This is a genomic window from Kocuria sp. KD4 (assembly GCF_011769905.1).
Classification (GTDB): Bacteria; Actinomycetota; Actinomycetes; order Actinomycetales; family Micrococcaceae; genus Kocuria; species Kocuria marina.
Map to the genome: position 1 here is coordinate 2641131 of NZ_CP050449.1, position 57671 is coordinate 2698801.

At 68.7% G+C, this 57671-nt stretch carries 50 protein-coding genes and 3 pseudogenes (2 of these 53 cut by a window edge); 19 read left to right on the forward strand and 34 right to left on the reverse strand.

The window, feature by feature from the left end:
• Positions 1–4, reverse strand: the beginning of a protein-coding gene (locus HBK84_RS11790; protein ID WP_085106837.1) for a hypothetical protein. The gene continues 389 nt to the left of window position 1, outside the view; the window shows 4 of its 393 coding nt (coding positions 1–4); its start codon is at positions 2–4; the stop codon falls past the left edge of the window.
• A complete protein-coding gene (locus HBK84_RS12720; RefSeq protein WP_206069159.1) occupies positions 1–783 on the reverse strand; it encodes a hypothetical protein in 783 nt (260 codons plus the stop codon). The genes HBK84_RS11790 and HBK84_RS12720 overlap by 4 nt, the downstream gene beginning before the upstream one ends.
• A gap of 65 nt (positions 784–848) precedes the next feature.
• Positions 849–2882, reverse strand: a complete 2034-nt coding sequence (locus HBK84_RS13170; protein WP_370520546.1) for a maleylacetate reductase and hydroxyquinol 1,2-dioxygenase domain-containing protein — start codon at positions 2880–2882, stop codon at positions 849–851.
• A 104-nt stretch (positions 2883–2986) separates the two neighbouring features.
• On the opposite strand from HBK84_RS13170, the gene HBK84_RS11805 reads away from it, so the two are divergent.
• The 6 genes from HBK84_RS11805 to HBK84_RS11830 all read left to right on the forward strand — a co-directional run bounded on the left by HBK84_RS11805 (position 2987) and on the right by HBK84_RS11830 (position 9552).
• The gene (locus tag HBK84_RS11805) at positions 2987–3955 is read left to right on the forward strand and encodes a LysR family transcriptional regulator (protein WP_167318987.1); all 969 of its coding nucleotides are present in this window, start codon (positions 2987–2989) and stop codon (positions 3953–3955) included.
• A gap of 137 nt (positions 3956–4092) precedes the next feature.
• Positions 4093–4908 (forward strand): sulfurtransferase, encoded by an 816-nt coding sequence (locus HBK84_RS11810; RefSeq protein WP_206069160.1) that lies wholly within the window; start codon positions 4093–4095, stop codon positions 4906–4908.
• Positions 4909–5002: 94 nt separating this feature from the next.
• A complete protein-coding gene (locus tag HBK84_RS11815) occupies positions 5003–5680 on the forward strand; it encodes a hypothetical protein (RefSeq protein ID WP_144997776.1) in 678 nt (225 codons plus the stop codon).
• Positions 5681–5808: 128 nt separating this feature from the next.
• A complete protein-coding gene (locus HBK84_RS11820; RefSeq protein WP_085106843.1) occupies positions 5809–7479 on the forward strand; it encodes an AbgT family transporter in 1671 nt (556 codons plus the stop codon).
• A gap of 214 nt (positions 7480–7693) precedes the next feature.
• Entirely contained in the window at positions 7694–8467 is a 774-nt protein-coding gene (locus HBK84_RS11825; protein ID WP_206069161.1) for a hypothetical protein, read from the forward strand.
• 251 nt (positions 8468–8718) lie between these two features.
• The gene (locus HBK84_RS11830; RefSeq protein WP_167318989.1) at positions 8719–9552 is read left to right on the forward strand and encodes a hypothetical protein; all 834 of its coding nucleotides are present in this window, start codon (positions 8719–8721) and stop codon (positions 9550–9552) included.
• A gap of 244 nt (positions 9553–9796) precedes the next feature.
• On the opposite strand, the gene HBK84_RS11835 is transcribed toward HBK84_RS11830, so the two are convergent.
• From HBK84_RS11835 to HBK84_RS11860, 6 genes are all read right to left on the reverse strand, one after another.
• Positions 9797–10504 (reverse strand): aldolase/citrate lyase family protein, encoded by a 708-nt coding sequence (locus HBK84_RS11835; RefSeq protein ID WP_240919145.1) that lies wholly within the window; start codon positions 10502–10504, stop codon positions 9797–9799.
• 110 nt (positions 10505–10614) lie between these two features.
• The gene (gene hpaH / locus HBK84_RS11840; RefSeq protein ID WP_167318991.1) at positions 10615–11400 is read right to left on the reverse strand and encodes a 2-oxo-hept-4-ene-1,7-dioate hydratase; all 786 of its coding nucleotides are present in this window, start codon (positions 11398–11400) and stop codon (positions 10615–10617) included.
• Positions 11401–11436: 36 nt separating this feature from the next.
• On the reverse strand, positions 11437–12603 hold the full coding sequence (gene hpaD / locus HBK84_RS11845; RefSeq protein WP_167318992.1) for a 3,4-dihydroxyphenylacetate 2,3-dioxygenase: 1167 nt from the start codon (positions 12601–12603) through the stop codon (positions 11437–11439).
• 50 nt (positions 12604–12653) lie between these two features.
• The gene (gene hpaE, locus HBK84_RS11850; protein WP_167318993.1) at positions 12654–14189 is read right to left on the reverse strand and encodes a 5-carboxymethyl-2-hydroxymuconate semialdehyde dehydrogenase; all 1536 of its coding nucleotides are present in this window, start codon (positions 14187–14189) and stop codon (positions 12654–12656) included.
• A gap of 110 nt (positions 14190–14299) precedes the next feature.
• Positions 14300–14995: a GntR family transcriptional regulator gene (locus tag HBK84_RS11855; RefSeq protein WP_085106849.1), complete on the reverse strand. Its 696-nt coding sequence runs from the start codon at positions 14993–14995 to the stop codon at positions 14300–14302.
• A gap of 28 nt (positions 14996–15023) precedes the next feature.
• The gene (locus HBK84_RS11860; RefSeq protein ID WP_167318994.1) at positions 15024–16550 is read right to left on the reverse strand and encodes a fumarylacetoacetate hydrolase family protein; all 1527 of its coding nucleotides are present in this window, start codon (positions 16548–16550) and stop codon (positions 15024–15026) included.
• A 150-nt stretch (positions 16551–16700) separates the two neighbouring features.
• Here HBK84_RS11860 and HBK84_RS11865 point away from each other — a divergent pair, with 150 nt between their 5' ends.
• Both HBK84_RS11865 and HBK84_RS11870 read left to right on the forward strand, forming a co-directional pair.
• A complete protein-coding gene (locus HBK84_RS11865) occupies positions 16701–17039 on the forward strand; it encodes a hypothetical protein (RefSeq protein WP_183085812.1) in 339 nt (112 codons plus the stop codon).
• Between the two features lie 190 nt (positions 17040–17229).
• Positions 17230–19116 carry an FAD-binding monooxygenase gene (locus HBK84_RS11870; RefSeq protein WP_167318995.1) on the forward strand — a complete coding sequence of 629 codons (1887 nt, stop codon included), beginning with the start codon at positions 17230–17232 and terminating at the stop codon, positions 19114–19116.
• A gap of 195 nt (positions 19117–19311) precedes the next feature.
• Here the strand turns inward: HBK84_RS11870 and HBK84_RS12950 are convergent.
• Positions 19312–20421, reverse strand: a pseudogene (locus tag HBK84_RS12950) (encapsulin); the annotation flags it as partial.
• A 134-nt stretch (positions 20422–20555) separates the two neighbouring features.
• Complete coding sequence (locus HBK84_RS11885; protein ID WP_167318996.1) at positions 20556–21569, reverse strand: nitronate monooxygenase family protein; 1014 nt, start codon at positions 21567–21569, stop codon at positions 20556–20558.
• A gap of 82 nt (positions 21570–21651) precedes the next feature.
• On the opposite strand from HBK84_RS11885, the gene HBK84_RS11890 reads away from it, so the two are divergent.
• On the forward strand, positions 21652–22086 hold the full coding sequence (locus HBK84_RS11890) for an NUDIX domain-containing protein (RefSeq protein ID WP_240919002.1): 435 nt from the start codon (positions 21652–21654) through the stop codon (positions 22084–22086).
• A gap of 234 nt (positions 22087–22320) precedes the next feature.
• Here HBK84_RS11890 and surE read toward each other — a convergent pair whose 3' ends face one another.
• A complete protein-coding gene (gene surE / locus HBK84_RS11895) occupies positions 22321–23205 on the reverse strand; it encodes a 5'/3'-nucleotidase SurE (RefSeq protein WP_167318998.1) in 885 nt (294 codons plus the stop codon).
• Positions 23206–23424: 219 nt separating this feature from the next.
• Complete coding sequence (locus HBK84_RS11900) at positions 23425–24387, reverse strand: 1-phosphofructokinase family hexose kinase (protein WP_167318999.1); 963 nt, start codon at positions 24385–24387, stop codon at positions 23425–23427.
• A 61-nt stretch (positions 24388–24448) separates the two neighbouring features.
• Here HBK84_RS11900 and HBK84_RS11905 point away from each other — a divergent pair, with 61 nt between their 5' ends.
• Positions 24449–24928 carry a GNAT family N-acetyltransferase gene (locus HBK84_RS11905; protein WP_035965631.1) on the forward strand — a complete coding sequence of 160 codons (480 nt, stop codon included), beginning with the start codon at positions 24449–24451 and terminating at the stop codon, positions 24926–24928.
• 63 nt (positions 24929–24991) lie between these two features.
• Here HBK84_RS11905 and HBK84_RS11910 read toward each other — a convergent pair whose 3' ends face one another.
• Positions 24992–25411 (reverse strand): ChaB family protein, encoded by a 420-nt coding sequence (locus HBK84_RS11910; RefSeq protein WP_144997750.1) that lies wholly within the window; start codon positions 25409–25411, stop codon positions 24992–24994.
• A gap of 259 nt (positions 25412–25670) precedes the next feature.
• Here HBK84_RS11910 and HBK84_RS11915 point away from each other — a divergent pair, with 259 nt between their 5' ends.
• Complete coding sequence (locus tag HBK84_RS11915) at positions 25671–26165, forward strand: Hsp20/alpha crystallin family protein (protein ID WP_167319000.1); 495 nt, start codon at positions 25671–25673, stop codon at positions 26163–26165.
• A gap of 149 nt (positions 26166–26314) precedes the next feature.
• On the opposite strand, the gene HBK84_RS11920 is transcribed toward HBK84_RS11915, so the two are convergent.
• From HBK84_RS11920 to HBK84_RS11930, 3 genes are all read right to left on the reverse strand, one after another.
• Positions 26315–30091: an MMPL family transporter gene (locus HBK84_RS11920; protein ID WP_167319001.1), complete on the reverse strand. Its 3777-nt coding sequence runs from the start codon at positions 30089–30091 to the stop codon at positions 26315–26317.
• Between the two features lie 178 nt (positions 30092–30269).
• Positions 30270–30971 (reverse strand): TetR/AcrR family transcriptional regulator, encoded by a 702-nt coding sequence (locus HBK84_RS11925; RefSeq protein WP_240919003.1) that lies wholly within the window; start codon positions 30969–30971, stop codon positions 30270–30272.
• Positions 30972–31115: 144 nt separating this feature from the next.
• A complete protein-coding gene (locus HBK84_RS11930; protein ID WP_167319003.1) occupies positions 31116–32450 on the reverse strand; it encodes a D-serine ammonia-lyase in 1335 nt (444 codons plus the stop codon).
• A 61-nt stretch (positions 32451–32511) separates the two neighbouring features.
• Between HBK84_RS11930 and HBK84_RS11935 the strand changes: the two genes are divergently transcribed.
• Complete coding sequence (locus HBK84_RS11935; protein ID WP_167319004.1) at positions 32512–33111, forward strand: GNAT family N-acetyltransferase; 600 nt, start codon at positions 32512–32514, stop codon at positions 33109–33111.
• A gap of 48 nt (positions 33112–33159) precedes the next feature.
• On the opposite strand, the gene HBK84_RS11940 is transcribed toward HBK84_RS11935, so the two are convergent.
• From HBK84_RS11940 to HBK84_RS11955, 4 genes are all read right to left on the reverse strand, one after another.
• Positions 33160–33705 (reverse strand): GNAT family N-acetyltransferase, encoded by a 546-nt coding sequence (locus tag HBK84_RS11940; protein WP_167319005.1) that lies wholly within the window; start codon positions 33703–33705, stop codon positions 33160–33162.
• A gap of 105 nt (positions 33706–33810) precedes the next feature.
• Positions 33811–35667 (reverse strand): bifunctional sugar phosphate isomerase/epimerase/4-hydroxyphenylpyruvate dioxygenase family protein, encoded by a 1857-nt coding sequence (locus HBK84_RS11945; protein ID WP_167319006.1) that lies wholly within the window; start codon positions 35665–35667, stop codon positions 33811–33813.
• Positions 35664–36605: a shikimate dehydrogenase gene (locus tag HBK84_RS11950; protein ID WP_167319007.1), complete on the reverse strand. Its 942-nt coding sequence runs from the start codon at positions 36603–36605 to the stop codon at positions 35664–35666. The genes HBK84_RS11945 and HBK84_RS11950 overlap by 4 nt, the downstream gene beginning before the upstream one ends.
• 74 nt (positions 36606–36679) lie before the next feature.
• Positions 36680–37594 (reverse strand): IclR family transcriptional regulator, encoded by a 915-nt coding sequence (locus tag HBK84_RS11955; protein WP_240919004.1) that lies wholly within the window; start codon positions 37592–37594, stop codon positions 36680–36682.
• Between the two features lie 147 nt (positions 37595–37741).
• Between HBK84_RS11955 and HBK84_RS11960 the strand changes: the two genes are divergently transcribed.
• On the forward strand, positions 37742–39193 hold the full coding sequence (locus HBK84_RS11960) for an MFS transporter (RefSeq protein ID WP_084118221.1): 1452 nt from the start codon (positions 37742–37744) through the stop codon (positions 39191–39193).
• 159 nt (positions 39194–39352) lie between these two features.
• On the opposite strand, the gene HBK84_RS11965 is transcribed toward HBK84_RS11960, so the two are convergent.
• The 4 genes and pseudogenes from HBK84_RS11965 to mgtE all read right to left on the reverse strand — a co-directional run bounded on the left by HBK84_RS11965 (position 39353) and on the right by mgtE (position 44350).
• A complete protein-coding gene (locus HBK84_RS11965; RefSeq protein WP_167319008.1) occupies positions 39353–40594 on the reverse strand; it encodes an MFS transporter in 1242 nt (413 codons plus the stop codon).
• Positions 40595–41115: 521 nt separating this feature from the next.
• Complete coding sequence (locus tag HBK84_RS11970; RefSeq protein ID WP_167319009.1) at positions 41116–42201, reverse strand: alkene reductase; 1086 nt, start codon at positions 42199–42201, stop codon at positions 41116–41118.
• 112 nt (positions 42202–42313) lie between these two features.
• Positions 42314–42934, reverse strand: a pseudogene (locus HBK84_RS11975) (aldehyde dehydrogenase family protein); the annotation flags it as partial.
• A 54-nt stretch (positions 42935–42988) separates the two neighbouring features.
• Complete coding sequence (mgtE, locus tag HBK84_RS11980; protein WP_240919005.1) at positions 42989–44350, reverse strand: magnesium transporter; 1362 nt, start codon at positions 44348–44350, stop codon at positions 42989–42991.
• Positions 44351–44530: 180 nt separating this feature from the next.
• Between mgtE and HBK84_RS11985 the strand changes: the two genes are divergently transcribed.
• The gene (locus HBK84_RS11985) at positions 44531–44968 is read left to right on the forward strand and encodes a PaaI family thioesterase (protein WP_035965755.1); all 438 of its coding nucleotides are present in this window, start codon (positions 44531–44533) and stop codon (positions 44966–44968) included.
• Positions 44969–45324: 356 nt separating this feature from the next.
• Here the strand turns inward: HBK84_RS11985 and HBK84_RS12955 are convergent, their stop codons facing one another.
• The 3 genes and pseudogenes from HBK84_RS12955 to HBK84_RS11995 all read right to left on the reverse strand — a co-directional run bounded on the left by HBK84_RS12955 (position 45325) and on the right by HBK84_RS11995 (position 46713).
• Positions 45325–45540, reverse strand: a complete 216-nt coding sequence (locus tag HBK84_RS12955; protein WP_240919152.1) for a hypothetical protein — start codon at positions 45538–45540, stop codon at positions 45325–45327.
• 13 nt (positions 45541–45553) lie between these two features.
• A pseudogene (locus HBK84_RS12960) lies at positions 45554–45694 on the reverse strand (hypothetical protein); the annotation flags it as partial.
• Positions 45637–46713: an MFS transporter gene (locus tag HBK84_RS11995; protein ID WP_167319011.1), complete on the reverse strand. Its 1077-nt coding sequence runs from the start codon at positions 46711–46713 to the stop codon at positions 45637–45639. The gene HBK84_RS11995 and the pseudogene HBK84_RS12960, both read right to left, overlap by 58 nt.
• Positions 46714–46913: 200 nt before the next feature.
• On the opposite strand from HBK84_RS11995, the gene HBK84_RS12000 reads away from it, so the two are divergent.
• Together HBK84_RS12000 and HBK84_RS12005 are read left to right on the forward strand one after the other, a co-directional pair.
• Complete coding sequence (locus tag HBK84_RS12000) at positions 46914–47105, forward strand: hypothetical protein (RefSeq protein ID WP_035965649.1); 192 nt, start codon at positions 46914–46916, stop codon at positions 47103–47105.
• Between the two features lie 91 nt (positions 47106–47196).
• The gene (locus tag HBK84_RS12005) at positions 47197–48528 is read left to right on the forward strand and encodes a CynX/NimT family MFS transporter (protein ID WP_167319012.1); all 1332 of its coding nucleotides are present in this window, start codon (positions 47197–47199) and stop codon (positions 48526–48528) included.
• Between the two features lie 124 nt (positions 48529–48652).
• Here HBK84_RS12005 and HBK84_RS12730 read toward each other — a convergent pair whose 3' ends face one another.
• Positions 48653–48964 (reverse strand): hypothetical protein, encoded by a 312-nt coding sequence (locus tag HBK84_RS12730; protein ID WP_206069162.1) that lies wholly within the window; start codon positions 48962–48964, stop codon positions 48653–48655.
• Positions 48965–49512: 548 nt separating this feature from the next.
• Between HBK84_RS12730 and HBK84_RS12015 the strand changes: the two genes are divergently transcribed.
• Positions 49513–49950 carry an NAD(P)-binding protein gene (locus HBK84_RS12015; protein ID WP_098054658.1) on the forward strand — a complete coding sequence of 146 codons (438 nt, stop codon included), beginning with the start codon at positions 49513–49515 and terminating at the stop codon, positions 49948–49950.
• Here the strand turns inward: HBK84_RS12015 and HBK84_RS12020 are convergent, their stop codons facing one another.
• From HBK84_RS12020 to HBK84_RS12040, 5 genes are all read right to left on the reverse strand, one after another.
• Positions 49951–51207: an FAD-dependent oxidoreductase gene (locus HBK84_RS12020; protein ID WP_167319013.1), complete on the reverse strand. Its 1257-nt coding sequence runs from the start codon at positions 51205–51207 to the stop codon at positions 49951–49953. It lies immediately after the preceding gene.
• On the reverse strand, positions 51204–52934 hold the full coding sequence (locus tag HBK84_RS12025; protein WP_167319014.1) for a choline/carnitine O-acyltransferase: 1731 nt from the start codon (positions 52932–52934) through the stop codon (positions 51204–51206). Before HBK84_RS12025 ends, HBK84_RS12020 begins: the two co-directional genes overlap by 4 nt.
• A gap of 85 nt (positions 52935–53019) precedes the next feature.
• Positions 53020–54222 (reverse strand): PLP-dependent aminotransferase family protein, encoded by a 1203-nt coding sequence (locus HBK84_RS12030; RefSeq protein WP_144997720.1) that lies wholly within the window; start codon positions 54220–54222, stop codon positions 53020–53022.
• 43 nt (positions 54223–54265) lie between these two features.
• Positions 54266–54895 (reverse strand): TetR/AcrR family transcriptional regulator, encoded by a 630-nt coding sequence (locus tag HBK84_RS12035; protein ID WP_167319015.1) that lies wholly within the window; start codon positions 54893–54895, stop codon positions 54266–54268.
• Positions 54896–55006: 111 nt separating this feature from the next.
• Positions 55007–55678: a DedA family protein gene (locus HBK84_RS12040; RefSeq protein WP_085106869.1), complete on the reverse strand. Its 672-nt coding sequence runs from the start codon at positions 55676–55678 to the stop codon at positions 55007–55009.
• 106 nt (positions 55679–55784) lie between these two features.
• On the opposite strand from HBK84_RS12040, the gene HBK84_RS12045 reads away from it, so the two are divergent.
• Both HBK84_RS12045 and HBK84_RS12050 read left to right on the forward strand, forming a co-directional pair.
• On the forward strand, positions 55785–56231 hold the full coding sequence (locus HBK84_RS12045; protein WP_167319016.1) for a pyrimidine dimer DNA glycosylase/endonuclease V: 447 nt from the start codon (positions 55785–55787) through the stop codon (positions 56229–56231).
• A gap of 69 nt (positions 56232–56300) precedes the next feature.
• On the forward strand, positions 56301–57671 hold the 5' portion of the coding sequence (locus HBK84_RS12050) for a DNA-3-methyladenine glycosylase 2 family protein (protein ID WP_167319017.1). It continues 132 nt past the right edge of the window; only the first 1371 of its 1503 coding nucleotides appear in the window; it begins with the start codon at positions 56301–56303; its stop codon lies off the right edge, out of view.

Below are 57671 nucleotides of genomic sequence, written 5' to 3' on the forward strand. Positions count from 1 at the left end.
TCATGCTCCACGGTACCCGGGAGTGGACTCCCCGCAGCGGCGGTAGGACGGGCCCCACTCCTCACCGCAGTCGATGAGGTACTGCGAACCGTTCACGGTGAGCAGCGTGGAGATGCCCACCCGGTCGGAGCCGTCCCACCACGGCGGCCCACCGGAGGTCCCCAGCAGGGTCACGCGCGTGGCGTAACGGGAGGCGTCCTCCCGACTCAGTGGCCGCGGTGCGACGTTCATGCCCGGGCCCCCTGCTGAGAAGCGTCCCGCGTTCCCTGCTCGGAAGCGCCCCCGGAGTCCTGCTCGGAAGCGTCGCGAGCACTCACGGAGCTCCGGCCGCCCTGAAGCGCACCCTCCCCCGCTGCCCAACACCGCGCGCAGCGTCTCGGTCAGCGTGGCCGCGGGATCCTCGGCCATCCCGTGCGAACGGTAGGCCACGTGGTTGTCGGGGCGCACGAGCACCATGCCGTCGTCCGCGACCTCGCGCAGTCCGGCCCAGTCACCGTAAAGATCCTCGTACTCCTGCTCCGGCCCGATCACGTGGGCCGTGAGCGGGATGCCGAGCTCCTCGGCCACCCGTTTGGCGGCGTCCGCCCACTTGGCGCCGTTGATCCCGGTGAGCACCGTGAACCGGCCGTGCCCGCAGATGTCGTGCGTGGACACGCTGGGTTCCCGCGGGTCGGCGAGCCCGAGCCACGCGTGGGGCAGCCGCGAGCCGGGGCGCGTCGTCGGACGGTAGTACAGCTCGGCGTCCCGCTCGTCCACGGGCAGCTCGGTGCCGTCCGCGACCACGGCGGAGGACGATCCGGCGGCGCCGTGACGGCACGGCGCTCGCGGTGGAGGGGAAAGGGGTGGGCTCAGACGTCCTCGGGGGCGAGCACCACGTCGAAGCGGGTGCTGGCCCAGCTCTCGTCCAGGCGGCGACCGTCCGGGGTGGGTTCGTTCGCGTCATGGGTCTCGAACGTCTTGATCAGGGAGTCCTTGACGCCGAACACCGAGTCGCCGGCCTCGAGCTGCGGATCCCCCTCCACGAAGATGTGGGTCACGAGCGTGCGCTGCCCCGGGGCCGAGACCATGAAGTGCAGGTGGGCGGCGCGGTACGGCGAGCGCCCGGTGCTCTGCAGCATCTTGCCCACGGGCCCGTCGTGCGGGATGGGGTACGGGGTGGGTGTGAGGCCCCAGAAGCGGAACGTCCCATCGTTGTCGGATTCGAGCCATGCGCGGCCGTAGACCCGGCCGTCGGTGTGCTGGACGTCGTACAGACCCTCGTCGTCCGCCTCCCACACCTCGATGCGCGCACCTGCCACGGGGTTGCCGTCCGTGTCCTTGACGGTTCCCTCGACCCAGCACGGCTGGCCCGGGGCACCCCCGGCGATGTCTTCGCCCTGGTCGATACGCGGGGCGTCCTGGGCGAAGAACGGGCCGAACACGGTGGCTTCCGTGGCGTCCTCGTAGGCCTGGTTGTTCACGGCGATGGTCTGCATGGAGATGCCCAGCACGTCCGAGAGCAGCACGAATTCCTGACGGGTGTCCGTGGTGATGTTCCCCGCGTCCGTGAGGAACTTGATCGCGGCGTTCCACTCGTCCTCGGTCAGCCGGGTCTCGCGCACGACGGCGTGGGCGTGGGTCACGACGCTGCGCAGCACCTCCGCGAGGCGCTGGTCGGGGGACTCGTCGAAGGACGCCAGGACCTGTTCGGTGAGTTGCGCTTCGCGCTGGCACTGCTCCTCGCTCTCGGTGCTGTCGGACGCGTCACCGGTCGCGGCCGTGACCACCGAGGGGTTCTCCCCCTGCAGGGCCGCGCGCAACAGCACGGTGAGGTTCTCGGTCGTGGGCGTGACCGGGTTGGACTCCGGGATGGCCTTGAGCGAGCGCTCCACGGCCTCGGTAACGTCCTCCTCGGTGAAGCCGACGTCGGACAGCGCCCGGGGTGCGTCCAGGTCCTTCCGCAGTGCGGCCAGTGCGTCGTTGGCGGCCCGGGCCTCCCCACCGGCCACGGTGCCCTCGTACCCGAGCGCGGCGGCGAGGCGACCGGCGAGTTCCGGGACGGCCGGGGCGTTGAACGCCAGGACGTACGGCAGCACGGTCGCGTGGGTCTCGGCGTGGGGCAGGTTGAACGTCCCCCCGAGCACGTGCGCAATCTTGTGGTGGATCCCCGAGCCCGCGGACGCGAACGACAGCGCGGAGAGGTAGCAGCCGTAGAGCGCCTGCTCACGGGCGTGCATGCCCTCGGGGTCCTTGACGATCCCCCGCAGGGCGATCGTGAGTGCCCGCGCACCCTCGAGCGCATGCGCTTGGTTGATGGGATCGGCCTTGGGCGCCCACAGCGAGTCCACGCAGTGCGCGAGTCCGTTGAGCCCGGACGCGACCGACAGGCCCACGGGCAGGGAACGCGAGAGTTCGGCGTCGTAGATCACAGTCTCGGGCAGCACCTTGGGGTCCAGGCCGGTGGACTTGGTGCGGTCCTCCGTCATACCCCACATGCTCGTGGCCTCGGAGCCCGCGTAGGTCGTGGGCACGGCCAGGAGGGGCAGCCCGGACATCAGTGCGATGGCCTTGCCCAGCCCCGTGGTGGAGCCGCCGCCCACGGTGACGAGCGCGTCCACGTCCGCCTCGCGTGCGGCGTCCCGCGCGCGCTCGGCGAGTTCCACGGGGACGTGCTGGACGACGTCGTTCCACGTCAGGGCGGGCTGCGCACGCTCGGCGACCTGCCGGACCAGCTCGGCTTCGTGCTCCCCCGCGATGATCATGGGGCGCGTGGCGCCGAGGCGGTCGAGTTCGGCCACGAGGTGTTCGGCGGCCTTGCCCGAGCCGAACAGGACACGTTGTCCCAGGGTCGTGTGCTCGAAGACCGTCGGCCGGGGCGCTGAGTCGGAACGCTGGATGGACATGGGAAACCTGCCTTGACTGGACGATCCTGATGTCCTCCCAGTGTGGTGCACACCATATCCATAGATCCAAGACAATTTTTTCTAGTCAGACATAAGGAAACATTATGGATACCCGCCAGCTCACGTACTTCCTCGCGGTTGTAGACCACCAGGGCTTCACTGCCGCGTCCGCGGCCCTGCGGATCACGCAACCGGCTCTGAGCAACACCGTGAAGCAACTCGAGAAGGAATGCGGGGTGCCGCTGCTGCACCGCGGCGCACGCGGCACCCGGCCCACCGAGGCCGGCAAACAACTCGCCACGGACGCCCGGCGCATCCTGCACGACCTCGCGTCCACCACAGCGCGCATGCGGTCGATCGCCCAGGGTCGGCGGGGTCAGGTCACCCTGTCCGTGGCACCCGCGTTCGAGTGGTGGCACCTGCCGCACGCGCTGAACATCCTGGAGAGCGCGGCCCCGGACATCGACATCGACCTGCGGAACCCCTCCCCGGACATCACACTGCGCACGTTGCACGAGGGCGTGATCGATCTGGGGGTCGTCCTGACCTCGGACGTCTCCGCCCTGCGGCGGATCCACGGCGCGGACCTCTCCCTGGAACCCCTGCTGACCATGCCGCTCGTGGTGCTGTTGCCGCGCAGCATGGACACCCTACCGCCTTATGTCTCCTTGGCGGACCTGGCGTCCGAGACGTGGCTCGTGCCCGCCCGCTACCCGGGACTGTCCGGGCTGCCGGAGTTACTGGCCAACGTGTGGCGCGAACGCCCCACGACCCGCCCGGCGGCCGTCACGGAGGTGTCCACGCTGCAAACATGTGTCCCGCTCGTGGCGGCCGGGCGCGGGGTGGCGCTCGTGCCCGAGCAGGTGCGGGAGATCATGGGCGCCAAATGCGTGATCCGGAAGGTGCGGGAGAGCGTGGCGCAACAAACCGCCGTCGTCGGCTGGCGCACGCAGCAACCGCTGTCCCCCGCCGCCCTGCGCGTCAAAGACGTCCTGTTGGACCCCGCCACGTGGGCGCGACCCGGGGACGCCGTGGGTCCGGATCCCGCGCTCGAGCAGGAACAGAGCTGGTGACCACCTCCTGCCATAACCGGCGCTTATCGGTCATCCCGCGTTCCTCGTGAAGGGACGCACGTACCGGGCCTAGGCTGGGAGACAGCACGCGGCGTCGTCGTCGGAGGACGTCGTCGCAGGAAGTGGGGGAGACGGTCATGGACCCGTTCGTATCACCCGATTGGCTCGCCGAGCACCGCGAGGACGTGGTGATCGCGGACGCCCGCATGTACCTGGACGGACGCAGCGCGGAGGCCGCCTACCTGCAGGGACACCTGCCCGGCGCGGTGTTCGTGGACGTGGCCACCGCGCTCGCGGCCCCGGCCTCCCCGGAGAAGGGTCGGCACCCGCTGCCCACCCCCGAGGATTTCGCCGCGGCGATGTCCCGGGCGGGCATCGGCGACGACACCACGGTGGTCGCGTACGACGACGCCGGCAACGTCATGGCCGCGCGCCTCATCTGGATGCTGCGCACCACGGGCCACCGCGCCGCGCTGCTCGACGGCGGCCTGTCTGCCGCAGGCTCCGGCGAGCTGGAACGACGCCGCACGGTCCTCCCCGAGGCACGTTTCACCCCGGTGCCGTGGCCGCCCGACGCGCTCGCGAGCATCGACGAGGCGGTCCACGGCCCGCTGGTCGTGGACGCGCGCGACCGCACACGGTTCGCGGGCAACACCCCCGATCCCGTGGATCCGCGCCCCGGCCACATCCCGGGCGCCGTGAACGTCCCGTGCCGTGAGCACCTGACCGAGCGACAGACCCTGCAACCGGTGGAGCAGTTGCGGGAGCGATTCGAGCGCGCGGGGGTCACGGACGCGCACCACATGATCTCCTATTGCGGCTCCGGTGTGACGGCGTGCCACAACCTCCTCGTGGCCGAGCACGCGGGACTCGGCACGGGACGGCTGTTCCCTGGGAGCTGGTCCCAGTACTCCCACACGGACCGCCCCGTGGAGACGTCCCCTCAGGGCTGAACCATCCATCACGGTACTTACGGTTTCCCCACCTCGGTGCCAAGATGGGAAGCACCACAGTGGTTAGCGCCACGGACAATACAGGAGGCACGTCATGACTCAGCAACCCGAGAACCCGGATCCCATCGCGTCCGCCGGTCAGATCGACGATCCCGACCAGCCCACCACAGTGCAGGGCCACGACGACTCCCGCGCCGGCCGCGACACCCAACCGGATGAGAGTTCCGCGGAAGGGGACCCCGACCAACCCGGCGCGGTCCGTCGCACCAGCGTCCCCCCGGCGGGCGCCACCGATCCGGGCACCGTCGACGGCGCGGTGAACGCGACCGATCGCGGCGACGTCGTCGAGGAGCGCACCGTCCGTGACGACCGCGACGTCGTGCGTGATGACCACGCCGCGGACCACGGCAAGCCGCCCAAGGCATTGAAGGAGACCGGCTTCCCCAACGTGGGCGAGGGCACCGTGGACGAGCAGAGCGCCCGCGACGTCGATTCGGAGGCGCTGGCCGGAACGCGGAAGTTCCAGCCCAGGCCCGGGGATCCCAACCCGAACATCTCCGCGAACCCCGCCGACCGCCCGGACGTGGACGGCGAGGTCGACGACGAGGGCAACGCCCAGTACGAGCGCGCCGAGGAGATGCCGGACATCGAACCCGTGCGGCACTCGCACATGGTCGAGGACCGTGTCCAGGAGCAGGAACGCGACTACGACCTCGAGACCACCGAGGACGGCGAGCGCTACCTCACACCCAAGGACCTGCCGAACAACTGACGGCGGTCCCCCAAGCGCGCCCGGTCGGACACCCGTTCGACCGGGCGCTCGTGTTTGCGTGGCCTTGATAGTCTCGGGCTTTCCGGGCACCGCAGGTGCCGCGTCCCCGACCACGAAAGAACCGGGCCATGACCGACCCTTCGTTCACCGTGCATGCCGCGGCCGGCAGCTCGCCCGCCCTCGGCCCGGGGCGGGACCCCGCGCCCGGCGGCCGACCGCCCTCGGGAACCTCCGGGCGCGACGGCGCACTGCTGCGGTTCCTGAACGGCGTCGAGTGGGTGGGCAACAAGTTGCCGCACCCGTTCTGGCTCTTCGTGATTCTCGCCGGTCTCGTGGCGGTGCTGTCCGCCGTACTCGCGACGGCCGGTGTCACCGCGCAGAACCCCGCGACCGGGGACGTGGAAACCGTTCACAACCTGCTGACGTCCGAGGGGCTGCAGGCCATGGTGGGCGACGCCGTGGAGAACTTCGCCTCCTTCCCGCCCCTGGGCGTGGTGATCACGGTTTTGCTGGGCGTGGCCGTCGCCGAACGCAGCGGGCTCATCAACACCGCGGTGAAACTCGTGGTCTCCCGCGTCTCGGCGGGATGGCTCACGTTCGTGCTCGCGCTCACGGGTGTCACCGGTTCCGTGGCCTCGGACGCGATCGTGGTGGTGCTGATCCCCCTGGGCGCGGCGGCGTTCAAGGCGGCCGGCCGCTCCGCCGTGCTGGGCGCGGTGATCGCGTTCGTCTCGTCCTCGGCCGGCTTCAACGCCTCGCTGGTGGTCAACCTGACCGATCCGCTGGTGGGCGGGATCACCCAGTCCGCGGCGCAGCTCGTGGATCCCGAGTACACGGTCTCCCCCATCGCCAACTACTTCTTCTCCGCGGCCTCCGCCGTGGTGCTGGCGCTCGTGATCACCCTGGTCTCGGAGACCGTCCTGACCCGGATGACCAAGAAGTACCACGCGGCGGAACGCTCCGAGGCGGAGGCCGCACGGGCGGCCGAGGCCGGCGACGGCGAGCACGCCGAGACCTTCACGGCCCAGACCCTGACGGTCACGTCCCGGCGGGAGACCACCGCCCTGTGGGCCGCCGTGGGAACGCTCGTCGCGGGCCTGGGCATCTACTTCACCCTGTTGTTCATCCCCGGCACACCGTTCCCCGGGGAGGACGGCACCCCCCTGACCTCGGTGCTGATCAGCAGTGTCGCGGTGCCCATCGGGCTGCTGTTCTTTGTGTGCGGTATCGCTTACGGGATCGTGGCCGGGACCATCGACAAGGCCTCGGACGTGCCGCCCATGATGGCCTCCGCGATCACCCAGGTGGCACCCCTAATCGTGCTGTTCTTCGCGGCCGCCCAGTTCATCGCGTGGTTCGACTGGTCCAACATGGGCACCGTACTGGCCATCAAGACCGCCGGGGTGCTCGGCTCCGCCGGGGTCCCGCCCGTGGTGCTCTTCGCGGGCATGGTGGTGCTGATCTCCGTGATCAACCTGTTCATCACATCCGGCTCCGCGCAGTGGACCCTCACCGCGCCCGTGCTGGTGCCCATGTTCATGTACTTGTCCATCCCCCCGGAGACCACGCAGATGCTGTTCCGCATCGGGGATTCCCCGTCCAACGTGCTCTCGCCGCTGAACCCGTTCTTCGCCATGACCCTGGGCTTCATCCAGCGCTGGTACCCCAAGGCCGGGATCGGCACTCTCATGTCCATGGTGCTACCCCTGTCCCTGGCCATGATCGTGGTGTGGTTCCTGTTCTTCCTGGCCTGGTGGGGCCTGGGCATCCCGCTCGGACCCGGCTCCCCCACACACTGACGCCGCAATGTTCACGGACACTTCGCTCGTTGTCCCCCAAAAGGGACAGTGTTGTCCCCTTAAGAGTTCGACGTCGCCGTGAACCGCGTTCTCCCAGGTCATCGTGGGATTACGCGGGGACGGAACTGCGTTCTATGAAAATGAAAAATCACGGGTTGATTACAACGCGGATGTGGCATTGCAGCGACCCGGACAAGTTGTCAGCCTGTTTGCTATGGCGAAGACGACATCACCTCGAACATGGATGACCACCCTTGCCCTGGTCGGGGCGTTCGCAGTGACCGGATGCGGGTCCAGCAACGATTCCGGCCTGGGCAACGACGCCGCCGGGGCCACCCAGGGGAGCACGCCGCAGGGTGGGGAGCAGACGAGCACCGACGCGAGCGGCACACAGCCCCAGACCGGTGACTCGCCGTCCGGTGAGGCGCAGTCCGGGGCGAGTGCCACTCCGGATGCCGACCACAGCGCGGACGTCTACGAGCTCACGGAGACCTACACGGATCCGGCGAAACTGTTCACGGTGAAGTACCCCAAGTCCTGGAAGGTCCAGAAGGACAACGGGTACCTGGAGTTGACCAGCCCGGACGGGAAGGTCCAGGGCAAGGTGGCCTCCACCAAGGTCCGACCCCCCAAGGGCGATTGGTTCACCCGCCCCGCCCACCCCCTGATCGGGGAGGAAACCGGGTTGAGCAAGCAGGTGGGCACCCAGGTGTTCACGTACTCCACCTACGTCCCGGCCCCGCCGCACAGCGAGCGCAGCGATTCGATCCTGTGGGGGCTCACGGAGTCCGGCAGCCAGGGCATCGTGTCCCTCCCGGGCGGGGACAAGCGGGACGAACTGTGGGCGGAGTTCTACTACGCCCCCGTGAACAAGGGGCACCGACCGCTGTCCCAGAGCCAAGGGGTCAAGCTGGTCAATCAGATCAACGAGACGGACGAGGCCGGCACGGTGGACGCGATCCTCAAGTCCATCCGGGCCGTCGACTAGAGACGACCCGCCGGCCGTTCGTCGGGGCGGGGCAAAAAGCGCGGGGAGAGTGGCCGGTGCGGTCATTCCGGTGGGTTGCCGGGATGACCGCACTGATGTTTTTCGGCGGGTGATCCGAGTGGGCACGCCGATCCGATCACTCGAGAACACCCCTGCGACATGGGCAACCACTGAGGTGCCCTACATCACAGGTGCATCACACTTTATTGTTCACTATTGCAAACAACATGTCTCGGATCCACGCTGGTGCCATGACACACAACACAGCCCGCAGCTGGGCCATCACCCTCGGTATCACGTCCGCCCTCGCTCTGACGGGGTGCACCGCGTCGAACGGCGCGGCCACCCCCACGAGCTCCGACACCACCACGCACAGCACCGCACCGCCGCAATCGGGCGGGACGGCGACGTCGACTGCGGGGTCCGCCGCGCCGTCGGCGACACAGCCCGGGGACTCCGGAACGACCGCACCATCCACGCCCTCGGCGTCGGATGCGAGTTCCGAACCGGTTGGGGCGCCCGGCGCCACCACTGAACCGACCGAGCCCGCACCGGGCGACCAGACAGGTGACACGATCGCCCTGTCCGAGACCTACACCGCGCCGGACGGGGCCTTCAGCATGAAGTACCCCGCCTCGTGGACCGCGAAGACGGATCAGGGGTACTTGGAGCTCACGAGCCCCACGGGTCAGGCGATGGGTCGGATCGCCACCACGGACGTACGACCGCTGCGCGAGGACTGGTTCACGTCCCCCCGCTACACGGTGCCCGGTGAGACCACACAGTTGTCCGAGGACATCGGGGCGCAGGTGAGCACGTACTCCGCGTACCTCCGCAGCGCCAAGGGTCCGGACGAGGACTCCGTGCTCTTCGGCCTCTCGCAGGTCAACTCCTCCGGCCTGGTGAGCCTGGCGGGAGGCGAGACGGGTCGCGAGTTGTGGGTCGAGTTCTCCACCGGCCCGGTCAACACGACCGGGAGGTTCGTCACCGATGAGGAACTGGTCGACATCCTGAACACCACGGTCGCCACTCACCCGGACGTCCCCGCCATCCAAGCGATGCTGCACAGCATTTCCATGGACTGACACGCGACGCTCTGAGCCACAAGATTTCAGGCAGTGCCGCGTGCATTCTGGGACGTACGGAAGCCAGTATCGAAATTCTGGGCACCCTGGAGCCAGTATCCGGCGAGCGAGTGGTTTTGGAGTGCCTAGGAAATCGTGCCTGGCTTTAGCTGCCCCAGAAATCGCCGGTGGCTTCGGAGTGCCTCGAAGTGCGCGGATGGCCTGCCGGGCCCGAGAGCTGCGGCGCGACGCCGGCCCTCGGCGGCTACTTCCGGAACGCCTCCAGCAGGGCCTTGCTGCCGGCGGCGAGCAGAGCGACGTCGGCGCCCACGTTCACGAAGTCCGCGCCCGAAGCGAGGTAGTCCCGCGCCTGGCCCTGGGCGAACGCGTTGACGCCCACGAACTTGCCGGCGGCCTTCACCTCCGAGATCACGTGCTTCACGGCGGCCACGACGTCCGGGTGGGTCTGCTGACCGAGCAGCCCCATGGACGCGGCGAGGTCCGACGGGCCGATGAACACACCGTCCACGCCGTCCACGGCGGCGGTCGCGGCGGCGTTCTCCACGGCAGCGGCGGACTCCGCCTGAACGATCAGCGTGATGGTCTCGCGTGCCCGGGTCAGGTACCCGGGGATCCGGTTCCACCGGCCGGAGCGGGCCAGGGCGGAGCCGACGCCGCGCACACCCCCGGGCGGATAGGCCACCGCCCGAGCGGCGGCCTGCGCCTCTTCGACCGAGTCGACCATGGGCACCACGAGCGACTGGGCCCCGAGGTCCAGGTACTGCTTGATGAGCACCTCGCTGTTCTCGGGGACCCGCACGACTCCGAGCGTGGGGTAGGCGGCGATCGCGCGCAGCACGGACTGGATGGTCTCGAGCGACAGCGGCGAGTGCTCGCCGTCGATCAGCAGGTAGTCGAAACCGGTCCCGGCCAGGATCTCCGCGGCGGCGGGATCCCCGGAGGAGTGGAACATCCCGATCACCGGCTGATCGTCAGAGGCCAGCGGGAAGAGGTCCTTGAGGCTCGGCAGCACACCGGGCAGGTTGGGAGCGTCCTCCGCGCGGAACGCGTGGATCAGATCGTTCACTCGAACCGACATGTGATGGCCCCCAGATCTCCGTAATCGGCGTGCACGGTGTCCCCGGGGTGGACCCACATGGGCTTGGTGAAGGAACCGGCCAGCACGATGCTTCCGGCGGGCAGGGTGTCGTCGTGCGCGGCGAGCTTATTGGCCAGCCACGCCACACCGTTCGCGGGGTGGTTGAGCACGGCCGCAGCCACGCCGGTGTCCTCGAGACTCTCGTTGCGGTACAGCAGCGCGGAGACCCAGGGCAGGTCCACGGAGTCCGGAGCTACGGGGTTACCGCCGTAGACCATCCCACCCAGTGCCGCGTTGTCCGAGATGGTGTCCACGATCGTGCGGCCCTCCATCTCGATGCGCGAGCTGAGGATCTCCAGCGCCGGGACCACGTACTCGGTCGCGCGCAGGACGTCGAAGATGGTCACGTTCGGCCCGGTCAGCTCGTCCCGGAGCACGAACGCGAGTTCCACCTCGATGCGCACGTTCGAGTACTGGTCGTGGCGGATCACGGAGCCGTTCTCGTACACCTGGTCCGCGAAGATCGCCCCGTAGTCCGGTTCGGTGATGCCCGTGGCCTCCTGCATGACCTTGGACGTCAGCCCGATCTTGCGCCCCACCAGCCGACGTCCGGCGGCCTCGCTGCGGCGGCGCCACTCGTTCTGCACCGCGTAGGAATCCTCCACGGTCATCTCCGGGTACTGCTGCGTGAGCCGCGGAATCATGGTGCGCTCGCGCTCGGCCGCGGCCAGATCGTCCGCGATCTTAGTGATGCGTTCCTTCTCCAGCATGGTGTCTCCCTCGCGTTGGTCGTGGAAGCCGAACGGTCAGAGCTGGTGACCCAGCTTGTACTCGCCCTTCTTCCACTCGGGCATGGACTCCTCGCCCTCGGAGGGGCGGGTGTAGGAGAAGCCGTCCGCGCCGATGGTCGCCGCGAGCTCGGACTCCTCGGTGCGGGCCACGACCTCCTGCGGGTTGCCGTCCAGGTCCAGCACGAGGGAGGCGTCCGTGTACCAGGACGGAACCACGGGGGTGCCCCACCAGTCGCGACGCTGGTTGTCGTGGACATCCCACGTGACCACGGGGTTGTCCGGGTCACCCGTGTAGTAGTCCTGCGTGTAGATCTCCACGCGGTGACCGTCCGGGTCGCGCAAGTACAGGTAGAAGGCGTTGGACACGCCGTGGCGGCCGGGGCCGCGCTCGATCATGTCCGAGCGGCGCAGCGCACCGAGCTTGTCGCAGATCGCCAGGATGTTGTGCTTCTCGTGGGTGGAGAAGGCCACGTGGTGCATCCGGGGACCGTCGCCGCCGGTCATGGCGGTGTCGTGCACGGTGGGCTTGCGGCGCATCCACGCGGCGTACACCGTGCCCTGCTCATCCTGGATGTCCTCGGTCACACGGAAGCCCAGGTCCTGCATGAACTTGGTAGCGCGGGGAACGTCCGGGGTGACCTGGTTGAAGTGGTCCAGGCGCACCAGGGCACCCGGGGTGTAGAGGTCGTAGCGCCAGGCCAGGCGCTCCACGTGCTCCACGTCGTGGAAGAACTCGTACGGGAAGCCCAGGGGGTCCTCCACGCGCACCGACTCGCCGATGCCCTTGGTGAAGCCCTCCGCGCGGCGTTGCACGCGGCAGCCGAGCTCCTGGTAGAAGGCCACGGCCTTGTCCAGGTCCTCGGGGGTGCGCACACGGTAGGAGAACGCGGCCACGGCGGCCACGGGGCCCTGGCGCAGCATCAGGTTGTGGTGGATGAACTCCTCGATCGAACGCAGGTAGATGGTGTTTTCGTCCTCCTCCGTGACCGTGAGCCCCAGCACGTCCACGTAGAACTCGCGAGACTTCACGAGGTCCGTGACCACGAGTTCCATGTACGCGCAGCGCAGGATGTCCGGCGCGGGCACGGACGGGGTCGTGATGGGGTTGTCGGTGGTAATCGGAGCTTCCTGCGAAACGTAGAAGCCCGAGGACGTCATTGTCCGATCAGCGGGATTCGTCATGGTGTGTCCTTCTCGTGGGTGGTACCGGGTTGTTGGAGGAGGTGGGACGCTCAGGCGTCCATCTTTTCGGCGGCGTCTTCCTGCTTGCCGAACACGGGGTTGTGCACCTCGCCCAGGTTGATGTGCACGGCCTGCTGGTCCGTGTAGAAATCGATCGAGCGGTAGCCGCCCTCGTGGCCCAGCCCGGACGCCTTCACGCCGCCGAACGGCGTGCGCAGGTCACGCACGTTGTTGGAGTTGAGCCACACCATGCCCGCCTCCACGTTCTGCGCGAAGTTGTGGGCACGCTTGAGGTCGCTCGTCCAGATGTAGGCGGCCAGGCCGTACTTGGTGTTGTTAGCCAGCTCCAGGGCTTCTTCCTCGGTGTCGAACGGCGTGATCGCCACGACCGGGCCGAAGATCTCCTCCTGGAAGATCCGGGCGTCCGGCTTGACGTCCACGAACACCGTGGGGGCCACGTAGTTGCCGGTCTCGAAGCCCTCGGGGCGGCCGCCACCGGCCACCAGACGGGCTTCCTGCTTGCCGATCTCCACGTAGGACATGACCTTCTCGTAGTGCTCGGGGTGCACGAGCGCGCCCACCTCGGTGGACGGGTCCGAGGGCAGACCCACCTTCACGCGCTTGGCCTGGGCCGCGTAGCGTTCCACGAACTCGTCGTAGATCCCGCGCTGGACCAGGATGCGCGAACCCGCGGTGCAGCGCTCGCCGTTGAGGGAGAACACGCCGAAGATCGTTGCGTTGATGGCGCCCTCCAGATCGGCGTCGTCGAACACCACGGCCGGGGACTTGCCGCCCAGCTCCATGGACAGACCCTTGAGGAAGGGCGCGGCGTTGCCGAAGATGATCTGCCCGGTGCGGGACTCGCCCGTGAACGAGATCAGCGGGACGTCCGGGTGCTTCACGAGCGAGTCACCGGCGTAGCCCTCCTCGCCGTACCCGTTGACGAGGTTGAACACGCCGGCCGGGACACCGGCCTCCTCGAAGATGCCCGGCCACAGGGACGCGGACAGCGGCGTGAACTCGGCCGGCTTGAGCACCACGGTGTTGCCCGTGGCCAGGGCCGGACCCAGCTTCCAGGACTCGAGCATGAACGGGGTGTTCCACGGGGTGATCAACCCGGCCACACCGATCGGCTTGCGGTTGACGTAGTTCACCTGGCGGCCGGGGACCTTGTAGGCGTCGTCGATCTGGGCGACGATCAGGTCCGCGAAGAAGCGGAAGTTCTCCGCGGCGCGGCGCGCCTGACCCAGGGCCTGGGTAATGGGCAGACCGGAATCGTAGGACTCCATAGCGGCGAGCTGGTCACCGCGGGACTCCACGATGTCCGCGATCTTGTGCAGCACCCGGGAGCGCTCGCGGGGCAGCATCTTGGGCCACGGGCCCTCGTCGAACGCCTTCTTGGCCGCGGCCACGGCGGCCTCGATGTCCGCCTTCTTACCGGAGGCGGCCTTGATATAGGGCTTGTTGGTCACAGGGTTGAGCACGTCGAACGTGTCCCCGTCCACGGAATCCACCCATTCGCCGTTGATGTAGTGGCGGATGGAATCGGGAAGGTTCTCGGGCTTGGTCTCCTGCAGGGCTGCCATGGGATGACTCCTCCAGTCGGTGACTTGTGACGGGTTGCTTCTGATTGCGTGTTCTTGAGGGACCGGGTGCGCCCGGCCGGCGGCCCGATCGGTACGGGTGGGTCGGTGGTTCACGAGCTCCGGCGCTGCGGCTCCTCGTGGGTGTCGGCGCGGCTGCTGAGGTAGCTGCGCAGGGTCGCGGAGCGGTGCTGGCGCACGGCGCGCTCCACGGCATCGGCCGGGGCGCGGGTCTCGATGAGGTGCAGGATGTGGTAGTGCTCGTTGACCGAGGCGCGCGCACGTTCGGGGATGAACGAGAACGTGGAGGTGCGCAGGTGGTTGAGCCGTTCCCACTCGACCATCACGAGGTCGTTGAGGCGTTCGTTGGGGCACCGGCACGCGAGCACCCGGTGGAACTCGTGGTTGGTCTCGGTGAACGCCTGCGGGTCGAAGTTCTTCAGGGACGCCTCCAGAGAGACGTTGAGCTGGCGGGCGTGCGCGAGGTCCGCCGCGGTCATGTGTTCCGCGGACAGCGCGGTGGCCGCACCCTCCAACAGACCGAGGGTCTCCATGCTGTAGCGGTACTGCTCACCGTTGACCATGGACACGCGCGCACCCACGTTGCGCTCGAAGGTCACGAGGCCCTCCGCCTCGAGCCGCCGGATGGCCTCGCGCACGGGCACCACGGACATCTCCAGGGCCTCCGCGATGCTTGCGAGCACCAGGCGGTAGCCGGGCGAGAACGCCTGGGTCATGATCTGGCTCTTGATCCAGTCGTAGGCACGCTGGGCCTTGCTGGGGGCCCCGGTGGCCGTGGTCGTGGTCATGGTTTCCTCGGTTCGATGGGGGTGTCGGTCAGTCGTCGGAGGCGGGGTGTTCCGCCAACCACTGCTGGAATTCTTCCTTCCACTGCCCCGTGGGCGGGAAGAGTCCCTTGACGGGGTTGCCCTCGGCGACGCGCTCGGCCACCCAGGCGTCCTCGCGCTCCTTGGCCAGGGCGGCGTCCACGACGTCCTCGGCGAGCTCGCGCGGGATCACGATGACGCCGTCGTCGTCACCCACGATCACGTCACCGGGCAGCACGGTCGCGTTGCCGCACGCCACGGCGACGTCCTGGTCCCACGGGACGTGTCGGCGGCCCAGCACCGCGGGGTGCGCGGTCTGCGCGAAGACGGGCAATCCGATCTCGGCGACGGCCGCGTAATCGCGCACACCGCCGTCGCTGACCACTCCCGCCGCGCCGTTGAACTTGGCGCGCAGCGCGAGGATGTCACCGAGCGTGCCGGAACCTGCCGCCCCGCGGGCCTCGATCACGATCACCTCACCCGGGCCCACGGCGTCGAAGACCTGCTTCTGCACGTTGTACCCGCCGCCGTGGGACGTGAAGAGATCCTCGCGGTTGGGCACGAAGCGCAGGGTCTTGGCCGTGCCGACCATCGCGGTGCCGGGCGTCTGCGGGTACACGCCTTCGATCACCACGTTGTTGAGTCCGCGCTTGCGCAGCTCCGCGGACAGCCCGGCCGTGGGCGCCTTCTCGAGCTTGGCGCGCAACGCCTCGGGCAGTGCCGCGGCGTCGGAGTCCGGCAGACCCGCGGCCTCGCGGGAACCCCACGCCTCCTCGCGCTGCTTGTCGTCCACGGCGGGCATGGCGCCCAGCCCCTCGTCGAAGCTCTCGTCACCCTCGGTCACGTGGCTGATCAGGCGGCCCGACGACGGCGCTCCCGCCACCTCCGGCGCGTCCACCTCGATCTCCACGACGTCCCCGGGCTGCGCGACCGAGGAACCGGCGGGGGTGCCCGTGAGGATCACGTCCCCCTCCTCGAGGGTCAGGTGCTGGGAGAGGTCCGCCACCAACTGGGCGAGCGGGAAGATCATGTTTTCCGCCGCAGTGGTGTCCTCCTGGACCAGCTCACCGTTGCGCCACGTGCGCACGCGCAACTGCTCCGGGGAGATCTCGCGGGCGTCGATCAGGGAGGGGCCCAGCGACGTGTAGCCGTCACGTCCCTTGTTGCGCAGGTTCGAGCCCTTGTCCGCGGCGCGCAGGTCGTAGAGACCCCAGTCGTTGGCGGCGGTCACGGAGGCCACATGGGACCACGCGTCCTCGAGGGAGACGTTCTTCGCGGGCGTCCCGATCACCAGGGCGATCTCGCCCTCGAACGCGAGCAGCTCGGTGCCGGCGGGGCGTTCCACCGCGGCGCCCGAACCACCCAGCGAGCTCGCGGGCTTGAGGAAGTAGGACGGGACGGCGGGCTTGCGACCGCGCTGCGCCGCACGGGACTCGTAGGCCACGTGCACCGCGATGATCTTGCCCGGATGCACGGGAACCGGCTGCCCAGGGGCTCCGGATGAAGCCTGCTGAGCGTTCTGGGGGTTCTCGGTCACGGCCACTGCCTCCTCGTCAGAATGTTATTTGAAATCGTATATTATCTATATATTCTGGACAAGTGGCGCGGATCACATCATCTCCCCCTGGGGCACCCGGGCGGCGCACCCACCCCAGAGAACCAGACTCGCCGGACGAAGGAGTCACACATGGCGACCCACGCTCCCATCGCCCACGAAACAACGGCCAGAAGTGCCACGCGGCGTCGTGAGCAGCGCAAGGTCGTGGCCGGAACCATCATCGGTACCAGTATCGAGTGGTACGACTTCTTCCTCTTAGCCTCCGCCGCGGGACTCGTGTTCAACCACTTATTCTTCGAGCCCATAGACCCCCAGGCGGCCACTCTTATGGCCTTCGCCACAGTGGGCCTGAGCTTCCTCTTCCGCCCCCTCGGGGCGCCCCTCGCACGGCCCCTCGTTTCCGTATTCCCGTGCACCCGGGAGGACCATGGGGCTGGAATTGTTACCCAGAACACAGATCGTATATGATCCGTGACACACTCTTTCGACGCCACCGAACCACCCCGGGGCGGGCAACGTGGCCCGCACCCGCCGTACGGATCTCACCGGTGGAACCGCACAGCACGGACGCCGCCCCGCGGCACGTCCGCGACTCGGACCCGGATCCCGGACCCTGCGGGAACACCCTGCGAGATCACCGCACAAGCCAGGAGAAGGCATGTTATTTCACCAGAACGGATACGTCTCCGAGGATCCCCGGATCGAGGAGCCCCGCGGCTGCGGCGTGGACCGTCCCGAGGACCTGACCGACACCATGGACGTGCTGATCGTGGGCACGGGACCGGCGGGTGTGATCGCGGCGGCACAGCTGTCCCAGTACCCGGACGTCAACACGCGCATGATCGAGCGCCGTCCGGACCGGTTGGAGATCGGCCAGGCGGACGGTATTCAGGCCCGCAGCGTGGAGACCTTCCAGGCCTTCGGTTTCGCGGAGGAGATCACGCAGGAGGCGTACCACCTGCGCGAGATGTGCTTCTGGAACCCGGATCCCACCAACCCCCAGAACATCGTGCGCACCGGCCGCCCCGCGGATGACCCCCACGGCGTGTCAGAGTTCCCGCACCTGATCGTGAACCAGGCCCGCGTGCTGGACTACTTCCTACGCTCGGCCGAACGCGGCCCGGCCCGGATCACGCCCAACTACGGCATCGAGTTCGTGAACCTGGAGATCGACCAGGACCAGGAGTACCCCGTGGCCGTGACCGTGCGCTACGCCGCCGGTGAGCCCGAGGGCGAGGAGCGCACGGTGCGCGCCAAGTACGTCTTCGGGTGCGACGGCGCGTCCTCCCGCGTGCGCAAGGCGATCGGTCGCACGCTCAGCGGCCAGGGCGCCCACCACGCGTGGGGCGTCATGGACGTGCTCGCCAACACCGATTTCCCCGACATCCGCACCAAGTGCGCGATCAACTCCGTGAACGGTTCCATCCTGTTGATCCCGCGCGAGGGCGGGCTGCTGTTCCGCATGTACGTGGATCTGGGCGAAGTCCCCGAGGACGACAACCACGAGATCCGCAAGACCCCGGTGGAGGAGATCATCCGCCGCGCGAACAAGATCATCAACCCCTACAGCGTGGACGTGAAGTCCGTGGCCTGGGCCTCCGTGTACGAGGTGGGCCACCGCCTCACGGACCACTTCGACGACGTCGACACCGAGGACCGCGGCACCCGCGTGCCCCGCGTGTTCATCGCCGGGGATGCATGCCACACCCACTCCGCCAAGGCCGGCCAGGGCATGAACGTGTCCATGCAGGACGGCTGGAACCTGGGCTGGAAGCTCGGGGCCGTGCTCTCCGGGCGCGCGGACGAGTCGCTGCTGGACACCTACTCCGAGGAACGTCAGGTGATCGCCAAGAACCTGATCGACTTCGACCGTGAGTGGTCCACCCTCATGGCCACCCCGCAGGACAAGTTGCCGGACCCCACGTACCTCGAGGACTTTTACGTGAAGACCGCGGAGTTCCCGGCCGGGTTCATGACCGAGTATCAGCCGTCCCTGATCACGGCGGGCACCGACCACCAGGACTTCGCCGAGGGCTACCCGGTGGGTAAGCGCTTCAAGTCCGCGCGCGTCCAGCGCGTGTGCGACTCCATGGTGGTGCACCAGGGTCACGAGGCCACCGCGGACGGGCGCTGGCGCATCCACGTCTTCGCGGACAGCTCCGTGGCCGGGGCGGATTCCCCCACCACCGCGTTCGCCGAGTGGTGGCAGAACGATCCTTCATCCCCGCTTGTGGCGCTGCGCCGTGATGACGACGGCGATGCCACCCTCTTCGACGTGGACGTCACCTACCAGCAGCCCTACACGGACGTCGACATCACCAAGGTGCCGCGCGCGTTCAAGCCGCAGGTGGGCCCGTTTGAGCTGAACTACTGGGAGCGCGTCTACGCCGCGATCCCCGGCGAGGACGTCTTCGACGTGCGCACGATCAGCCGCGACGGCGTCGTCGTGGTGGTCCGCCCGGATCACTACGTGGCCGCAGTCCTGCCGCTCGACGCGACCGACGAACTCGCCGAGTTCTTCGGGAAGTTCCTGCGCAGGAACTGATCCGGCCCCCCGGGGGGGCACTCCCGGTGAGCCGTGACGAAGCCCGGGCCGGGCCCAGCGAGTGATGACCACGCTCGCCTCGGACGTGTTGACCCGGAACGTGAGGGTCTCCCGGAAGTAGAGGTCCACGGTCTCCGCGGTGTGGGACGAGTAGCCGATCGCGGCGTCCAGGCCCAGGCGCAGTTCGGTCTTGGCGCGGGCCACGGCGTCCACGTCCGTGCGCCGGACCGTGAACGGAGCGCGCAGTTCCACCACGCGCACCATGCGGCGCTGCAGGGCCTGGATGCAGGGGGCGTCCGCGGTCAGGTCGCTCACGTGGCCTGTTCCCAGTGCCGAGAACTCGGTGCCCGCGGGGTCCGCGTCCGGGGCGCCGTCGCGCGGGGGCACCGTGGTCGGGTCATCCGGGAAGGAACGCGGCGGCGCGAAGAACAGGGAGCCCGTGACCGCGGTGGAGAAGTCCAGGATGCGGTCGTAGGTGCCCGGAGGGTCGCCCAGGAACATGTCCTCGAGCATGGTCTCCGTGACGCCCGGATCCGCGGCGTAGCTGATGAAGTACGTGCCGAACTCCTCGGTGCCCACGCGACCGAACGGCATGTTGTCGCGCATGATCTCGCGGGCCCGGCCGTCCACGTCGTCGAGGTCGTTGAGGGCCACGTGCGAGTTGGCGGGCTAGTCCTCGTCCGAGAGCTCGATGTCCTCGAGCTTGGTTCGCCCGATCACCAGCTTCTGCTCCGTGACGGACAGTGCCTCCCACGCGCCCATGTCGTGGAGGTACTTCTGCACGTGCACGTAGCTGCCGCCACAGCAGGTGGGGTCCTGGTCGCCCACGACCGCGACCGTGAACGCGTCCTCGTTCTTCGGGTTCGCGGTGCCGTCCACGAAACCCAGCAGATCGCGTTCCTGGAAGAATGTGAAGCCCTGCACCTCGTCCACCACGTCCATGTGCGGGCCCAGGCGCTTCATGAGGTGCTTGGCCAGCTCGAAGCACATGTCCTGGGAGACCGCGCGCAAGTGGATCAGCAGGTCCCCCGGGGTGGACACGGCCGCGTGCACAGGACCCACGATCTCCGGGAACGGGTGCAGGTCCTTGGGGCGGGGCGCATCGTAGAGCCGGTCCCACGCATCGGAGCCGATACCGACCGCGCACAACAGGTCACTCGTGGGGACGCGGAACGAGACCGCCTTGGTGAGGTCCGAGACTCCCGTGAGGATGTCCGCGACCTCCGCCTCCGATCCCTCCTCGATGGTCAGGACCAGGAACATCGCGGACTTGGCCGGGGCGGCCACGATCTTCCGAGTGGGCATGGGCTCTCCATGGGTGGGCGGTGCGCCACCCGGATGCTCACGCGCCCTGGACGTACCGAGCGCGGTCGATCCGGGGTGGGCGGGTGTGCTGTCCTTCCCACGCTAGCCTTCAGGTACCGCCCCGCGGCAGTGGGTCACAGCCCCCGGAAGAGTTCCACGATCTCCGCCGCGCTCGTGTCCCGGCACGCGCCGAAACCGGTGCCCGCCCACAGGTTCAGCCCCTCGGCGTCGCCCGCGGACGCGGCCCGCAGCGGCGCCGTCATGTAATGCACCTGCGGGTAGCCACTCACCTGCGCAGATCCGAGTCGGTCGGTGAACCCATTACGCAGGGCGCGGGCCCAGCGGCCCGAGAACGCCCGGGTGACCACGGTGTCCCTGCCCCCGCTGTTCAGCAGGGCCTCCCGGTGGGCGGGTTTGGTCCCCGCTTCCCGCGCGGTGAGGAACAGGGTGCCCACTTGCACCGCTACGGCTCCGCGGCCGAGCAGGTCCGCGGCGTCCTCGCGACTCGCGATCCCGCCCGCGGTGATCAACGGCATCTCGCTCAACTCACGCGCCTGGTCGAGCAGTTCCGCGGTGCTGATGTCCTCCGGGGTCGTGGCCTGGCCGTGTGTGGCCCGGTGTCCGCCCGCTTCGCGCCCCTGCACCACGATCGCGTCCGGTGCGAGTTCCACCGCGGCCTCGACTTCCCGCGCGTCCGTGGCATTGAGGACGACGACGCTGCCCGCTTCACGCAACCGCGCAACGTCGGCCGCTCCCGGCAGTCCGAACGTGAACGAGACGAGGGGCACGGGGTTGGCCACGAGGTGATCCAGCTTGGCCGGGTAGTCGTCATCCGTGAACGGGCCCGGCTGCGGGGCGGAGACGTCCAGGTCGGCGGCCACGGGGACGAGGGCTCGCGCGTACGCCTCGAGCTGCTCCGGATCGGAGGGGTCCCGTTCGGGGACGAAGAGGTTGACCCCGAAGTGGTCCGTGCGTGCGGCGACCTCACGGATCTCCTCCGCCATGGCACTCGCGGACTTGTAACCCGCGGCCAGCATCCCCAGTCCGCCCGCTTCCGCTACGGCCACGGCGAGCGCGGAGCTCGAGGGGCCACCCGCCATGGGCGCCTGCACCACGGGTACGGACAGATCGTGCAGAGGGTTCGTCATCGTGGCTCCTTATAGTGGGGGCGTGCCGGATTCCCATGATGCCAGTCCCCTCACCAGCGCCGACAGGACCCCCTCACGTCCCGTGATCAAGGTGACCGGCGTGGTGATGCGGCGTGCCTCGGATGGGGCGGTCCTGACCGTGCGCAAGCGTTCGACCGGGATGTTCATGTTCCCCGGGGGCAAGCCAGAGGGGGACGAGACACCGCTGGAGACCGGGATCCGCGAGGTCCGGGAGGAACTGGGGATCTCGCTGACCCCGGAGCAGTTGCGCCCCGTGGGGGAATGGCACTCGGATGCCGCGAACGAACCCGGTCACGCGCTGCACAGTCACGTGTTCGTGAGCACCGTGCCGCTCACCGACACCCCCGTGCCTGCAGCGGAGATCGTGGAACTGCGGTGGCAGCCCCTCGCGGGTGCGGAGGACGTCACGGACCTCGCTCCCCTGGCCCGGTTGCATGCTCTCCCGGCGCTGCGTGCCGCGTCCAGCGGGGCATGTGTCTCCGGCTGCGAGTCGTGAGGCGCGCGGAGGCCACCGGCAAAGTTTGAGGCACGTAGAGGCCCACCGCGGATTTTCAGGCACTCCAAAGCCACTTAACCGCCCGAATACTGGCTTCCGCATGCCCAGAATTTTGGGACTGGCTTCCGCGTGCCCAAGGGTTTGCGAGGGTCACATGGGCGGGCATTCCCGGGGCGGGTCACTGGGGTATCGCCGTTTCACTATGTTCCACGCCGCGACAACAGGGGCGCCGGGTCACGTGCGGCGCATGACCGTGGCGGCGTCCACGGTGACGTCCCCCGTGCCCGGGACCGCGGCGTCGTCGTCCGTGAGGCCCGGAAGGGTGACGTCCCAGAAGGGCGTGGGGGCCGTGATCCCCAGGTCCTCGCGGGGGACGGCGTGGGTGTCCTGGGAGCGGTCGTCCACGGGGGCGCGCAGCAGCGTGGCCGTGGCCCAGCCGTGGGTGAGGAGGTAGTGGTCGCTGTCTGGCTCCTCCGGGCCGGTCTCCGCGCTGTAGGTGACCGCGATGTGCTTCTCGTCCCCGCGGCCGATCTGCGCCTGCACCGCCCCGAAGCTCGCCAGGTGGGCGGGCTTGAGACCGCGCAATCGCCCGGGGGCCACGTCGGGAACGTTGAGGTTGAGGATCCACTCGTCGAAAGGCCGGTCCTCCCAGTGCTCCAGCGCGAATCGGGTGACCAGCAGGGCCGTGTCCCAGTGCTGCGGCGCGCCGGACGTGATGGACACCGCGATGCCGGGGATCCCGTGGGACGCGGCCGTCAGCACCGCACCCACCGTCCCCGAGTGCAACGTGGCCCTGCCCGTGTTGGCCCCCAAGTTCACCCCGGAGAGCACCATGTCCGGGCGCTTGCCGAACGCGCCGTAGGAGGCCAGGAAGGCAATCAGAGCGGGGGCGGCCTTCACACCCACGCACTCCACACCGTCGGGCATGTTCGGCGGCGCGGCCTCCACCAGAGCGATGCGGCCATCGACCTCCTCGCCGGACAGCGAGGCGCTGGCACCCGAGTACTCCTCGGCCGGAGCGGCCACCGTGACGCTGTGCCCGCGGTCCAGGGCTGCCTGCGCGAGAACCGCAAGTCCCGCGGAGGAGATGCCGTCGTCATTGGTGACCAGGATGTGCATGTGCACCATGGTGACACGCGCCCGTCACGCGGACCAGAGCCCGGTACTCGGGCCAGGCCACCCAGGAGGACCAACCCGGTCACGCTTCACACGGGCCGAACTGCCCGCGACCACGTCCGGTCAGGGTGCACTGGGCGTCAGACCGAACTGCTCGGCGCGTCGAGCCGGAGCCGGGTCGTGGCACCGAATCGGAGAGCCACAGGTCAAGCACCCGGAACGTCAGGACAGCGTGCGCACCGTGATCTCGCGGGCGAACTTCTCGATGGTCGTGCGGTTGCCGGTCCCCAGGCCGCGGCGCGCCACGTTCAGCGCTCCCGCTGATGCACCGAGGGCCACGGCCTCCACGAGAGCGAGACCGCGCGCCAGACCCACCGAGATCCCCGCGGTCATCGAGTCCCCCGCCCCTCGGTGGTCCAGCGGTGTGATGGACGGCGCGGAGACCTCCCGCACGGAATCCTTCTCCACGAGCAGCGCGGGGTCCTTGGCTCGTGAGATCACCACGGCGCCCGCACCGCGTTCGAGCAGCATGTGTCCGGCGCTCACCAGGGCCTCCGCGGTGTCCTCCGCGACGAGCTCGAGATCGAGCACCTCTTCGTGGCTGATCTTGAGCACGTCCACGTTAGCCGCCACGGCCGCCAGTGCGGGCTTGCCGCTGAGGTCCGCGACCACGGTGGTCCCGGCATCCCGCGTGTCCTGGATGAGGCGGCCGAAGAACGACGCCGGCACCACGTCCCCGGGTTCGGCCCCGGTGACCGTGAGGACGTCCGAGGCGAGCGCGTCCACGAACGCCGTGCCGTAGAGATCGTCCAGTTCATGGCGGGAGAGCTCCGGGGGCGGCATATGGGCCACGGTCTCCCGGTCCTCACCGCGCAGGTCGTAGACGTATCCGCCGTTGCCGTACCCGTAGCGCACAGCATTGACCTGCATGCCCAACCCGTCCAGCATGGTGCGGATCAGCGAGCCCAGTTCCCCGCCGAACGGCCCGCTCACGGACACGTCCGCCCCCAGCGACCCGGCCATCCGGGCCACCCACAGCCCCTGCCCGCCGGGGTGCATATGCACGTCCGACTCGTGGGAACTACGGTTACGATGCGCAGCCGGTTCCGTGATTTCCGTGATCAGCAGCGGAGTGGGAACCAGGATGGAGATACGCGGCTTGGGGCCGGGGCGGGTCTCGGTCACGAACGAAAGCTACATGACACGGGCGCTGGTGAACAGCACACCAAGGTGTCACCATGGTGGGATGAACGTCACCGCACCGGTTCGTATCGTGGAAGGTCAGGCCGCCAGTGAGCACACGCTGCGCGCCCTGAGCGCGTACTTCAGCGAGTTGAACAACCGGATCGACGGCGGTTTCGATCCCGAACTCACCGAGGTCACCGCCCCGGAGGACGTCACTCCGCCGCACGGGGATTTCTTCCTCATGACGGATTTGGTCACGGGCTCGGTCATCGCGTGCGGCGCGGTGCGCAAACTCGACGATGACCGCGTGGAACTGCGCCGGATCTGGGTCACCCCGGAACACCGCGGACAGGGCCACGCGCGCACCCTGGTGCGGGCACTCGAGAACAAGGTGCGCGCTTTCGGCGCCACCACGGCCGTGGTCTCCCTCAACGAGGAGATGACCGAGGGGATCGCGATGTTCCGCAAGCGCGGCTACGAGCCCGTGGATTCCTTCCACGACGCCACCACGGCCTCGGTCTTCCTGGCCCGCCAGTTGTAGACCCACCGATCGCAGGCCAGCAGTCACAAACCCGCAGGGTATGAGCCCGCCGAGCGGTGAACCTCAGTCGCGGGCCTCGCGCGTCTTCTTCCGGTTGGCCTTGTCGATCGCCTCGACCAATTCGTCCTTGGTCATGTCCGAGCGTCCCGTGATGTCCAGTTCCTGGGCGAGTTCGTACAGGTGCTCCTTGCTGGCATTAGCGTCCACCCCGCCGGCGGTGTCCTCCGCGTTCAGACCGCCCTTCTCGGCGCTGTCGTCCGAGGGCCCGTTGTGCTCCTTGGGCTCCCAGTGGTCCCCGACCTTCTCGTGGGTGTGCTTGACGGCCGACCACGCGGTGCGCGCCGCCCGAGCGTCGTCGTGGTATTCCTCCTGCGCCGAGTCGTAGGTCTGCGCGAACGTGTCCTGTGCCTTCTCGTCCGAGCGTTGCAGCGTGGACGGGATCTCGTCCTGACGCGCGTGGCCGTTCTTCTTCGCCTTGGGCACGGGGGCCTCCTCAAAGCGTTCGGGTGTCACTGGTGACTCGATCCTACGCGCCGCCGACGCCGCTGCGACAGGCCCGCCCGCTGCTTGAGTCAGTGCCACTCAGCTTTCGTGCGTCAGTGACTAGCACTTCCGCCGACAGCCTGCTATATTAAACGTTGTTGAGTCACAGAGACTCAAGAAACGTGATGGCACCACGCGGGTAATCGACCGGATCGCGGGGCACAGCACGTGGGTGCCGCAGAGTGAAGGAGTAATCGTCATGGCTACATTCGACCCGTTCTCCGAGGTCCAGAACTTTGCCAACCAGGTCCTCTCCGGCCGCAACGGCCTGGAGCAGATGCCCATGGACCTCTACCGTCAGGGCGCCAACTATTACCTTGCCGCGGACCTGCCGGGCATCGATCCCACGAGCGTGGACGTGGACGTGGACGGTCAGCTGCTGACCATCCGTGCGCAGCGTCGTCTGCCCTCCGCGGAGAAGGACACCAAGTGGATCGTGCGCGAGCGCCGCAGCCACTCGTTCGTCCGCCAGCTCAACCTGGGCCAGGGCATCGACACGGAGAACATCACCGCCGCGTACGACAACGGCGTGCTGACCGTGACCATCCCCGTGTCCCCCAAGTCCCAGCCGCGCAAGATCCAGGTGGCCACCGGCCAGGAACACCACGACAACGTGGTCCTGGAGCACGACAAGGGCTCGGACGAGGACCGCTCGCAGAACGTGCAGAAGGACTCCGAGGGGTCGCAGGACTGAACAGGGCCGATCAGGACCGGCCCTTCACCGGCGCTGACCGGCGAATCCACCCGGTCGGAACAAGCCTGCTCAATCGGGGGCTCACCGCCCCATGACATGACTGTGCCCCGCAGGTCACCCTGCGGGGCACAGTCATGTTCACGACGGGGTCAGCGGTTCATCCACCGCACCACGTGGTCGAGGTCCTCGGACGCGCGGGAGGACCAGACCATGAGCGCGTACACGTGCGGTCCGCCCTCGCAGACCACCGCGGTAGTGTCGACGTTTGCTCGCACCAGCTCGGCCACGAACTCCATGGTGTCCGGGTAGAGCATGTCCCGGTCACCCTGCAGCACGAACGTGCGGGGCAGTCCGCGCACGTCGCCGAACGCGGGGCTCACCATGGGGTCGGTGACGTCCCGTGTGCCGGCCCACCAACGAGCGGCGGCCCGAGCGCCGTCGGTACCGAGCATGTGGTCCGCGTCCCGGTACGCCTCGATCTGGGGGTTCGTCACCGTGGTGTCCACCCACGGGGCCATGAGGATCAAACCCGCCACGCCGAGATCGTCCGCGTCCCGCAGTCGCATGGCCTGGGCCAACGCCAGACCACCGCCGGCGGAGTCGCCCGACAGGAAGACGCGCGGGCCGAACGAACGGGCCAGGTCCCACACGCCGTCGGCGAGTTCGAGCGCCTCGTCCACCGTGTGATCGGGGGCGAGCCCGTAGCCCGGCACCACCACGGTGACCCCGGTGCGCTGCATCAGGGCGTCGATCCAGCGCCAGTGCACCGTGGTCATGGGGTTCACGTACGCGCCGCCGTGCCAATGCACGACCACCGGGGCGTCCGCCCGGGTGATGGCCGCCTTGGGCCGCGCGACGATGACCGGGTACCCGGCCACCATGACCTTCTCGAAGCTCGCGCGCTTGTGCATCGCCTTGTGCGGTGCCGCTTCCTCGCCGCGCACGGCCAGGGACTCGAGCAGCTTCTCCTCGGAATCCAGCACGTCCGGGAGCACCCGCAACGCCTGGTTCGTGGCGCGCAGCACCGGGTCCGCGGCGCGCACGATCACGTCCGCGGACGGCTTGGCGGCCCGGTCCTCGGCGATGCATGTGCTCGTGGAAGCCGCCGCGTGCCGACCGCGACGCCGCTGGGTCCCCGCGGTTCCGGGCGTTGCGGTGTCTTCGCGGGAGCCCCCATTCTCGGCAGCGCCCGCGGGCTCACCGCGGCGCTGGGCGTCATCGGCCACGGCACCGAGAGGGGTCCCGGTGGCATGGTGCTGCCCGGCCGAGCGGCGCTCGGATCCCCGGTGGTAGGTGGCACGGTGATCGGCCGCGGTGCGGTGGTTCCCGACATGACCGTGGGTCCGCTCGCCGGCCCCGGCACGGTGACCGTGCGACGTCGTCCGACCGGAAACACCGGCCGCACCCGCGGCGCCGGCCGCACCCGCGGTGGCCACGGCGGCGGTCGCGGCGTGCTGCCCGTGACCGGACTTTCCCCGGCGCTTCCCGGACACCGCGCGATGGCGACCGGTGACGGGGGCGGACCCGGCGGCGTCGCCCTCGGAGACCGTGCCGGACTGCCCGGCACCCTGCACGGCGAGGGACTCACCTTCGACGTCCACGTGCGGGAGGATCTTGTCCAGCCAGCGCGGGAGCCACCAGGCCTTCTCGCCCAGCAAACGCATCACCGCGGGGATCAGGAGCATGCGCACCACGAACGCGTCCAGGAGAACGCCGATCGCGAGTGCGAAGCCGATGGGCCGGACCATGGCCATGTCCGCGAAGATGAAGCCCGCGAACACGGAGATCATGATGATCGCCGCGGCGGTGACCACGGAGCGGCCCGCCTTGAAGCCATAGACCACGGCCTGGCGCGCGGGGTGCCCGTGGGCGTAGGCCTCGCGCATCCCGGAGACCAGGAACAACTGGTAGTCCATGGCCAGGCCGAACAGGATGCCGATCATCAGCGTGGGCAGGAAGCTGAGGATGGGCCCGGGATCGTGCACGCCGAACACGGCGCCACCCCAACCCCACTGGTACACGGCCACCACGGCACCGAAGGCCGCGAGCACGGAGAGCAGGAAGCCCAGCGTGGCGATCACCGGGACCAGGATGGAGCGGAAGACCATGAGCAGCAACAACAGCGAGATGACCAACACGACGCCCAGGTAGAGGGGCAGTTTCTCGCCCAGCAAATGGGAGACGTCGATGTTCGCCGCGGTGGTGCCGGCCACGCCCACGTGGACGTCCTCATTGGCCTGGAGATCGCCGTTGAGGTCCCGGATGTTGTTGACGAGTTCCTCGGTCGCGGCGTCCGCGGGTCCCGAGGAGGGGATCACCTGGATCACGCCGGTGGTGTTGTCGTCCGTGGTCACACCGGGGAGCACGTTGGCCACGTCGTCCTGCTGCGCCAAGCGGTCCGCCACCGTGTTCATCTTGTCGGTGGCCTCGGCGTCGTTGAGACCCCCGGGGAGGTCCACGACCACGGCGAGGGGTCCGTTCTCACCCGCACCGAAGTCGTCCGCGATGCGCTGGTAGGCCTGGTACTGGGTGCTGTCCTGGGGTTCGGTGGACGCGTCCGGCAGGCCCAGGCGCATGGTCTGGGCCGGCAGCGCGAGCACGATGAGCACGGCCGCGCACGCCAGGGTGGTGATCCAGGGGTGGCGCAGGTGCAGGGGGACGTCGTGCTCGTCGATGTTCTCCTCGCGGGGCGCGGCGTCCCGCACCTTCCTGGGCAGCACACGCCGCCCGGCGAGGGAGAGCAGAGCAGGGGTGAGTGTCAGGGTCAACAGCAGGGCGACCGCCACGGCCACACCGGCCACGGTGCCCATGAGTCCCAGGAACGGGATCGCCGTGACGTTCAGAGCCACTAGGGCCACGATCACGGTCAGCGCCGCGAAGAACACGGCGGTTCCGGAGGTGCCCACGGCCATCCCGATGGATTCCCGCATGGGCATACCTCGTCGCAACTGCTGCCGGTGCCGGTTGAGCACGAACAGGGAGTAGTCGATGCCCACGGCCAGGCCCAGCATGACGCCGAGCATGGGCGTCACGGACATCATGTCGATCACGCCGGAGAACGCGAGGGTGGCACTCGTGGCGATGGCCACGCCCAACAGCGCGGTCAGCACGGGCAGCGCCGCGGGGACCACGGCGCGCAACATGATCAGCAGCACCAGGGCCGCGATGATCACGCCCACGATCTCCGCCGGACCCACTAGGGAAGAGATGTCCTGCGCGAGCTCCTGGGAGAACTCGGCGTCCACGCCGTCCACGGGGTGGTCCTTGATGGCGTCCATCACTGCGCTCTTGGTGTCCGATTCCACGGAGGTCTGGTCCACCGAGAAGCTCACCACGCTGATCGCGGAGTTGCCGTCCCGGGAGACCACGCGGTAGTCACCCATGCGTTTCATGGCCCGTTCACCCTCTTCGAGCTGGGCCTTCTGCTGGGCGATCTGCTGCGGGTCGATCCCGCGTTGCTGCAGGATGCGCTGTTCGCTCACGCCCGGCGGCAGGTTCTGGCGCAGCTGTGCGAGTGCTTGCTCGCCCTGTTCGAGCTGCTGGCGGCCGTCCCGCAACTGCTGCCGACCGTCGTCCAGCTGTTGCTGCGTCTGGAACGGGTTGCTCGTGGAGGCCACCTGGTCCACGTCCTCGGTGGCCTTCAGAGCCTCGGCGATGCCGTCCTTCTGGGCCTGCGTGAACTCGGAGCCGTCCTCCGTGAAGAACACGACGCGCCCGGTACCCTGGTTCGCCTCCGGGAGTTCGTCCTTGAGCCGGTCCGCGAGGTTCTGGGTCTCGGTGCCCGGGATCGTGATGGCGTTGCTCAGGTTCACACCCGACATGGCGACCCCGCCCACGGCCAACGCAAGCACCGCGAGCCATACCAAGATCACCGCCCACGCGTGGGAGGCTGCGCTCTTGCCCAGCCTGTACAGAAGTCGTGCCACGGGATTCTCCTACTGAATCGGAAGTTTTCTGGTGGGTGCGTCGCGCGGGGCGGCGGCTGATCGGTCCATGGGTGCTGTGCGGTTGTCGACGACGCCGCGGCGCCGGTCTGCGGTCTCGGGCCCCGGCGTCGGGGGCTCGCCGGTGGTGCTGGTCAGGGTTTCGGATCGGTGCGCGGCATCAGGAATCGAAGCCCCGCCCCAGGACGCCGAGTGCGGTGGTCAACAGTTCGTCCCAGATCCGGCGGCCCCGCTTGTCCAGCTCGCCCCCGGTGCGCGCAACCCATTCGTCGAGACACTCAGCGAACGAGTTGATGAGCGTGGTGGCCACCAAGTGCGTCTCGAAGGACGAGTGCTGCGGCAGTCGTTCGCGCAGCACCTCGTTCAAGCGGTCCACGGCGGTGCGGGTCACCCTGAATCCCCACAGCGAGGCCGCGGGGGTGTCCTGCAGGTCCACGGAGAACACCGGTTGGAGTTCCTCGATCAGGGTGTGGGTGCGCAGCGATCCGATCAACTGCCGGTAGACGTCCCCCAGGGAAACGTCCGAGGTCGCCGCTGTCGTGCCCTTCGGCGTCGTCGGCTCCGGGAGATCCCGCAGCACCCCGTCGATCAGCCCTGCCACGAGTTCCGAGAGGTACTCGAACACCGCGTCCTGGGCCGAGGGGAAGTGGTTGAAGATGGTCCGGCGGGAGACCCCCGCCCGCGCGGCCAACTCGTTGACGGTCACGCGGTCGGTGCCCAGCTCGGTGGCCAGTTCACCCGCGGCCGCGATGATGGCCCGCCGATTGCGCAGCCGGATGGCTTCGCGCTTGTCCTTGGGCTCCCCTGATCGAGGCTCACCCGAACGGTCGTCGGCGCATCCGGACAGCAACGTGGTCAACACGTGATCCATCGTACGGCAGTAATTGCACTGTGTGCATCTTTTGATGAGGAGGCTCTCATCACCTCCCTGCCAGGTCTGCGTACGTCAGTCCTTGAGGGATCGATGGTGGGGGCGTCGGTCCCTGGAACGTCGGTTGTCGGAGCGTCATGCGAGGTATCCCGCCCGCACGTGATCCGGGAGCATGCCACCACCGGTGAGCCAGGCCAGATGGGTGGCCCCGTCGGGGATCTTGATCGGGTTCTCCCCCGCCCCCTCGTGGGCGACGCGCCGCAGTGCGTCCAGGGCCGCGGCGGCCGAGGGTTCCACCACCATGCCCTCCGCGCCATGCAGGCTCCTGACCTGGGACAACATCGCCTCATCCGTGCACGTGACGTAACCGGCGAGCAACCCTTCCACGGCTCGACCCACGAATCCCGAGGCCCGCCCCACCGCGAGCCCGTCCGCCACCGTACGGGTGTCCAACCCCAGTTCCGCCACCGAGATCCCGTCATGACGACCCGTGTACACACCCAGGAGCATGCAGGGTGCGCGGGTGGGTTCCACGAACACACAGTGCACTGCATCCCCGAATTCCCGTTTCAATCCGTAGGCCACGCCGCCCGGGGCTCCCCCGATGCCACACGGGAGGTACACGTACAGGGGATGCTCAGCGTCCACAGCGACACCCAGGTCATGTAATTGCCGGGCCACCCGCGCCCCCGCCACGGCGTACCCCGCGAACAGGCTCAGCGAGTGTTCGTCGTCCACGAAGTGCACCGACTCGTCCGCCTCGGCGGCCACACGCCCCGCCGCGACGGCTTCCGTGTAGTCGGTGCTGTGTTCCACGACCTCCACTCCCCGCGAGCGCAGCAGATCCTTCTTCCACTGTTGCGCGTGTACGGACATGTGCACCGTGGCCCGCAGCTCGAGCGCCGCGGCGATGATCCCGATGGACAGCCCCAGGTTTCCCGTGGAACCCACGACCACGCGGTGCTCCCGCATGAGCCGGCGGAAGGGCTCGGCCCCGAACACGGTGTAGTCCGGTCCGGGCCGCGGTGGTTCCGGCAGCAGGCCGTGGCGCACCGCGAGCGTCTCGGCGTACTGCAGGACCTCGTGCACCCCGCCACGGGCCTTGATGGAACCGCTCACGGGGAGGATGTCGTCACGTTTGAGCAGGACCCGCCCCGTCCGGATACCGCTAACGCGCTGCCACTCGCCGGCCTCGTCCAATGGCGACTCGATGAGCCCCCGCGCGGGCGCGGTCTCGGGGAAGGTCGCCGCGATCCAGGGCCGGAACCGCTCGAGGCGCGCCGCGGCGTCGTCGACCAGGGCCGGGTCCACCCCGGAAGCCGCCAGCCCGCGGGCGCTGTCCACCGCGGCGGGGTTCCACCACGTCAGCGGTTCCTCCCGAGCCAGCCGGGGCAGCACGGGATCCGACGCACCCCATGACCCGCGCTGCCTCGTCGGCTCCGCGGTGGGTTCCATCTCCGGCGTATCCATGGCCCCATCATGGCGCGGAATCATGATCCCCGCGTTCCGGACTAGCCCATACAATGCCCAGATGACCAAGGACACCCTGAGCACGCCAGAGGCGGCCCTGGAGTACGGCACCCGGTTGTTGCGCGGCACCACTGTTCAGCTGCGTTCCACCACGCGAGCGGATATCGAGGTTCTCACCGGTTGGTGGTCACGTCCTGAGTGGGCGGCCCTTCAACAACCCATGATCAAACCACGTCCGCGAACGTCGATCGCTGACATGTTCGCTCGATGGAGCGCGAATGATGCGGCCAGTGGCGCCGGTTTCAGCATCGATAACGTCGACGGCGATCTGGTGGGGCATGCGACATTGTGGGGTGCCACACTGCCGGCGCGCATCGCAACATATGCGATCGTCATCGGGCCTGATTTCGTGGGGCGTGGATACGGTACCGACGCGACCAAGGTCATGCTCCGCTACGCCTTCCAAGAACTCGGGGCGCACAAGGTGGAGCTACAGACATGGGCCTACAACACCCGGGCACGGCGCGCCTATGAGAAGGCCGGCTTCGTCACGGAAGGCGTCCGCCGGGCGGCCGCGTTTCACAATGGGGCCTTCCACGACGAGATTCAGATGGGGATTCTCGTCGACGAGTACCGACATTCATCCGAAAGCGGTTCTTGACGCGGTCGGCGAGAATACCGTCGGGCTCCGCAACCCGACGTGCCCTCACTAAGAGAAGGTTGTGGGAGACACGAGCTCCCAACGGATCTCTCCGTCTTCGACCGTCGGGGTGGGATGCATCCCCACCCGGCGAGCAACTGAATTGGATGCCTCGTTGTTCGGATGGATGTATGCCGCAAACATCTCGATACCGGCAGTCTTCAACCACTGGATGACGCCGTCCGTCGCTGCCGTTGCCAGGCCCTTGTGTTGGAACTGCGGCGCGATCACCCACGCCAGGTCCGCTTCAGCGCCTCTCGTCCTGGACTCGACCGTGGCCTGCACATAACCGGCCGGTACTGTGCTCCCGGGTGGGCGCACCACCCAGTTCAGCCACCATTGCGAACCGTCCTCGGAATGGCCGATGCTCTGGAGTGCGTACCGTCTCCGGAGTTCGGCGAGCGAGGGCGGGGTCCCGCCGATGAATTCGTACAACGAGGGGTGCCCCAGAGTCTCCACCATCTCCACGGCGTGGCCCACCGTCAACGGCTCGAGCACCGCACGTTCCGTGACGATGGTGTCGATCGGCGGCCGGTTCGCAGCTCCACGGTTCATGGGATTGCACCCCCTGTGACAAGTTCTCACCCATGTTCCCACCGGCACGACAGCACGCGGAGGTGATTCCACCATTGACACAGCACCGTGGGCGCACTGTGCGTTTCAGCCTCCGAACTCCCGGTACTGCGCGGCCAGTCGGACGGGAGCGTTGGGTGCGCCGAAGCCCTCGTAGCCGCCGCGGCGTTCCACGACCTCCACGAACACCTCGCCCAGCGTGGCCGTGTAGAAGTGCAGGAACTCCCCGCGCTCGTCCCGGTCGTAGAGCAGCCCGTGGGATTCGAGCTCGGCCACGAACTCCGCATCCAGATCGAAGCGGGCCACGAGGTCCTCGTAGTAGTTGCGAGGCACGGGCAGGAAGGCGAGCCCGCGGCGTCGTGCCCGGCGTGCCACCGCGACGACGTCCGAGCACGCGAGCGCCACGTGCTCCGGGTAGGCCGCGCCCGTGAAGGCGCCCTGCTCCGCGGCCATGGGCGCCACGTTGAGGGGGATCCGCACGGTGTTGCCCTCCGAGCGCATGACCTGCGAGCGCACGAGTCCGGACGGCCCCGCGACCTCTTGCGAGGACGTGGGATGCAGGTTCAGCAGGGACGTCAGGAACAGCACCGCCTCGTCGTAGTGCTGCCACGGCTGGGCCAGGTTCACGTGGTCCACGCCCGTGATCAGGGCGCCCGACGCCGCGTCGTCCTGGTCCGCGCCGAACTCCCCGAGCCACGGGGGCACCCCATGGTTGCCGTGCGGGCCGAAGAATAACTCCGTCCCGTCCGGCGCGAGCACGCCGTGCAGCACGGTCTCGTCCGGCTGCTGGGCGCGATCCACGGCCCGGGCGAGCAGGCGTTCCGCGCGGTACGCGGCGAGGTCGGGATCCGCGACCTGGAAGCCGAGGGCCGCGAGCCGCGTGGGCTGCACGGTGGCCCCCGGGTCCTCCGAGACCACGATCCGCACCGGCCCCTGCGTCCACGCCTGGACCGAGTCCTTGGAGCGGTGGTGCCCGGCCAGGGAGAACCCCAGCTGATGTAGCAACCGGGTCACGCGCCCGAGCTCCCGGGTGCGCAGCTCCACGAAGTCCCAGTCGTCGGGGGTCTGCGGAGCGGGCAGATCGGTGAGCACGAGCGGCTCGCGCTCGGGTTCCCCGCCGGCGTCGCGCACGGCGTCCGCGGTCTGGTCCTCGAGCCAGCGCAGGGACCGCAACCCGTCCACGGCCGTGCGGTAGACGTCCGCCTGCCGGAACGAGTCGTTGAAGATCTCCAGGGACACGGGCCCGGCGTACCCGCACTCGTGCAGGCGGCCCAGCAGGTCCACCAGGTCGAAGTCCCCCTCACCCGGGAAGACCCGGTGGTGGCGCGACCACGAGAGCACGTCCTGTTGGAGCAGGGGCGCGTCCGCGAGCTGCACGAAGAAGATCTTGTCCGGGTCGCACTTTTCCACCCCGGCCACGGTGTCCCCGCGGGAGAAGATGTGGAAGCTGTCCAGGCACGTCCCGACCCGGGGGTGGTCCGCGAGTTCCACGATCCGGTGTGCGTGGCGCCAGTCGTTGACGTGCGCGCCCCACGCGAGAGCCTCGTAGGCCAGGTCGATCCCGTATTCGTCGGCGACGTCGCCCGCGGTCCGCAGCTGCTCAGCGATCGCCTGGTCGTCGTCCAGAACACCGGTAGCCACGTTCGAGCACACGAGCAGCACCGTGGTGCCCAGCCGGTTCATGAGTTCGCACTTGGCGCGCAGTCGGCGCAGGGAATCCGGGAACGTCTCCGGGGCCACCTCCACGCCGTCGCGGAACGGCTGGTACATGTCCAGGGAGAGCCCCAGCTCCGCTGCGAGCTCTCGGAGTTGTTCGGGCGACGACGGCGAGACCACCAGGTCCGGCTCGAAGACCTCGATCCCGTCGAACCCGGCGGAGGCCGCCGCCCGCATCTTCTCCTCGAGGGTTCCGGACAAGCACACCGTGGCGATACTGGTCCTCACAGGACACCCTCCTGTTTCTCGTGGTTGCGCTCACCCTCGGGAGCGGACGCGGGGACGGTAACGGCGTCGTCGCCCTGGCCGGTGAGCTCCAGGAAGTGCCGGCGCATGCGGGCACTGTCCGGGGCAACCCCCGTGATCAATGCAAACGCATCTACTGCTTGCCCCACGGCCATGTGTCCACCGTCCAGCACCGAGCACCCGAGAGCCCGCGCCGCCCGTACCAGGGGCGTCTCGAGCGGAAGGTAGATCACGTCCGCGACCCAGTGCTCCGGTCGCAACAGACCCACGTCGAAAGGCGTCCCGGGGTGGTGGTGCATCCCCACCGGGGTCGCGTTGACCACGCCGTCGGCCGCCGCGATGTGCTCCGTGGCCCGTTCGGCCGTGACGGCTTCCACCACCGCGTCCGGGTAGCGGGCGGCGAGTTCGCTCGCTCGCTCGGCGGCGCGGGCCACGTCCACGTCCACGAGACACAGCCGCTGCGCACCCAGGGACAGCAGGGCCTCGGCCACCGCGGACCCCGCCCCGCCGGAACCGAACTGCACCACGGACCCCACGGTCACGCCGGGCAGACCGTGCCCGAATCCGGTGGTGAACCCCGAGCAGTCCGTGTTGTACCCGATGAACTTTCCTTCCCGGATGAGCACCGTGTTCACGGCCTGGATGGCCTCGGCGCGCGGATCGATCTCGTCCAGGTGCTCGAGCACGAGCTGCTTGCACGGGTGCGTGATGTTGAAGGCGTTGAACCCCAGATCACGCCCGGCCCGCAAGAGGTCCCCCACACTCGTGCCGGGGCGTCCGATCACCCCCAGGTCCACGGGGCGGTAGAGGTAGCGCAGACCGTGCCGGTCCGCTTCGGCCTCGTGCATGGACGGGGTGAGGCTCTGGGTGATGCCGTCGCCGATCAAACCCACCAGGTAGGACTCGTTGCGAGTGGACATGGGACTCCTTCCGGGGAGTGTGTGCCGTGGTCAAGAGGTGCGAATTCAGGGCCCAGGGAGCCCGGACCCGAACATCAGCTGCGCTGCGGAAGCACCACCGCGAGTCGGTCCGCGGCCTCCCGCAACAGGGGGACGTTCTGGATGAGCTCAGTGGGATCGCACCGGTGTACGGGCGCGGCGAGCGCGAGCGCCGCCTGGAGGGGAGCACCTGGGGACATGACGGGCACGGCCAGGGCGGCCATGCCGTCGTCGTGCTCCTGGTCCTGCAGGGCCCACCCCTGCTCCCGGACCTGCGTGAGGATCGCGCGCAAGCGCTCGCGGTCGGTGCGCGAGCGCTCCGTGCGCGTGCTGAGGTCGAGGGACGCCACGAGGTCCTCGCGGACGTCCGGTGCGGTGAAAGCCAGCAGCACCCGGCCGAGTGCGGAGGTGTGCAGCTCCCCCCGGTCCCCCGGGTCCGTGGTGATGCGGTGGTGCGGGCCGTCCACGGTGTGCACGGTGAGGAAACGGTCCCCGTCCAGCACGGCCAGCAGACAGCTCTCACCGGTCGCCTCCACGACCTCCCGCATGACGGGCAGCGCGGTGCCGGCGTAACCCCTGGCCGTGGCCGCCTTCTGTCCCATCGCGAAGAGCAGCAGACCCAACCGGTACTGCTTGGTCGCGGGCTCGTACTCCGCGTACCCGGCGTCCACGAGGGTGCTCAGCAAGCGGTAACACGTGCTGAACGCGTAGCCGGAGTCCGCCACGAGTTGCCCGACGGTCGCCCCGTGGGGGTACTCGGCCAGCATCTCGAGCAGCGCGAGCCCCTTGCGCACGGTTCCCGAACGGTCAGCGGCCCGGGACCGGCCACCGGCCCCACCCTTTCCGGACTCCCGACCCGGTTCCCGGTCGCCTTCTCGCTCCGGTTCCCGGCCGGATTCCTGCTCCGGTTCCTGGGCCGGTTCCTGGGCCGCCGACGCCGCGACGCGCGGCTGCGATGCACTGGGGCTCACGCTCAACTCCTGATTCGCTAACGGACATTTTTCTCGACCACTTGACGAACAGTGTGACCCACACCATTCTTGGTTTCAAGTATTCGGAAGTGATTTTCATTATTTGGCAATTACTCACGCGATGACGCCCCACGGAAGGACCCGCTCATGAGCACGACCCCAGGACCGGATCAGCCGATCCACCCGCCGGCCCCGGCGGCGTCGGCGTCGTCGGGACAACTGACCGACGCACGCCCCGAGAACGTCAAGACCCCCAAGAAGGCGGCGCTGGCCAGCTGGATCGGCTCCGCGCTCGAGTACTACGACTTCGCGGTGTACGGCACCGCGGCGGCGCTCGTGCTCAACCACTTGTTCTTCCCCAAGGACGCGTCCCCGGGTGTGGCCATCCTGTTGGCCATGGGCACCGTGGGCGTGGCCTACGTGGTGCGGCCGCTGGGGGCGCTCATCATGGGCCCGCTCGGTGACCGGATGGGACGCAAGTTCGTCCTGATGCTGACCCTTTTCATGATGGGTGGCGCCACGTTCCTGGTCGGGTGCCTGCCCACGTACGACCAGGTGGGCCTGTTGGCACCCGCCCTGCTCGTGCTGTGCCGCGTGATCCAGGGCCTGTCCGCCTCGGGTGAGCAGGCCAGTGCCATCTCGGTGTCCCTGGAGCACGCCGACGACCGCCACCGTGCGTTCACCACCTCGTGGACCCTGCAGGGGACGCAGTTCGGCACCCTGCTGGCCACCGCCGTGTTCATCCCGTTCACCCTGCTGCTGAGCGAGGAGCAGCTGTTCAGCTGGGGCTGGCGCGTCCCGTTCTGGATCTCCGCCGTGGTGGTCCTGGTCGCCTACCTGATCCGCCGCCACCTGGAGGAGCCGCCCGCTTTCGAGGACGCCCAGGCCGAGACCCCCGGCGAGAAGCCCGCGACCCCGCTGGCCCTGATGCTCAAGTACCACAAGGCCGCCGTGATCCGGATCGCCGCCGCCGCGCTGATCAACACCGTCAACGTGGTGTTCCTGGTGTGGTCCCTGTCCTTCGCGACCTCGGTCGTGGGCCTGGAACGCTCCACCATGCTGTGGGTGTCCGTGCTCGCCAACTTCGTGGCCCTGTTCACCATCCCCGCGTGGGCGCTGCTCGCGGACCGGGTGGGCCGCAAGCCCATCTTCGTGATGGGTGTGATCGGTTCCTCGCTGCTCATGTTCCCTTATCTGGGCGCGGTGTCCTCCGGTAACTGGGTCCTGATCTTCCTCCTGGGTGCGGTGCTCTCCGGCGTGTTCTACTCCATGGCCAACGGCATCTGGCCGTCCTTCTACGCCGAGATGTTCCCCACCCGGGTGCGCGTCTCCGGGCTCGCGCTGGGCACGCAGATCGGCTTCGCGATCTCCGGCGGCGTGACCCCCTTCCTGGCCACCGCCGTGGCCGGCGCCGAGGGCGACGCCTGGCTCAACGTGGCGCTCGTGGTCTGCGCCGCCGGTCTGATCTCGGTGATCGCCGCACTCACGGCCAAGGAGACCAAGTCCCGTTCGCTGCGCAACATCGACGACCTGCACACCAGCCGCACGGAGGCTCTCGAGGTCGTGGCACTGGACAAGCGCAACGCCGCGGGTCGCTGATTCCGGGCTCTGGTCATCGCACTGCCATTCCGTGGAAGGCGCGGTCGGGAGCTCCCCGGTCGCGCCTTCCGTCTGCCCGTCGTCAGGTGCGGTGGGTCGCGGAGGCGGCGCAGCGTCGTCGTCCGAGCACGGGGACGACGACGCCGCTTGACCCCGTCCTCAGACGTCCCGGCGGCGTCCGGGCGGGCGGGTCGCGTGGATGGCGACCGAGACCAGCAGGGCGGCCACCCCGGCCCCGAGGGTGAGCAGGAACCCGTGCCGCGGCACGACCGACAGGACCCCGCCCAGTGCCGAGCCGAAGGAGACCCCCAGGACCAGGCAGGTCGTGAGCATGGTCATGACGCTCGCGATCCGGTGGGACGGGGCCACGCGCTCACCGCGCGTGTAGGCGCTGACCAGGATGGAGCCGACGCCCAGGCCGATCACCGTGAACAGCAGCGCCAGACCCACCGAGCCGGGGACCGGCAGCAGCAGGACGGACACCAGCACCACGAGAAGTGCTCCGCCGGCCACGCGCCATGCGAGCGGCACGCGCTCCGGGAACCGGGACACCAGCACGCTCGCCACGGCGCTGCCCAGCCCCATGAAGCCGTAGATGATGCCCGTGTAGGCATCGGTCCCTCGGGCCGCGTTGATCGCGGTGAGTGCGGTCTGCGTGGAGCCGAAGACCGTTCCCACGCACAGGCACGCGAGCATGGGCGGGAGGACGGCCTTCAGGCGGATCCGTGGGGCGGTGCCGTCGGTGGGGGTGGGCGTCTGCGTGTCCACCCTCATGCCGCGGCAGCTCACCAGATAGGCGATGAAACACCCCTGACCCGCCACGACCCACGTCATGAGCACCAAGAGCGCCGGATTCGGGCCGAGTACACCCACCAGGATCCCGGCGATCACGGGCCCCAGGATGAAGCTGATCTCGTCGCACGCGGTCTCGTACCCCAGGGCCTTGCCCACCAGGCCGGGGGTGTCCCGGCGCCTGGCCAGGGCGGACCAGCGGGCCCTCGCGATGGCTCCCACCTGGGGGTTCGCGGCGCCGACCACCGCGGCGCACACCAGGATCAGTGACCGGGGCGCGTCGTGAAGGACCACGGCGAGCAACAATCCCATCCCGAGCAGTTGCACCACGGTGGCCGCGAGCACCACGGGCAGGGGTCCGAAGCGATCCACCAACCGCCCGATCACGGGCGCGCCCACGGCGGAACCCAGTCCCGCGGCGGCCACGGTGATCCCCGCGAGCCCCAGGCCCAGACCGGCCCCGCTCACATACAGCAACAGACCCAATTGCACCGTGGCGGCGGGGAGCCTGCCAACCAGCGCGGTGATGAGGAAGGGCCATCCGCCCGCAGCTGAGAGGGACGGTGAGTCCCGGGCAGGTTCGGGGACGGCGGGTGGGCGAGTGCTCACGGATTCTCCTGGGTACGACCGACGCCGCGCACCCGACCACACGCGCGGATAATCCCCTGACGACACCTCGATGCTACCCGGGGGCCATCGGGCCGCGGTCTCTACTGCACCCTCGTGGCCCAGCGCGCCAGGTCGGCCCAGGTCCGAAGTAAGCGCTTCGTCCACGTCGACTGCACGGAGTATTTCCGGCCCATCCTCGAACGCGCGGGTCTGACGCCGATCACTTCGGTCACCGCCGCGACGTGGCGCCGAGGCTGATACAGGGCAATTCGTCGAGCCCGAGCGGTTGTTGGGGCCGATCAAGGGTCAGCTATTTTGTGCGGTTGACGTAGTCGAGGAATGCGAAGTGGAGCAAAAGCAGCATCACCCCCCCCCGCGAATCGACATGTGCTCAGCTAAAGCAGGGGGTCAGCCGCTCGCCCGAGGGTCCCCGGGCTGAGGCGCCAGTCACGACCCAAGAAACGCAGGAGGGTGGCAGCCGTCCGTCCAGACGGCTGCCACCCTCCTGAAGGAACCCGTGCCTACCGGGCCGCCACCTTCGCGAACGGGTAGTCCACGTACCCCTTGGGTCCGCCCACGTAAAAGGTCGTGGAGTCCGGGGTGTTCAGCTCCAGCCCGTCACGCCAGCGCTCCACCAGGTCCGGGTTGGCAATGAGCTCACGGCCCACCACCACGCCGTCCGCGAGATCGGCGCTCATGATGTGCTCCGCCTCCTCGAGTTCGGTGACCACGCTGAAGCCGCTGTTGAGGTAGAACACACCCTCGAAGCCACGGCGCAGGTCCCGCACGAACTCCCCGTCCACGTCCTTGTGCAGCACGGACAGGTACGCGAGGTCGAGTCCGCGCAGACCGGTGAGCAACGCGTCATAGGTGGCCACGACGTCGTCGTGGTCGTCCTCGATCGCGCCCTGGACGTTGTGCTCGGGCGAGATCCGCAGCCCCACGCGCTGCCCGCCGATCTCCTCGGCGACGGCGCGCGCCACCTCGATCACGAACCGTGCCCGGTTCTGCGGGGAGCCGCCGTACTCGTCGGTGCGGTGGTTGGAGGACGGGGCGAGGAACTCGTGGAGGATGTAGCCGTTGGCGCCGTGGATCTCCACGCCGTCGATCCCGGCGTCCACCGCGCGGCGGGCCGCGGCGACGAACTCCTGCTTGATGCGGGGCAGCTCGTCGGTCTCCAGGGCACGGGGCGTGGGCATGGGCTGCTTGCCGCTGGGCACGTGCACCGCCTGGTCCACACCGATCGCGCTGGGGGCCTCGGGCAGGGGGCCGCCGGTGAGTTCGGGGTGGGAGACCCGCCCGGCGTTCATGATCTGCAGGAAGATCACGCCGCCCTTCTCGTGTACGGCGTCCGCCACCCGGGACCAGCCCTGGGCCTGCTCGGCGGTCTCGATGCCGGCCTGACCCCAGAACCCGCGGCTCGTCACGGCCGGGAACGTCCCCTCCGTGACCACGAGGCCCGCGGACGCCCGCTGCGAGTAGTACTCGACGTTCATGTCCTTGGGTACGCCGTCCGCGTCGGAACGCATCCGGGTCAGCGGCGCCATGGCCACACGATTCGCGAGCTCGAACTTTCCTACGGTGATCGGGTCGAACAGGGTGGGCATATGTTTCCCTTCGTCGAAAGCTGTTGATACTTAGTCAGTACCCACAACATCCTTCCCCCGCACACCATTCCCGAGGAAGGCTTTCAGAAGGGTCGCCGGAGGAGTTGCCGCAGCCCTTCTGCTCCTGGCCCACCAACGGGTTGTCGTCCGGCAGGTCCGCCACGAGGGTCATGAGGTAGAAGTACCCGGGCTGATCCGGTTCGGGGTCCCCGCCGATCAGGACCCGCCCGCCGCCCTGCTTGGCGTCCTCCACCAGGCCGGCCACGATGTCGTACTGCAGCTTGTTCTGCAGCGGACCCAGGACGTTCTGTTCCTCACGGCCATTGCCCATGGGCATCTGCTGCGCCACCCCGACGAGCGCCTCGCACACGGAGTCGTAGACGTCCTCGTGGACGTAGAGGCGCGTGAGCGCGGCACACGTCTCGCCCGTGTTGATGAACGCGCCCCAGAACAGGTCCACGTCCCGCAGCACCACACCGGCATCGTTGCCCCCGAGCTCGAGGGTCAGTCGTGCGAGCCCGTCCGCGGCCGAGCGCATGATCGCCTGGCCGGTCTTGGCGGAGCCGGTGAACATGATCTTGTCCACACCGTCGTGTTCGGACAGCGCCTTGCCCACCTCGCCGCCGCCGGGCACCACGTGCAGGACGTCCGCCGGGAGCACCTGGTTGAGCACGTGGATCAAGCCCAGCACGGACAGCGGGGTGTACTCGGAGGGCTTGACCACTGCGGCGTTGCAGGGCGCTCCGGGCACCGGGGTGAATGGCTCCGGCCTGGGGGTGCTCCCGCTCTAGGCCAGCCCCAGCATCGCCCGGGCGATCAGGAAGTAGACCACGAGCCCGGCGGCATCCACGAACGTGGAGATGAACGGGTTGGAGAACACGGCCGGGTCCGCCCCGATGGCGCGTGCGATCAATGGCATACATCCCCCCACGGTGGCGGCCAACGTGCACAGGGCCAGCAGTGTCAGCCCGATCACCGCGCCGATGTCCCACCCGTAGATCAACCCCACGATCACGAATCCCAGTCCGCCCAACAACAGCCCCAGGCACAGTCCCACGCGCATCTCGCGCAGCATGACCTTGACGACGTCCCGGGTGTGCACATCCCCCAGGGCGAGCGCGCGGGTCAGGGATGTCGCCGCCTGGTTACCCGTGTTGCCGCCGGTGCCCGTGAGCAGCGGGATGAACACGGACAGCACCACGAGCTGTTCCAGGGTGGACTCGAACGTCTCCAACACCCGTACGGTGAGCACGGCGCTGACCGCGAGCACCAACAACCACACCACGCGCGAGCGCACGAGCCGGAACACGGGGGTGGACAGGTACGGCCTGCGCAACGGCTCGGAACCGCTGAGCCGCGCCTGGTCCTCGGACTCGGCGTCCTCGAGAATGTCCAGGGCGTCGTCCACGGTGAGCACGCCCACCAGGCGGTCCTCGTCGTCCACGACGGGCAGGCTGAGCACCCGCAGGGCCGCGCACTGGCGCGCCGCCCGCTCCCGGGGTTCCGTCGCGGACACCCGGTCCGCCTCCTCCATGACCTGTGAGACGAGGGTGTCCGGAGGGGCTGCCATGAGTCGCTGCAGGCTAGTCACGCCCAGGAGCCGCCGCTGCGGATCCGTGACCATGACCGTGTACACATTGCGGGTGCGTTCCAGTTCCCCGCGCACCCGTTCCAGACTCTCGGCGCACGTCAGGTCGGGGTGGGTCGTGACGTACGAGGGGTTCATCCGCCGCCCGATCGAGTTCTCCGGGTAGCCGAGCACCGCCGCGGTGAGCTCGCGCTCGGAGAGCGGTAATCCCTTCAACAGCCGGGTGGCCAGGGCCGCAGGCAGTTCGTCCAGCAGACTCACGCGGTCGTCGGTGTCCAGGGACTCGACGACGCCCGCGACCTCCTCGTCCCGCAGACCCGTCACGAGTTCGCGCTGCAGCGGCGCGTCGAGACGTTCGAACACGGTCACCGCGCGGTCCTTGGCCAGCATCCGGTAGGCGACGGCGCGCTGGCGCACTCCCAGCCGCTCCAACAGGTCCACGACCTCCCCCACCGTGAGCTCCGCGAGCAAGCGCGCCACCTCCGGCAGGTCCTGGCTCCCGATGGCCGATTCGACGGCGCGGAAGGGCCGTTGGACCTTGACTTCGTGGACACGGCTCACGTGCCACCCCTTCCTGGTCATTGGACGGCACCGACGGGACGCGGGAGCCGTTGCCAGCCTGTCAGAAATCGGACGCGCCCGCCCAGTGGTGGCCGCACTCTAGAGTGTTCTCGTATCGCCCCACCCCGTACCCGGGAGTGGTCCTCCAGGCCCGGCCAGGCCCCGCACCGAAGGGTGACCGTGTACGCAGACCCCGCCGACATGACCGCCATCCGTGAACTCCTGCACGAGATCCTGCGCAACGATCCCGCACCCCTGCACCTGGGCATGGACCTCGGTGAGATCGAACAGGGCCGAGTGACCATGTCCATGACCGTGTCCGACTTCATGGCCAACGGCCACGGTGTCTGCCACGGCGGATACCTGTTCACCCTGGCGGACACCACGCTCGCGTACTGCTGCGCGACCGCCGGCTCCCCCATCCTCACGCGCAACGCCGAGATCACGTTCACGGCTCCCGCGCACAGCGGCCAGGTGATCACCGCGATCGCCACGCGCCGGGTGAGCTTCGGCAGGAATCAGATCTGCGACGTCGTCCTGGAGGCCGACGGGCGCGTGATCGCCTACTTCACGGGGCAGGGCACCACCCCGCCGCAGCCCAAAGGTACGGTGAAGTGACGGGCCGGGCACTGTAACGCCCATCGCTGGAAGTTCTCGGGCACGCCGAGGCCACGTTCGACCCCGTGAGGTAGCCTCGGCGTGCCTCAGACTTTGGTGCGGGCTCGCGAATGACGTGCGGATGCGGCGTCGGCACTGGAACGCCGCGCCGTCACCGCATGACAGACCGGAACGGCGCTACACCCGCCCCCGGTGCACGATACGACCGTCGCGGTTCATGCGCTCCTGGCCCAAATTATTGATGTGTGAATTTCCGAGCTCCTACACGAACGCGGTCGAGGACGCCGCGATGAGGTCCAAGACTTGCCTCACGGCGCGGTCCCCGATCCCGTGGATCGCCCCCCGCAGCCCACTGCTCAGGGCACGCCCAACCATGGGGGCCACGGCCGGAAGCGCGTGGTCAGCTCTTCCGCGGTGTGCAGCCGCTGGTAGGCGCCCATTTCCAGGGGGCCGCTGCTCATGTCGTGGACGGTGGTGATCCCCCACGCGGAGAAGTCGGCCAGGGCCACCCGCCTCCCGGCCAGCAGGTCGTCCGGGCCCGTCCATCCGGTGCTCGTCGTAGCCCCACCCACGCACCCACTCCCCCGCCTCAGCTTCCTGTGCGGCCTCGCGGATCGCTTTGACGACATCGCTCGCTCGCGGTGTCACGGACGGCCTGCAGTCCGCCTTCATGGCCAGGCAGGCATACATCCCGGGATGCCCGTGGGACTCGATGAGCCCCGGCATGAGGTAACGCCCACCCGCATCCACGACGGGTGCACCCTCCGGGTGCGAGCGCGCGCGATGGCCGAATAGCGGACCTTGACCGGGAACAACTGGGTCAGGACGGTGCCCACGGGGGCGTACGGGATGGAGGCGAAGCCGAGTCCCAAGATCATGGCCACGGTAATTAGGGCGGTGTCCCGGGTGTCCACGAGCCAGAAAATGGGGAAAGCCACGAGCGCGGCGATCGTGTAGGCGACGGCCTCCACGATGGACGGGGAGGTCTTGTCCGCGACTTTGCCCGCGATGAACATCACCACGATCTGCACCACGGCACCCCATGCGATGGCCGTGAGGATCACGGTGGAGGGCAGACCGAGCTGCTTGGTCACGTAGCTGATCATGAACGTGGTCAGTACGAAGAAGCCGGCGTTACCGAACAGGTAGGTGCCGATACCCACGATCAGGCGACCGGGAGCGGCGCGCAGGGTGTCGGCGACGGGCGCGCTCTGCTTCTCGTGCGGCGTCGCCGACCGAGCGACCTCGGCCTGCTTGCAGTCCTCCGTCTCGTCGATCTTGAGCCGGATCCACACGCCCACGGCGACCAGGACGATGGAGATCAGGTACGGGATACGCCACGCGCCCTCGAGGAACCGCTCGCCCGAGAGGGCCACCACGGCGGCCACGATCATGGAGGACAGGATGGTGCCGGTGGGCGAACCCAGCTGCACCACCGCGCCGGAGAAACCGCGCTTGTGCTCAGGGGCGTTCTCCACGGCCAGCAGGGTGGCGCCGCCCCATTCGCCGCGGACCGCCATGCCCTGCACGAACCGCAGGACGGCCAGCGCGGGGTCCTCGCCGCCGAAGAACAAGGGCGCGAAGACGATGGACGCGGTGGGGCCGAACAGGAAGAAGTCGTACCACTCGAGGGACGTGCCCACGTAGGCGCCGATCAGCGCTTTGCAGGCCTTGCGGGGGTCGTGTTCTCGGGCCGCGGGATGCTCCGCGGTATGGTCCGTGGGACCTTCGGTCGTGCTGGACATGACAACCTCTGGATCAGGGAAGTGGTGCCGTTGCCCCGGGACCCGCTCATACGAGCACCCGGAACAGTGGCCGCGATTATTTATGTGACCAGGGTCCTACACCGGAGCTTTCCGGCGGGCTCAAGACTGGAAGGGGTCCGTCCGAAATTCGCTGCCGCGAGACGGTTGTCGCGTCCCGTGGCAAGTGGTCGAATGAACGCATGAGTGAAAACAGCATCTGGGATGCCCTGGAATCCGCACGCGACAAGGCCAAGGAACGGGAGCAGGAGGAGATGCAGCGCGTCGAGGACGCGGACAACCACGAGCAGCAACGCGCCGCCAGCTCCCGCGTGGCAGCACGCCAAGCCGTGCGCGAGACGCTCGACGACATTCTCGCGCAGCGGGAGGGGTGAGGGGTTCACGGAGGGGGTGAGCCCCCTCCGGCAACCCCGTGCGGCTCGGGGAACGGTTCCGTTCCCCGAGCCGCTGCGCCATCTGATATTGATGCTGGGGACGCACATCGACCGAGGAGTCCCCACGAGCACGCATCACTTCATCCGAGCACGGCTGCCGTGGGTGGTGGCCGGGATCATCCTCGTGGCGCTGAGCTTGCGCGGGCCCATCATCGCGCCCACGCCCGTGATCACGAACATCCAGGCGGACATCGGCCTGTCTTCGGTCGCGGCGGGGCTGCTCACGGGACTCCCGGTGTTCCTCTTCGCCGTGGTCACCCCGGCGGCCTCCGCGGTCATCCGACGTGCGGGCCCCGAGGCCGCCGTCCTGTTCTGCCTCATCGGTGTCCTAATGGGCACCATCATCCGTTCCCTCGGCTCCACGCCCCTGCTGTTGGTGGGCACCGTGGTCATCGGGGCGTCGATCACGATCGGCAACATCGTGATCCCGGTCATCATCCGCCGCGACGTCCCCTGGCGCCAGGTCTCCGTGGTCACCGCCGCCTACTCCGCGGCCCTCAACGTGGGGTCCATGATCACCGCGCTCGGCACCGCGCCGCTCGCCGCCGCCCTGGGGTGGCGCTGGGCCCTCACGGCCTGGGGCGTCCTGGCGCTCGCCGGCATCGGCTACTGGCTCCTGCTTTCACGACGCCGCTCCGGCAGCCCCGGCGACGACGCCTTCTCAGCCGCCCACACGCCGTCGTCCCCCGACGCCCCCGGCCGCGGCGCGGCCCCCAACCCCCACACGCCGTCGGCCCCCGAAACTTCAGAGGCCCCCGCGGAGATGCTGCCGCCAGCGGAACCCGACACCGCTCACGCGACGGGGCGTGTGCGGCGCATCGGCTGGTTGCTCGCGCTGGCGTTCTGCGGGCAGGCCATGGCCTACTACTCGGTGACGGCGTGGCTACCCGCGCTGCTCGCGGACACGCGGGGGTTGAGCTTGGCGAGTTCCGGGGCCTCGGCGTCGCTGTTCCAGGTGGCCGCCGTCATCGGGGCGTTCGGCGTGCCCCTCCTGGCCGCACGGGCGCCCGCGTGGGTTCCGGTGGCATTGATCGGAGCGCTGTGGATCACGCTACCCATCGGCCTGATGCTCGCGCCGGGGTGGTTCATCGCGTGGTCGCTCATCGGCGGGGCGGCCCAGGGCGGCGGTTTCACGGCGATCTTCTCGATCGTCGCCCGCGTAGCCCGCTCCTCCGCCGAGGCGGCGCGGATGTCCGCGCGGGTGCAGGGTATCGGCTACCTCGCGGCCACGATCGGGCCACCCCTGGCCGGAGGTTTGAACACCGCGACCGGGGCGTGGACGGCGCCCCTGCTGTTGGTGCTCGCCGCGACCGTGGTGTTCACGGTGGGCGGGGTGTTGGCGGCGTTCAGGGCGCGGTCGTGAACACCACGACATGACAGCGCGCGTTCCACTGCAGTTGATGTTGCGGATACAGGACTGGGGCCCACTCACGAATGAGTGGGCCCCAGTCATCAGGTCCTGGATCTAGAACCTACGGAACGAGGTCTCAGCGACCCGGGTGGGTGGTGCCGTCCACGTTGGTGGTCCCGGTGTCGCGCACGGTGCTGGTCCCGGTGTCGCGGCGACGATCCGTGGTGTGGTCGACGTGGCGATCGTTGTGGACGGTCTTGTTCTTCTTCAGCAGACCGGCCAGACCCAGGAGACCGGCCAGACCCCACAGGCCGGCGTTGCCGTTGTCGTCGTTGGTCTCCTGGCTCGTGGCGGGAGCCGGGCTCTCCTCGGCGGCGATGGCGGGGGCCGACACACCGGTGAGGATTGCGAGGGACAGGGCAGCGGTAGCAGCGGTCTTACGCATCATTTTGCACTCCTGGCTGGGAAAGGAAGCACCATCATTTGACGGCTTAATAAGCACCCTACCTTAATTGTGTGTCTCCGACGACCGGCCGGTGAGGAATATATGCCGTGGCGGGCCGGGAATAACAGCATGGATATTCGATAAGGTGGCGCATTGATTTCGCATCCTTGGAAATATGGTCTTAACTCGTCTAACGTGCCCCCCATTATGACTTCGCCGCCTCTCGCGGGCAACGGTATGCTCTCTTTATATTCGGGAATAATCGGAGGCGAGTCCGAGAGCTGGATTCTCCTGGCCGGGGCCCGCCGGAACACCGGCGCGTACTGCATCACCCAGGTGAAGCGGCGATTTCCTTAAATTTTCCCGGATACACGCGGGCGAAGAGGATGAATCGGGAATAAATATACGATTTCGTCCTCGCGCCCCCGGCACCGATGATCGTGGAATGCAGAGGGCATTCCCCTACCCCCCTCCGTAACCTCACCCGCCCCGGACCAGCGCGCCCCCTTCCCCGGGTAGTTTCAAGATCAGTTACCCCGGGAGGAGCTCACATGTCCCAGCGCATCGCCATCATCGGCGCGGGAATCGGCGGTCTGACCCTTGCCATCGATCTGCAGCGCAAGGGGTTGGACGTCCGGATCTACGAACAGACCGCTGTCCTGCGGGAGGTCGACGCCGCCGTCCCCCACCACGGCCAGGGTGCGAACCAGTCCATCGAGGACGCGATCGTCCTATCCGACCTACTCTCCAGCACGACCGACTGGGACCATGCGCGTGCCGAGTACGAGCGGCGTCGTCGTTTCCGTACCCGCAAGATCGTGGACGCGTCCGTCACCGTGGGTGAAATGCTCCACCTGCCCGACGGCGCTCGCGCCCGGGAACGCAACACTCGCCTGGCCTCGCCGGACGCCTTCGACCGGCACCTGGACTGGATCCATTCGTTCCGTGCCGATGAGCAGGTCCCGGAAGCCCCGGCCGTGGGTGGGTGATCAGGAAGGGCGTCGCGCCCAGCGCGGCGCCCGCTCCGGCCGCGGTCCTACGCCCACCGCCAACGCCGGGAGCGCACTGAGCCACGGCACCCGCCGCACGACCTTCACGACCCACGACGGCGGCCGCAGGTCCCTGCCCCGGATCGCCGGCATGATCAGTGCCGCGTGCAGGATTCGCTGCATCCCCTGGATGACCACCGTGGGCACCATGCGGCGTCGCTGGATCCGCGCCAACGCACGCGCCTCCGCCCGCCCGGATGCACCGCCAGAACGCAGCAGCGGAGCCAGAATGCTGGCCGCAGCCACCGCGTCCTGCACCGCCAGATTGATCCCGACGCCGCCCACCGGCGACATCGCGTGTGCAGCGTCCCCGATGCACAGGACCCCCGGGGCGTGCCAGCGGCGCAGCCGGTCCAGGCGCACGTCGAGGTGCTTCACGTCCGCCATGGACCCGATCCCGGTCACCCCGGTGGCCGCCTCCGGGAAGAGCTGCGCGGCGTCGGCCCGGAAGGCGTCGAGACCGCGGGCGCGCACGGCGTCGTCGGCACCCTTGGGGCCCAGCTGCGCGACCTGGATGTAGCCGTCGCGCGGGATGCCGATGGCCACCCGCCCCCGGTTCGAGCGCGGCAGCAGCGACTCCCCCACGCGGCGATCGGTGGGCAGGCGGTACCACCAGACGTCGAAGCCCACGGCGCGTTCCCGCGCCGGAAACCCTACGGCGCGGCGGATCACGGACCAGCGGCCGTCGCACGCGATCGTGAGATCAGCCGCCACCTGTCCGGTACCTTCCGGCGATTCGACGACGACGCCACTCACCCGCCCCTTCTCCCACGTCACCCCGGTGACCTCGTGCTCCGTGCGCAGCGAGAACGTGGGTTCGGCGGCGGCCGCGTCCGCGAGCAGGTCCAGAAGATCCCACTGTGGGACCATGGCGATGTAGGGGTGGCGCACCGGCAACCGGGTGAAGTCCACCATGCGCACCGGGCGGCCCTCGGGGTCCGGGAGGTCCACGTGGGTGACCCTGGAATGCGGAATGGCCTCGAAACGATCGACGAGACCGAGATCGTCGAGCAGGGCCAGAGTGGTGGGATGCACGGTGTCCCCGCGGAAGTCGCGGAGGAAGTCCGCGTGCTTCTCCAACACCGTGACCGCCACACCCGCACGCGCCAGTAGGAGACCCAGCACCAGGCCGGCCGGACCGCCGCCGACGATGGCGCACGTGGTGCGAACGGTGGGCGGCTCCGCGGGCGTCGTCACCCCGCCAGCCCCTTCACGAATCCCCAGAACGTTTCCGCGCTCACTGTCAGATTGTGCGCGAAGGCCTCCAGGTCCTCACTCGAGTCCCGGCGGTAGTTCAGGCAGAACTCGTAGCCGTCCGTATGGGTCGTGTACGTGACACCGAAGCCCTCGGGTGTGGTGGGCGCGAACGCGTAGCGCACGATCGGGTCCGGACCGCCGATGGACGTGGTGGACAGGAAGTCGTGGCGCATGGCCGCGATCCCCGGGGAGTCGAAGAACTCGGACAGCTCCCCCGTCTTCCGGGCCATCATGGCGAGTCCCAACAGGTGGCGGTCCACACCGCGGGCGTTCTTGCAGGCCTTGACCCAGCCACGATGTGCGTCCAGGGCCTCCGTGAACAGCTCCTCGGTCGCCTCACCGGTGAGCAGGGCGCGGGCGAACTCGGTGGCCTGCGGGGTCACGGGGCGGAGGCACTCGGTGCGCCCCGCCTGGAACTCACGCATGTCCACCGCTTCATATACACCGCGCGCCGTCCCGTACGTCGCGAGCTGGGCGAGCAACATGATGAATTGCTGAGCGGCGTCGTCGCTGATCTTGAACGGGAGTTCGGCGCGGTGCAGCCGCGGCACGAACACCCGGTGCACGCCCAGCAGCGCGGCCTCCGTGCGGTATTGGGCGACCCGCGCCACGAGTTCGTCACGCAACTGCGGCTCGAGCTCCCACGTGATCGCGGCGGGTTGCGGGGCGTCCGGCAGCGCGGCCTCGTCCGGGATCGTCACGTCCTGCATGGCTCCCGCGACGGCCAGGATCGTGGCCCCGTCCACGGTGCTGTGTTCCACGTGCATGGCCAGCCACGGATCCTCGAGGCACACCTCGTACGTGATCGGTTTGTAGGCCCACGCTTGCCCCACCTCGAACGCGCAGCGCTCCAGGTGCTCCACGACCTCGGCCCGTGCCCCCACGACATTGACCAGGAACATCACGCGGCTGATCCGGTCGTAGATCTCCGCGTTGTGCTCGTTCGAAGTCAACTTCTCCAACAGGGGCGCGGCCGTCTCACTGCCCAGGTAGGACAGCGCCCCGAACGGCAGCTCGGTCTCCCTCGGTTCATCCCGCTCCACGACCGCGCGCAGCCCCGCGGCCACCGTGCGCAGCGGCAGCGGTTGCCGGTCCTGGGTGCTGATCGTCAGCGCGTACAGCCGGCCGCGGTGGATCACGCCGATCTCCTCCGCTGCCTCGGCCGACCCCGACGACGCCGCTCGCTCCGGTCTGCGGATCTCGTCCCGTTCCGCGCGAGGATGCCGCACTCCGCCCGTGAGACATTCCCACTGGGACATACTCACGTCGTTACCGCGGGGGTCCACCTCCTGCGGGGTCTCCCCGCGCACCTGCCGTAGATGCACCCACGCCGCCCGGTAGACGAGTTCGGCCGCCCGGCCCAGCCCCGGGGCGCCGAAGTCCCCCGTGATCTGGAATCCCACGTTGGTGGTCAGCGGCAGGGGTGTGCGCACGGTCAGATATCCGTCCAGCCACTCCCGGGACAACCAACTGCGCCCCTCGGCGTCCTCCGCACGGGCAAACTCCTCGAGTGCCGCTTGCAACCGCGGACCCTCCCCGGTCCGGAACGCTTCCGCATCACGCCGGGCCCGCTCGAGCGCCGCGCCGTCCACGAGGGGTTCGACGGCGCTCAGCATCCGCTGCAGCGTCTCCTCCAGCGGGGGCACGGGAAGGGGTTTCACACTCATGAGGGATCCTTTCGGTCGCGGGAACGGGAGGGTCGGCGCGACGGCGCCCGTGCGGATCCGCCGCGGTGTTCCATGGGGTCGAGGTCTACAGCTCCCCGTAGCGGGCCAGCGCGCGGCCCAGCCGCTGCACGCCCTCGTGGATCACGTCCGGGGCATGGGTCACGAAGGACAACCGCATGGTGGACTCGTCCGGGTCGTGCGCATAGAAGGAGGCACCCGGGACGAAGGCCACGCCTTCCTCCACCGCGAACGGTAGCAATCGGGCGGTGTCGATCCCGTGCCCCAGTCGGACCCACAGGAACATGCCTCCGTCCGGGCGGGTGATGTGAGCGTCCCGCGGGAGGACAGCCTCGAGTTCCGCGTACATGGCCCGCGCCCGCTCGGCGTAGACGGGACGTACGCGCTCGAGGTGCGCCTCGACGTCGGCGGTTGCAAGATACCGCGCCACGGCCAACTGGTCCGGTACGGGCGACTGCAGCCCAATCGCCTGCTTGGCCACAGTGAGCGTGAACTGGATGGGTCCCTCGGAGCGCATCCACCCGATCCGCACCCCCGGGGCGATGATCTTGGACACCGAGTTCAGCAGGATCGTCTGCGCGGACATCCCCGGAAGGGATGCGATGGGGGCCATGGGCTCGCCCGTGTAACACAACTCGCCGTACGGGTCGTCCTCCACGAGCGCGGCGCCGGTGCGCAGCAGGACGTCCGCGACGGCGCGGCGTCGTTCCACGGGCATGCAGATCCCGGACGGGTTCTGGAAGGACGGGATCAGGTAGACGAAGGTGGGGCTGTGCTCGGCGATGAGCCGCTCGAGCTCCTCCGGCACCACGCCGTGCTCGTCCGTGGGGACGCCCACCATGTGCGCACCGTTGAGATCGAAGGCCTGCACAGCCGCCAGGTAGGTGGGCCGTTCCACGAGGATCACGTCCCCCGGGTTGACGAGCGCCTGGGCCACCACGAACAACCCCTCCTGGGAGCCCGTGGTCACCTGGACCTGGTCCGCAGTGGTGGGTAGGTGCCTGCTGACCCGACGCGCCGCTTGCTCGCGAAGTTCCAGCTCACCCTCGCTCGAGGCGTACTGCAGCGCGCGTGCGGGGTGGTTCGCGAATACCCACTCGTAGGCGGCCTTGACGTCATCGACCTCGAAGTACGCGGGATCCGGGACACCACCGGCGAACGAGATCACACCCTCCTTGGACACCACCTCCAACAGGTCGCGCACGGGGGAGGAATCCACCCCGCGCAGACGGTCGGCGATACGGAACGAGAAGGGTTCGAGGGTGCTCATGCGGCCAGTATCCCACCGGCCCCGGAACGGTGAGGGTCCGGGATCACTCACCCAGGGGCGTGCGCGCGCACCAGGCTCTCAGGAGGGCGAGCACGTGACGGTCGAACGCGGCGTCGGCGTCCGTGTCGGGGAGGACCGGACGACTCATCTCGATGGCGATCCATCCATGGACGCCCACCCAGAGCGTGGCACCGATGACCTCCACGGGGAGGTCATGGAAGATCCCCTTGTCGATGGCCCCGCGGACCAGTCGGTACATGGGTTGCATGGCCGTGTTCGCGAATTCCGCGCGGCTGGATCCCCCGGTGGAACCGTCCCTGCGGGCGCCGATGCAGTCCCCCGCCTTGCCCAGGATCACGTTGTACAGCGCCGGGAACTCCAGGGCCCAGCGTCTGCCGGAGCGGGCGAGTGCGCGCATGTCCGCCACGGGTTCGCCGGTGCGCACGGCCATCTCGTGCGCGCTGAGGTAGCTCACGATCGCTTCCTCCCGCACGGCATCGATCAGGGCGTCCCTGCTGCCGAACATGGTGTAGATCGCGGTGGTGGAGCAGCCGTGCTTGGCGGCCAGTGGCCGGAGGGAAACGGACTCGACGCCACCGGCCAGGATCTGTTCGGCGGTGTTCTTAATCAGTGCTTTGCGAGTAATCTCGTTAAATTTTCGGGGTCGGGCCACACGCGCGATCGTACTGGTCAGAGCCTTGTTAGTGCATTAATTATCGAGAATTGTGGGCATCTTAGGGGACAACTGTATCCCAGTTCGCGCTCCCTCGAGGTGCCCCGTGATTCATCCCTCGTGAGCCGAACGACGATTGCGTCGGATCCGCTTGACGACCCACCACACCAGGAACAGCAGGACCGCGATCACCACGATGCGTGAGAACACCCCGGCGTACTGTTCCGCGATGTGCCAGTTCTCCCCCAGGAAGTACCCGGCGAGCACGAAAATGGTGTTCCAGATCAGGGACCCGGCCGTGCTGAGCACCACGAACAGCCAGAACGACATCCGCTCGATCCCCGCGGGAACGGAGATCAGGGATCTGAAGATGGGGATCATCCTCCCGAAGAACACGGCGGCCTTGCCGTGGCGGTCGAACCACTCCTCGGTGCGATCCAGGTCATGCAGATCCACGAGCGGCATCTTGTCCACGATCACGCGCAGGCGGCGTCGTCCCAGTGCGGCGCCGATCCAGTACAGCGCGATCGCGCCCACGACCGACCCCAGCGTGGTCCAGAAGATGGCCCCGCCCAGGCTGAAATTGCCCTGGCTGGCCGTGAAACCGGCGAGCGGGAGGATCACCTCGGACGGCAGCGGCGGGAACAGGTTCTCCAGGGCCACGAGCAGTCCGGCGCCGGGAGCACCGATGGCTTCCATGACGTCCACCACCCACCCCGCGATACCGGAGAGCTGAGCACTCTCGTCGGCTGATGTGGCGGCCAGGATGGCAGGCAGGGACATGAAGGTGTTCTCCGCACGTGGTCGTCAGGGGTGTGTCCGCCATGCTACGGGAGGAATCTTGGGGTCCGCTTGGAGCTATCGGGGCGGTGCGCGATTGAATGGGTCCATGCGTCTGTGGTCAGTTCACCCGTCCCTGCTGGACCGTCGTGCTCTGGTGGCGTGCTGGCGGGAGGGTCTGCTCGCCCAGAAGGTCCTGCTCGGTCAGACCAAGGGCTACACGCGCCACCCCCAGCTGCAGCGCTTCCGCGCCACGAGCGATCCGGTCCTGTCCGTGGCCACGTACCTGCACGGCGTCGCCGACGAGGCCGACCGCCGCGGCTACAACTTCGACCGCACCCGCCTGGCCCGGGAGGCGAGCACACAGCCCATCACGCTCACCGTGACCACCGGTCAGCTGCGCTACGAGTTCGAGTTCCTGCTGCGCAAGGTCCTCGACCGCGACCCCGAGTGGGCGCGATCCGCACTGGGCGGCATCGATCCCCATGCCGCTCCCCACCACCCGTTGTTCGTCCCGGTTCCCGGGCCGGTCGCCGAGTGGGAGCGCGTGAAGTAACCGGTTCGGTCCACCGCCGTGTCCGAAATCCGCTAGCGCCCGGCGCCCGGGCGTGGGACCGTGGGACGCATGCCCCCTCAAGACTCCTCGTTCGACGAGCGCTACCGGGCTGTCGAGTCCCGGGACGGGCGCTTCGACGGGCAGTTCGTGACCGCGGTGCGCACCACCGGGATCTACTGCCGCCCGAGCTGCCCCGCGCGCAAGCCCCACCGCGAGAACGTGCGCTTCTACCGCACGAGCGCGGCCGCCCACGCCGCCGGGTACCGCGCCTGCAAACGCTGTGTCCCGGAAGCCGTGCCGGGGTCCCCGGAGTGGGATCTGCGCGGGGACGTGGTGGGGCGCGCCATGCGGCTCATCACCGAGGGGGTCGTGGACCGCGAGGGCGTGCTGGGACTCGCGCGGCGCGTGGGATATTCCACGCGCCACCTCACCCGCGTGCTGACCGAGGAACTCGGCGCCGGACCGCTCGCGCTCGCCCGCGCCCACAGGGCCCAGACGGCGCGCGCCCTACTGACGCAGACGGACTTGCCGGTCGCGGAGACCGCGTTCGCCGCGGGATTCTCGAGCATCCGACAGTGCAACGAGGTGATCCGCGAGGTGTACGACATGACCCCGCAGCAATTGCGGGCGCGCAGCACGAGCACCGGACCCTCGGGACACGGCGCGGCGAGTGAGCCGGGCGAGGTGGACCTCGCGTTGAGCTATCGCGAGCCCCTGGACGTGCGCGGGCTGTTCGTGTGGTTCGCGGTCCATGCGGTGGACGGCGTGGAGGTCGGGACCCCCGCCTCCTACACCCGCGCGCTGAGCCTGCCCGGCGGCCCGGCCTGGCTGCGCGTGTACGAGCGCGCGGGGCGGTTGCGGTTGCGCACTCGGGTCACGGATCTCGCGGACCTGCCCGTGCTGATCGCCCGGGTGCGTCGGCTCTTCGACCTGGACGCCGATCCGCAGGCAGTGGCCGCCGCGCTGTCCCGCGTCCCGGTGTTGCGCCCGCTGGTCGAGGCCGCCCCGGGGCTGCGGGTCGCCGGTTCCGCGGACCCGCACGAGACGTTGATCCGCACGCTCATCGGTCAGCAGATCTCCCTGGCCGCGGCCCGCACCGTGTTGGGTGCCCGCGCGCGGGACATGGGAGAGCCCGCGCCCTCCTTCGCCACGGGCATCCGGTACATGTTCCCGACCGCAGCGGCCATCGCCGAGCACGGCGTCCAGTTCCTGGGCGGGCCGGCCGCGCGGGTCCAGGCGGTCCTGGGTGCTGCCCGCGCGCTCGCCTCGGGTGATTTGCAGTTGTCCCCCGGCGACGACGCCACTCAGCAACGCGCCGCGCTCCTCACCCTCCCCGGGGTGGGGCCATGGACCGCGGACCACGTGCGCATGCGGGTCACCGGGGACCCGGACGTGTTCCTGATCGACGACGGGGCCATGCGCGCCGGTGCCCGACGGCTC

Excerpts from the sequence above, each read along its gene's own strand:
- HBK84_RS11935 (WP_167319004.1), top strand. The coding sequence starts at position 32,512 with ATGACCAAGGACACCCTGAGCACGCCAGAGGCGGCCCTGGAGTACGGC.
- HBK84_RS12030 (WP_144997720.1), bottom strand. The coding sequence starts at position 54,222 with ATGAGCACCCTCGAACCCTTCTCGTTCCGTATCGCCGACCGTCTGCGC.
- surE (WP_167318998.1), bottom strand. The coding sequence starts at position 23,205 with ATGCACATCCTGGTCACCAATGACGACGGCATCTCCTCCGCGGGACTT.
- HBK84_RS12025 (WP_167319014.1), bottom strand. The coding sequence starts at position 52,934 with ATGAGTGTGAAACCCCTTCCCGTGCCCCCGCTGGAGGAGACGCTGCAG.
- HBK84_RS11855 (WP_085106849.1), bottom strand. The coding sequence starts at position 14,995 with ATGACCACGACCACGGCCACCGGGGCCCCCAGCAAGGCCCAGCGTGCC.
- HBK84_RS11960 (WP_084118221.1), top strand. The coding sequence starts at position 37,742 with ATGAGCACGACCCCAGGACCGGATCAGCCGATCCACCCGCCGGCCCCG.
- HBK84_RS12730 (WP_206069162.1), bottom strand. The coding sequence starts at position 48,964 with ATGATGCGTAAGACCGCTGCTACCGCTGCCCTGTCCCTCGCAATCCTC.
- HBK84_RS11825 (WP_206069161.1), top strand. The coding sequence starts at position 7,694 with ATGGCGAAGACGACATCACCTCGAACATGGATGACCACCCTTGCCCTG.
- HBK84_RS11870 (WP_167318995.1), top strand. The coding sequence starts at position 17,230 with ATGTTATTTCACCAGAACGGATACGTCTCCGAGGATCCCCGGATCGAG.
- HBK84_RS12000 (WP_035965649.1), top strand. The coding sequence starts at position 46,914 with ATGAGTGAAAACAGCATCTGGGATGCCCTGGAATCCGCACGCGACAAG.
- HBK84_RS11820 (WP_085106843.1), top strand. The coding sequence starts at position 5,809 with ATGACCGACCCTTCGTTCACCGTGCATGCCGCGGCCGGCAGCTCGCCC.
- HBK84_RS11815 (WP_144997776.1), top strand. The coding sequence starts at position 5,003 with ATGACTCAGCAACCCGAGAACCCGGATCCCATCGCGTCCGCCGGTCAG.
- HBK84_RS11930 (WP_167319003.1), bottom strand. The coding sequence starts at position 32,450 with ATGGATACGCCGGAGATGGAACCCACCGCGGAGCCGACGAGGCAGCGC.
- HBK84_RS12015 (WP_098054658.1), top strand. The coding sequence starts at position 49,513 with ATGTCCCAGCGCATCGCCATCATCGGCGCGGGAATCGGCGGTCTGACC.
- HBK84_RS11940 (WP_167319005.1), bottom strand. The coding sequence starts at position 33,705 with ATGAACCGTGGAGCTGCGAACCGGCCGCCGATCGACACCATCGTCACG.
- HBK84_RS11950 (WP_167319007.1), bottom strand. The coding sequence starts at position 36,605 with ATGTCCACTCGCAACGAGTCCTACCTGGTGGGTTTGATCGGCGACGGC.
- HBK84_RS12045 (WP_167319016.1), top strand. The coding sequence starts at position 55,785 with ATGCGTCTGTGGTCAGTTCACCCGTCCCTGCTGGACCGTCGTGCTCTG.
- HBK84_RS11830 (WP_167318989.1), top strand. The coding sequence starts at position 8,719 with ATGACACACAACACAGCCCGCAGCTGGGCCATCACCCTCGGTATCACG.
- HBK84_RS11995 (WP_167319011.1), bottom strand. The coding sequence starts at position 46,713 with ATGTCCAGCACGACCGAAGGTCCCACGGACCATACCGCGGAGCATCCC.
- HBK84_RS11915 (WP_167319000.1), top strand. The coding sequence starts at position 25,671 with ATGGCTACATTCGACCCGTTCTCCGAGGTCCAGAACTTTGCCAACCAG.
- HBK84_RS11905 (WP_035965631.1), top strand. The coding sequence starts at position 24,449 with ATGAACGTCACCGCACCGGTTCGTATCGTGGAAGGTCAGGCCGCCAGT.
- HBK84_RS11865 (WP_183085812.1), top strand. The coding sequence starts at position 16,701 with ATGGCGACCCACGCTCCCATCGCCCACGAAACAACGGCCAGAAGTGCC.
- hpaH (WP_167318991.1), bottom strand. The coding sequence starts at position 11,400 with ATGCTGGAGAAGGAACGCATCACTAAGATCGCGGACGATCTGGCCGCG.
- HBK84_RS11805 (WP_167318987.1), top strand. The coding sequence starts at position 2,987 with ATGGATACCCGCCAGCTCACGTACTTCCTCGCGGTTGTAGACCACCAG.
- hpaD (WP_167318992.1), bottom strand. The coding sequence starts at position 12,603 with ATGACGAATCCCGCTGATCGGACAATGACGTCCTCGGGCTTCTACGTT.
- HBK84_RS12040 (WP_085106869.1), bottom strand. The coding sequence starts at position 55,678 with ATGTCCCTGCCTGCCATCCTGGCCGCCACATCAGCCGACGAGAGTGCT.
- hpaE (WP_167318993.1), bottom strand. The coding sequence starts at position 14,189 with ATGGCAGCCCTGCAGGAGACCAAGCCCGAGAACCTTCCCGATTCCATC.
- HBK84_RS11835 (WP_240919145.1), bottom strand. The coding sequence starts at position 10,504 with ATGTTCCACTCCTCCGGGGATCCCGCCGCCGCGGAGATCCTGGCCGGG.
- HBK84_RS11970 (WP_167319009.1), bottom strand. The coding sequence starts at position 42,201 with ATGCCCACCCTGTTCGACCCGATCACCGTAGGAAAGTTCGAGCTCGCG.
- HBK84_RS13170 (WP_370520546.1), bottom strand. The coding sequence starts at position 2,882 with ATGTCCATCCAGCGTTCCGACTCAGCGCCCCGGCCGACGGTCTTCGAG.
- HBK84_RS12005 (WP_167319012.1), top strand. The coding sequence starts at position 47,197 with ATGCTGGGGACGCACATCGACCGAGGAGTCCCCACGAGCACGCATCAC.
- HBK84_RS11885 (WP_167318996.1), bottom strand. The coding sequence starts at position 21,569 with ATGACGAACCCTCTGCACGATCTGTCCGTACCCGTGGTGCAGGCGCCC.
- HBK84_RS11810 (WP_206069160.1), top strand. The coding sequence starts at position 4,093 with ATGGACCCGTTCGTATCACCCGATTGGCTCGCCGAGCACCGCGAGGAC.